The sequence below is a fragment of the Paenibacillus sp. FSL L8-0641 genome (assembly GCF_038006265.1).
Taxonomy (GTDB): domain Bacteria; phylum Bacillota; class Bacilli; order Paenibacillales; family Paenibacillaceae; genus Paenibacillus; species Paenibacillus polymyxa_D.
The window spans coordinates 1,416,374-1,474,044 of the sequence record NZ_JBBOUW010000001.1 but is presented as its reverse complement, the minus strand read 5'-3'; the positions used below and the strand labels follow the sequence as shown (position 1 = coordinate 1,474,044).

Genomic DNA, 57,671 nt, shown 5'->3' with positions numbered 1-57,671 from the left:
GAAACTAGACTATGACCGTAACATCCGATGTTTTTTTTACTTTTTGTTCGGAAATATTCTTACTAATGGCTATGAGCTACTTCTTTCTGAATACCCAATTAGTAGCTGACCCCCATACCAAGCTTACCAAAAAGAAGCAAACAACGATTTCAAAATAACAGGCAGTATCGATTGATTTGAATTATTCACGATGTTTACTAAAATATCTTACAAAAATAAATATAAAAATGACAATGCAATTTTGCTTTTCTGAAGTTCTTTATATAAATCACGTTTTCAAAATTTGAGATTTAAAAAATATATTAGTACCCTAATGCATGCAAATGTCAAAAGCCCCCTGACCACTATAAGTGGCTTAGGAGGCTTTTTTCAATAAAAAGGAATGAAGTTCATGGAAGGATGAAGCTAAATAATTTTAATTGTTGAGCATCGAACAAAACACTTTATCAGAAACGAGGCCGAGTATTTTGAATACATCACATGTTGTGGTTAAAGCCACTCTGCTTATGTGAACGCAAAAAAGGAGACTCTAATTTCAATACATCACATGTTGTGGTTAAAGCGTAAGCGTCCAGAGTATTGAATTGGCGGGAACATTATTTCAATACATCACATGTTGTGGTTAAAGGGTGTAGGTCCTGCACCCACTAAGGGAGGATATATATTTCAATACATCACATGTTGTGGTTAAAGGTATCTTGATCAGTATGGCATTCTGCATCTGCACGAATTTCAATACATCACATGTTGTGGTTAAAGTGCAAGCAAAATTAGCGCATGACATTCTGGAAATAATTTCAATACATCACATGTTGTGGTTAAAGTGCAAGCAAAATTAGCGCATGACATTCTGGAAATAATTTCAATACATCACATGTTGTGGTTAAAGTATGCCCGACGTGCTCAGAAATGCTGTTAAGATTTTATTTCAATACATCACATGTTGTGGTTAAAGGACCGTCACACCGTCTAAGGTATCCCCCCAAGCCGCATTTCAATACATCACATGTTGTGGTTAAAGTGATGTTAAAGTTAGTGGCAGAAGTAGGAGTAGCATATTTCAATACATCACATGTTGTGGTTAAAAAAAAAGAACCTAAATATGCTACGGCTCAAGAAGCGAATTTCAATACATCACATGTTGTGGTTAAAGAGCAGAAACGTTTTTAGAAGAACTAGAAAAAGCACAATTTCAATACATCACATGTTGTGGTTAAAGTGCTGACAGTATATCATATGGGAGCGTGCATGAGAAATTTCAATACATCACATGTTGTGGTTAAAGCATAACATGGAGTAGACGCGCAATTGCATAACCGGGATTTCAATACATCACATGTTGTGGTTAAAGTGATCGGGTGAGGTTTGCGGTGCGCTGCCAGGGCTATTTCAATACATCACATGTTGTGGTTAAAGCTATTAAGCGTTTTAGAGAGCTGGATGAAAGTCGTTTATTTCAATACATCACATGTTGTGGTTAAAGAAATTTAACCCTGGTAAAACCAAGCGCGTTGATTCATTTCAATACATCACATGTTGTGGTTAAAGCGGTCTAATTCAAAATGGAATATCTTGTTGTCTTTTATTTCAATACATCACATGTTGTGGTTAAAGGCTAGTAGAATCAAGCTTTTCAGTTTTAATAATGTGCTTATTTTACTACAGCCACTAGGGTTTCGCAATTTTTTCCCAACCGTAGACCCCTCCCCTCAAATTGTAGAGAAAAACGTCTAAAACCCTTGCACCTCTAAGAAATTCCACGTCTCACCCTTTTAAGAGGTTGGGAAAAAATCACCTACAACGCTTAATGAAATACCTTAATTTATTAGAAACATCATTGGATGTACACCGTGGAATTCATTCTTGAAATAAAGCCAATGCATCGGGAAAAACACCCTTTTAACTTTCTATGAATATTCCCCACTCAACTTCAATGGATATTTATTATGGAAATCCCCTCCACTGCTCTATATAATTCAGGTACAGTTCGTCACGCGAGCTTAATCTAAAAATTAGGGGTGTTCCACACCTATGCCACAGCATATTTTACTTATTGAAGACGATCTATCCATTGCCGAAATGCTATTCAAAGCACTCACTAAGGAAGGATACAGCCTAACCACTGCCTATGACGGGGAAGAGGGGCTTCTTGCCTTTGAACGTCATACCTATGATCTGGTACTGGTGGATTTGATGATGCCGAAGGTGGACGGTATGGAGGTGATTCGACGAATTCGCACCCATAGCGCTGTCCCGATTCTTATTATGTCAGCCAAGGACAGTGACGTGGATAAAGCGCTTGGACTGGGCTTTGGGGCAGACGATTATGTTGCCAAACCTTTTTCAATGCTGGAAATGACCGCTCGTATCCAGTCCGCGATCCGAAGATCTACTACATATGCCCGTCAGCAACAGCAGGAGGAACAGCCGCAAGCACAAGTTTTGACCTACGGCAGCCTGCGCATTGATTTTGATCATTTCACAGTCATTCGCAATGAAAACGAAATTCAGCTAACAGCCAAAGAGTCCGATATTCTGAAGCTGTTTGTAGCCAATCCAAACCGGGTATTTACAAAAGCACAATTATACGGATTTATTTGGAAAGACGATTATATGGGCGACGAGAACGTGATTAACGTTCATATTCGCCGCCTGCGTGAGAAAATCGAAGAAGATCCCTCTCATCCTGTCCATATTAAAACGCTATGGGGCATTGGCTACAAATGGGAGAATGGCTGATATGAACATCGAAAACATTTCTGAATGGATTGTCGGCCTCATCATGTCAGTCGTTATTATATGGCTTTGGCGGGAGCGTATGGCCAATAAGCGCAAAATAAGGGATATCCGAACCCTACTAGAGCGAATTGTGACGGTGAATCATGCGGAAAAGCTGCTATATGTCACAGGTGACGTTGAACTGCAGCGACTCATGACGGAAATCAACCGACTATTAGACTTAAATTTGAGGGTATCAGCCGATTACAACCGTAGCCAAATTGCTATGCGCAAAATGATTTCAAACATTTCCCACGATCTCAAGACCCCGCTTACGGTTGTGCTTGGATATGCCGAAATGCTGGATGGCGATCCGACTATTTTGCCGGAAGAACGTATAAAGCTACTATCCAAAATTCATCAAAAGACAAGCGAAGCGATTGGGCTAATCGGGAGCTTTTTTAGCTTGGCAAAGCTGGAAGCTAATGATACGGATATTCCGTTGACTCGGCTGGAAGTGGGAGAACTGTGCAGACGCAGCATTTTAGAGTTTTATGACCTGCTGACCGCACAGGGGTTTACTGTACATATTGAGATCCCGGAGCACCCCATTCATGCCTTGGGGAACGAAGGAGCGATTGGACGGGTGCTGAACAATCTGATCTCGAATGCCATTCGCTACGGGGCAGACGGACGGACGCTGGGTCTGACTTTATCGGAACAGCAGGATACAGTGCGCATAGAGGTATGGGATCGTGGAAAAGGCATACAGGAATCTGAGCAGGATAAAGTTTTTGAACGCATGTACACACTGGAGGACTCCCGCAATAAGGCGGTACAGGGCAGCGGACTGGGCCTTACAATTGCCAAACGTCTGGTTGAAACGATGAACGGAGAAATTCAATTGACCAGTAGACCTTATGAGCGGACAGTCTTCTCTTTTACATTGAAGAAAATCAACTATTAATCGAACTCAACATACTCAACTTAATAAATTTGTAAGAATCACGAAAGAAAAATGAACATTTCGCCCTTTATCCTTGAATTATCAGCAGTATACGAAGGGAGAACACCCATGACTTACGTAATACGTACACATCAGTTGACCAAAGCCCTGAAGGGCAACGAAATTGTAGCAGGAGTCAGCATGAATGTGCGCAAGGGAGAAACCTATGGCTTTCTCGGCCCCAACGGAGCAGGCAAGACAACGATAATGAAAATGATTACGAATTTACTCAAGCCGACATCGGGTGAAATTGAATTATTCGGTGAAAAACTAACGCCAAAATCGTATCATCTGCTCGGACGGATGGGTTCGATTATTGAATACCCGATTTTTTATGACAGGCTGACGGCGCAGCAAAATCTCGAACTTCATTGTGAATACATGGGCTACTATAATAAGCAGGCTGTCCGGGATGCCCTAGAATTAGTGAACTTGCAGAATGCTGGTGACAAGTCGGTAAAAGACTTTTCACTGGGAATGAAACAGCGCCTCGGGATTGCCCGCGCTATTGCGACTAAGCCAGAGCTACTCATTTTGGATGAACCGATTAATGGTCTGGACCCAGTGGGGATCAAGGAAATCCGCCAATTATTCCACATGCTATGCAAGGAATATGGGATGACTCTGCTCGTGTCCAGTCATATTTTAGCGGAAATAGAGCAGATTGCGGATACGGTAGGCGTGATTAATCACGGAAGGCTGATTGAGGAAGTGTCGATGGAGCAGGTGCGGGAAACCAATACGGAATACATTGAATTTACGACCAACGATTGTAAAAAGGCGGCCTACGTCCTCTCCCATCATCTGAATCTGAATAATATAAGGGTGCTCAATGAACAGAGTATACGTATTTACGATTCAAATGTACCGCAGAAACAAATTACAAAGACGCTCATTTTAAATGATATAGAAGTGGATTCCATTCATCAGAAAAGCAGTACGCTGGAAGACTACTTTTTGCGGCTGTTAAACGGAGGTGATCTTCATGCTTAAATTGATGCAATTGGAGCTGAAAAAATTTCATCTGGCGGGTTATATCCGTTCAGCACTGATCGCCAATGCATGCATTCTTGGGCTGCTCTGTATCATCGCGCTGGACGGCCAAAGTACAGGAATACCCGAATTTACACAGTACACTCAGCTTCTCGATCTCATGGACATGCTGGTCAGAGCCACATTTATTGTGTTTGCCTCCGTTCTCCTGTGCCGCTTTATCGTAGGGGAATTTAAGTCCAAATCGATTACGATCCTGTTCATGTATCCGATTCACCGTCAAAAGCTGATGATCGCCAAGCTCTTGGTTGTGCTGCTGTTTACCTTCTTATCTATTATTATTTCGGAAATAATCATTACGGCTGCTATTCATCTGCTCAACCAGTTTGTCTTGATTGTGCCCGATAACCTTACTCTTTCGATACTGGGTCAACAATCAGCACGGACGCTGATCAATGCCGTTGCTGCCAGCTTTATGGGACTGGTTCCGCTGTATATGGGGATGCGAAGATACTCTGTACCCACCACCATTGTGACCTCAATCCTGATTGTAGCATTGCTTTTCTCCAATAATAACGGCGCTACACTTAGCTCCATAGCCCCCGTGCAAATAGGCTTCTCTATACTGGGAATGCTGGTGGCTTATGCGGCGATTCGACGCATTGAGTATAAGGATATTACTTCATAGTATGTAACTTAGTAAAACGCTTTCGAAAAATAGATGAAAATCATTGTTAGATATACACACATTTTTCACTGGACTTCATTCTAAAACAGGTATATCCTATAGGAGAAATTAAAAAACGGAATAAGGATCTTCGGGGTAGGGTGAGATTCCCAACCGGCGGTATGGCTCATGGAGCTAAGCCCGCGACTCTGTATCTGGCAACAGGATACGGACTGATTTGGTGAGATGCCAAAGCCGACGGTAAAGTCCGGATGGAAGAAGATCGAAATATCAACATGCCGCGAAGTGGATGAATGCTGCGTTATGGGTTTTGCAGTTGCAGTAACTTCATTTAACTTGCATAAAGCGGCAAGTTTATTTGATCAACCCCCGTCTTGCATGGCCTTTCGCCATGGACGGGGGTTTTTGTGCCACCGGTCCTGTATTCGCAAGGAGCTAATTGAGTATGAGTCAATCTTCTACTGTACTAACATCTAAAGGTTTTGATCATAGCTCCCACATGAAAAGCGGTTTTTGGTTAGTCGCAATTGGAGCCGCCTTGTGGGGCGCTGATCCGCTGTTTCGTATTATTTTGCTAAAATCATTTACTTCAACACAAATTGTACTAATGGAGCATGTGCTGCTCTTCCTCGCTCTGACACCGATGCTGTGGAAGCATCGTGAGGAACTCAAAGCGGTACGGCTTCGTCAAGTTTTCGCTATTTTGTTCGTCTCGTGGGGCGGCTCGGCTCTGGCCAGCGTGATTTTTACCATGGCGCTCAGCAACGGTGATCTGAATGCTGTACTCTTACTCCAGAAGCTTCAACCATTGGTCGCTATTATTCTGGCCCGCGTTATATTGAAGGAAATGCTGCCGCGTCATTTTGGATTATTAATTGTCGTCGCTCTGTTCGGGACGTATCTTCTGACCTTCGGTTGGTCGCTCCCCTTCGGGCATGTTCGTGATTTTGTCCAGGTCGGTAGTCTACTTGCACTGGGTGCAGCGGTTCTGTGGGGCGGTTCGACAGTCATGGGAAGCTACTTGCTTCGTTCAATGAAATATGAAACGGTAACCTCCCTCCGCTTCATGGTGGCGCTTCCTCTGCTAATTGTCCTCACCTCTGTAGAGCATGCGCCATGGAATATGCCTGCCGGTACATGGGCAGGCGCAGCTGTGATTATCAACTTGCTATTGCAGGCATTGCTTCCGGGTCTTCTTAGCTTATTGCTGTATTACAAAGGCTTAAGTACGACCAAAGCGTCTTATGCTACGATGGCAGAATTGAGCTTTCCCATGGTGGGTGTCGTGATTAATTGGATCGCATTTCAGCAAATCGTTACTGTAGCGCAATTGACTGGTTTTATGCTCATCTGGATTACGCTCTTTATGATTTCACGTCAGCAAAAAAATTAACAGTTCAATGTCCCCTTCATGACTCACCCAAGCCAAATTGTGAAGATGCTTTTGCATCTCCGATTTGGCTTTTTATGTGTTCGCATTAATATTAATCATAGTTCTTTAGACCTGTTTTTCAAAAAAAGTGTCTAAAATATGCTACTATTTCTCGTTTCCCAATGATTACATCTATAAAATTCGTCGGTTTATGTCGAATAAAACAATGTAGTGATCATCAGACACAGAGGAGCAAGAACTATGACTAAAACAAAACAAACAGTTCCGTGGTGGAACAGGTTTCTCAAGCAGTTTTATTTAATGAGGACAAGATTAATAATATCTTTTTTAGCTGTGTTATTGATTCCGAGCGTACTTATCGGGTACTTTTCTTATCAGGGGGCTACGACACAACTCAGTCAGCAAATGGGCGGTTCCGTATACACGAATCTGTATCTGATCCGGAGCAATGTCAATCAGTATGTAGCGCCTATTATGAAAGACCTGGACGTGCTTACCACTGAAATCAATTCTGATTCCATTGGTACCAACCAAGAGACCCTTCAGAAAAAGTTAGATGTTATCGTCAAGGCTCACCCCGAGCTAGATGCAGCGCTTCTCGGCAATGAGAAGGGGCAATACATACGTTCGCCGAAAAAACAGGAGTCCGATTATGATCCCAGGGAGAGAAAATGGTACAAAAACGCGATGCTGGAAAAGGGTAAAGTATTCGTCGGTGTTCCAGTTGCCAGCGTCACGACAGGGAATTTAGTCGTTAATATATCGGGAACGCTGGAGGACGGTGAAGGAGCTGTTGCCCTGGCTTTGAACCTGGACAAAATGAGTGAAAGTCTGCAGTCTGTTAAGATTGGTGAGCGCGGAGGACTCATTATTGTTGATTCTGAACATAAAGTTGTATCTGGGACTGGAACAGCTTTCAACAAGACAGGCAAAAAAGCGGCTGACGCCATAGAAGGACTTCCCGAAGTGGCGACAACCGTCGAAAATGATACTCCTTCCATGTCGCAAATTCAATTTATGAATCGAGATATGCTGGCCTTTACACTTAAGGACCCTCTCACCGGTTGGAGCATTGTCGCACTGTCGGATCTGGAGGATTATAGTGATGCAGCCCAACCAATTCTGAAACAAAGCCTGATTGTGATTGTTATTTCCATACTTGCCGCGGCGATCATCATTGTGCTTATGGTCCGCTCATTCTTAATTCCGCTGCGCAAGCTGCAAGCAGGAACACGCATCGTCCGTGACGGAAATCTGACCGAACGTGTTAATCTATCCAGCAAGGATGAGTTCGGCGAACTGGCACAGAATTTTGACCAGATGACGCATTCCTTGCATACGATGGTCTCAGAGGTCAACCAAACCTCCTCCCGACTTGCTTCCTCTTCCCTGATAATCAAGGAAAGCACAGAGCAAACGACGGAGTCCGTACAACATGTAGCGGAAACGGTTATGGAATCCGCGGAAAATGCAGCCACCAGCGCCGAGGCATCCGAGCAGACCGCTAATGCCGTTGAAGAAATGGCGAAGGGTGTCAGCACCATTGCCGAATCGGCAAGCTCCATCGTGGATTCAGCAGGACAAACCGAGCATGATGTGGCTCAAGGCAGTCAAATGATCAGTAGTGTACGGACCCAAATGGACCGTATTCTGGAGGCTGTCAGCCAAACGGCTAGCCTAATGGATGAGCTATCCCAGCTCTCGGACGATGCGAAGCAGATGAATACGGCTATTGCCGCCATTGCCAAGCAAACCAATTTGTTGTCTCTGAACGCGTCTATTGAAGCTTCCAGAGCTGGCGAAGCCGGGCGTGGATTTGCCGTAGTCGCTATAGAGGTACGCAAGCTGTCTGAGCAATCCAAGGAAAGCGCGGATTCCATCAGTCAGATTATTACTCAGATGCTCGATTTGATTCAACGCTCTACCGCTACCATGAACGGTAATGTTCGTAACCAGGTAGGTGAAGGTATGCGTATTAGCCAAGATGCAGAAGGTGCATTTACGAATATTGAGCGCTCTACTTCTCATATCGTGGAACAAATTCAAAGTGTGTCCGCTGCTGCTGAACAAATCTCAGCCAGTACAGAGGAAGTCTCCGCCACTGTTACCCATTTGGCAAGCCTGTCTCGCAATTCGGCGGACAGCTCGCAGACAACATCTGCTGCTGCTCAGGAACAAATGGCAGCTATGGAGGAAATTGCCTCTTCGTCACAGGAGTTGTCCAACATGGCGCAGGATTTGCAACAGCTGGTTAAGCGATTTAAGATTTAACTTACTACTAACAAAAGCCTTCGTCCGTATACAAATTACGGGCGAAGGCTTTTTACATTTGAGTTCTTGATATGCTCTCTCTCTTGTTACTTATAGGGTCATCTGACCGGTTAAATGACGGCGTCTATCTCCTTCAGGGTCGTGCTCCATCTTAATATCCTGATGGAAAATAGCTGTAGTTCGCTCTTCTCTGTCGTACATCGGCCAAGCCCCCTCGGACAGCACTGGCTTCCCATCACGTGCAAAAGCAACCCATGCCTGCTGCATATCTTGAGCCAGCTTCTGCATCGAAGGTTGAATCTCTAATCCAAGCTTATCTAGCAGCTCCAGATTATCGAAAACAAACGCAATCTCTGCACCGTGAACCGCTTGTTCAAAGGTAGGATGCCCGGGCAATGTCCAATCAAAACGATACATCCATACAGGCGCATGCGCCGACTGTGCAACAGCAAGAGCCAACGCAGGACGCCAAAAAAATAGATCGGTCAACATTTGCGCCTGTCCCTCAATCGTAACCGGAAATGGTTCTATCAGGTCGCCGATGTCTGACATGCCCGTCATCATTTCCAATGCCTGTCTCGCTGTTGACTTGTTCATTAGATGGGATTCTTTTCGGATGAAATAGGCCCCCTCATGCAAGTTCGTTCCAATCAAAACGGAAACCTGCTTTGCTGAACCTTGCGCGATTGCAGACAGGGGTACATCTGGCAAGGTCACACCGTCCACAACGGGTTGATAGATCATCGCCATCCCTGGTCCGATGACTTCATGCGTCTTCGCCATCGCTAGCATCAGCGCATCTGTCGGTAGGCTAAACAACCTCTCTGGATGCTGAGTGTCCACACCCAGCTGCTGTAGATACACAGCCGTCACTTGCTCGGCCTGTGAAGTTGGCAATACCTGCGACGCACCGCTCTGCAAAATCGCACGCTGGAACAGTCCTTCAGCTGCTGGCATCGCCAATAAAGCGGCAATACTCATCGCGCCTGCTGATTCACCGAACACCGTCACTTCGTCCGGATTGCCGCCAAAGGCAGAGATGTGATCCCTAACCCATTTCAGCGCAGCGATCTGATCCAGTAGTCCCGCATTAGAGGTCAGGCCATCTCCCTTTGGAGTCAGATGCAAAAACCCTAACGGCCCCAATCGATAATTGATCGTAACAACCACAACATCGCCATTCTTCGCCATGCGTTCCCCGTCATATAAAGGTATAATCCCGGACCCCGTGACAAAGGCACCGCCATGAATCCACACCATCACTGGACGTCCCTTCTCAGGAGCCTTCGAAGCAGGTGTCCAAACGTTCAGGTATAAGCAATCCTCTGACTGCTTAGGCGGTTCCACCAGATTTCCAGTCATACTTTCAGCGGATGGCATAGGTTGCGGACAGATTGGCCCAAAACTCGTCGCAGCGCGCACACCCTCCCAAGACTCCAAAGGCTGGGGCGCGTGAAAACGTAGTTTTCCAATAGGAGGCTGTGCATATGGGATACCTTTCCATACATGATATCCATTTCCTGATTCCCCACGCAATTGACCTAGACGAGTATGTACTATAATACTCTCCATCATGAAGCCCCCTTTATTTCGTATGTTCAACACAACGGTATAATATCAATCTTTACATATCTCTATTATACCCTTTGCACACGGCCAAACCAAAAAATACCGGAAGCACTTTTGCGCTCCGGCATTTTTATAAACAAGATAGGGAAATAGCGATTAATCCCGAACTTCTTCTTTTGGAATCAGCTTGTAAATTTCTTCGCTTTCCATAGAGTCAATTAGTCGGTCTAGCCACTTGTAATAAGCGACGGCCTGCTTCATTTTCAAACGATCTTGCTGAAGAATCGCCTTAAATTCCTCGTACTCTTCACCCTGATTCATCAATTTGTCCAGCTCATCAATGGCTTTGCGCAGTACCAGTAAATTTGTTTCTACCGCTTTTCTCCATTTAATAGCGAAGAAGTCAGTGAAGGTTTGATGCCAGTCATATTCGACTTCATACAAGTCTTTGCGTGAGCCCTTGCTCCATACCTTATTTACCATTTTCAGATCCAATAATGTTCGAACTCCTGTACTCATGCTCGTTTTGCTCATTTCCATTTCACGGCCCATCTCGTCCAGCGTCATCGGTTTATCCGCAAAAAAAAGCAAACCGTATAAATGCCCCGCAGACAAAGTAATCCCATACAGGTCCATGTTTTTACCTATAGCTTCTATGACACGTTTGCGAATTTTTTGCAGCGAAGCCTGCTGCTCATCACCTAACTGGTACAAGCTCATGCTTGCAACCTCCTAATTTTAGAGCATTTTGCACAACCTAGTATGAACGATTTACCCGTAAAAGATTAGCTTTGACGCAATATATGAAATCTTTCAACAATAAATGAAATGTTTCAAAAGCAAAGCTTCTGTCTATATTACAACAGCATGGGTCGTTCAAAATCATAATTCGCAAAATTGCTAATGATAGTAAACTTTTTAAATTATGGATATACATAAATCTTTTTCTTATGGTTATATTTCATTGTCTATTTTAAAAAAAGCACTATCGGTTGTAAAGTTCCGAATGTTTGAGCATTCTATAGAACGAAGGAGCATATCGAAGGAAACTTTGTACAGTTTTTTCTGTACGTACTTTATGAACAGTTTTTTTGTTTGAAATGTAAGCAATGCTTCTGTTACAATTAATTTTGTCATTAACCGTTCAGGATGTTCAGAATTATGATTTTTATACTCAATCCTTAATGCAACATGGGGTTAATACCAAGCAAAGTATAGAAAGAAGAGGTGTATGTATGACGATTTTGGAAGTCAAAAATGTCAGCAAACTCTTTGGTCCTCACGCAGAGCAAGGTGTTCCGCTCCTGGAGCAAGGCTGGGGCAAGGAAAAGTTGGCCAAAGAAAAACAGATTACTGTTGGTGTCAATAAGGCCAACATGGAAATTAAGCAAGGTGAAATTTTCGTAATTATGGGGCTATCGGGCAGTGGCAAGTCCACTTTGGTGCGAATGCTAAATCGCTTGATTGAGCCTACCTCCGGTGAAATTCTGGTCCACGGCAAAGATCTCCGTAAGATGAACAAAGAACAACTTCGCGAAGTTCGTCGTAAAACCATCAGCATGGTTTTTCAAAAATTCGCTCTGTTCCCACATCGGACTGTACTAGAAAATGTAGAATATGGTCTTGAAATTCAAAAGGTAGAAAAAGCACAGCGTCAGGAAAAGGCGCAACAAGCGCTGGAACTGGTTGGTCTTAAAAACTGGGGCGATAAAATGCCCGATGAATTGAGTGGCGGCATGCAGCAGCGTGTCGGTCTGGCACGGGCGCTGGCTAATGATCCTGAAGTGCTCCTGATGGATGAAGCGTTCAGTGCATTGGACCCGCTCATTCGCCGTGACATGCAGGATGAGCTGTTGGAGCTTCAGGATAAAATGAAGAAAACCATTGTGTTTATCACCCATGATCTGGATGAAGCGTTGCGGATTGGTGACCGGATTGCATTGATGCGAGACGGTGCGGTCGTACAAATCGGTACACCGGAAGAAATTATGATCCAACCGGCTAACTCTTACGTAGCCCGCTTCGTCGAGGATGTGGATCTGTCCAAGGTATTGACGGCTGCTCATGTCATGCTTCGTCCAGAAACCATCACCATGGATCGTGGTCCGCGTGTGGCTCTGGAATTGATGCGAGAGCGTGGGATTTCCAATTTGTTCGTCATTGACCGCACCAAAAAGCTACTGGGTGTTATTAACGCCGAGGATGCTGTTCATGCACTGCGCAATAATTTGAAGATTGAAGATATTTTGATCACGGACGGACCGCAGGTTGCTGCCGAGACTGTCATTAATGATTTATTTGAAATTACAAGCTCATCCAAAGTGCCGCTGGCTGTGGTCGATGATAAGCAGAAACTGCTAGGCGTTATCGTCCGCGGAGCATTGCTCGGCGCACTTGGTGGAGATGTTACTACTACGAAGGAGGTGAATGCCCATGATACCGAAACTGCCAATCGCTGAGTGGATTCAAGCCATTGTCGACTGGATGGGTATTCATCTGGCTGGATTGTTTAATGTTATTTCTTCCATTATAGAAGCTGTAGTAGGCTTTTTCTCAGGCCTGTTCATGCTTCCGCACCCTCTGGTGTTCATCGTGATCATCGGGATCATCGCCTTTATGATCGGGCGGGTTCAGCTTACGCTATTTACTGTCATCGGCTTCCTGCTGATTGATAATCTTGGTTATTGGAGTGAAACAATGAATACGCTCGGACTGGTCATCACGTCTGCGCTCGTATCCATTGTTATCGGGATTCCCATCGGGATCTGGTGTGCATACAGTAAATCGGCATCACGCATTATCACGCCTTTACTTGATTTTATGCAGACGATGCCTGCGTTCGTGTACTTACTCCCAGCGGTTACCTTTTTCAGCCTGGGTGTTGTGCCGGGTGTTATCGCATCTGTTATCTTTGCTATCCCCCCAACCATTCGCATGACCAACTTGGGAATTATGCAAGTATCAGGTGAGCTGATCGAAGCATCAGACGCTTTTGGTTCAACATCTGCGCAAAAGCTGTTCAAAGTTCAGCTTCCACTTGCATTGCCTACCTTAATGGCTGGTATTAACCAGACGATTATGCTGTCACTGTCTATGGTTGTCATTGCTTCCATGATCGGTGCGGAAGGCATCGGTGCTGTTGTGTACCGTGCTGTGACACAGCTGCAAATCGGTAAAGGTTTTGAAGCCGGCTTAGCTGTTGTCGTTCTGGCTATTGTGCTTGACCGTTTTACGCAAAACCTGTTTAAACCTACGCAAAAAGGCAAAAGCCGCGTATCCAGCAAGCAAAAAGTATGGATTACTTCTGCAGTTACAGCTGTCATTTTGATCGCTGGTGCATCCCAATATTTTGTGGGTACAGATCATTCCGCATCTGGCAAAGGTAACGCTGCTGCCAACCCGGTTGGCGAAGAAGTCGGTTACAAAATTATCGGTATTGATGCCGGGGCAGGCATTATGAAATCGACTGCCAAAGCAATTCAAGACTACAATTTGTCTGATTGGAAGCTGGTTGAAGGTTCCGGTGCAGCTATGACGGCCACACTGGACAAAGCCATTAAAGCGAAAAAACCGATCATTATTACAGGTTGGACTCCTCACTGGATGTTCAACAAGTATGATCTCAAATATTTGGAAGACCCTAAGAAGTCTTATGGTGAAGCCGAGGGGATTCATACGATTGCCCGTAAAGGCTTGCAGCAGGATGCTCCTATCGCTTATGAGTTTCTAAAACGTTTCAAATGGACACCAGAAGATATGGGTGAAATGATGGTCGCCATTCAAGCCGGAACCAGTCCTGAGCAAGCTGCCAAGGATTGGGCGGAGAAACATGCCGACAAGGTTCAGGAATGGACTCAAGGACTGCAACCTGTCAATGGTGACACCTTCAAGCTAAGTTATGTGGCTTGGGATTCTGAAATTGCCAGCACGAATTTGCTAAGTTATATTTTGGAGAACAAACTGGGTTACAAAGTAACCGCACTGCAAGTGGAAGCAGGTCCTATGTGGACGGGTGTCGCTAGTGGTGATGTAGATGCTTCACCGGCTGCATGGCTGCCGCTAACACATGCGGATTACTGGGCTAAATACAAGGATAAGCTCGACGATCTTGGGGCTAATATGAGCGGTGTTAAAACCGGATTGGTCGTTCCAGCTTACATGGATGTTAAATCGATTACTGATTTGCAGGATAACGGAGCCGAAGCGGCTCCGGCTTCCGCCACAACTGGGGACTTTGGCAAAGAGGTCGGCTACCGCATTGTCGGTACCGACCCTGGCGCCGGACTAATGAAGCTGACCGCTAAAGCTATGAATGACTATGGCTTATCCGACTGGAAGCTGCTTGAAAGCTCTGGAGCTGCTATGACTGCTACACTGGATAAAGCTATCAAAGCCAAGCAGTCTATCGTCGTAACAGGTTGGACTCCTCACTGGATGTTTAATAAATATGATTTGAAATACTTGAAAGATCCTAAAAAAGCGTACGGTGATAAGGAAGAAATTCATACAATCGCCCGCAAAGGTTTGAAGCAGGATGCTCCTGTGGCTTATGAATTTCTAAGCCGATTTAAGTGGACTGCAGAAGATATGGGTGAAGTGATGATCGCGATTCAGGACGGTACTGCCCCACAGCAGGCTGCCAAGAATTGGGCTGATAAACATCCTGACAAGGTTCAGGAATGGATCAAGGGTCTGCAGCCCGTCAACGGCGATCCTTTGAAGCTAAGCTACGCTGCTTGGGATTCTGAAATTGCCAGTACGAACGTATTGAAATATGTATTGGAACAAAAATTAGGCTATAAAGTAACAGCTCTGCAAGTGGAAATCGGCCCGATGTGGACTGGCGTAGCTGGCGGAAGTGTAGATGCTACCGCAGCCGCTTGGCTTCCATTGACGCATGCTGATTATTGGGCTCAATACAAGGATAAGGTGGATGACATCGGAACCAGCATGACTGGCGTTATGTCCGGGCTTGTCGTTCCATCCTATGTGCCGATTGATTCTATCGAGGATCTTCAGCCGCCGCAATAATATTTTTTCTGCTTTTAAACCATACGAACAAGCAAAAGGCAGATCAGGGTTTACTCCTGATCTGCCTTTTTGTGATATCCAATATTTAGAGTTGCTCTCAGCCTTTTAGCGTGAATCCTTCTTGAGCGGACACATCGGCATGCTGCTCTGTCGTCTGGTGCTGTCTAAAGAATAACGGATAGATCGCGAAAGACACCAGCAGACTCACACAACCAATGACGCCTAGAGCAATCATATCTTTGAAAATGTATGTGATATCCAGTCCTTTGAGCGTGATGTTCCGTACAGCATCCAGGTAATACGTCAGTGGCAATATCTCAGCAAGCCCCCGCAAGAAGCCGGGCATTGCCTCTAATGGCCACGTATAGCCTGACAGCATAAAGGAAGGAACAGCAATCAGCATCAGAGTTTGGGTCGCATCTACTCTGGTTTTGGAAAAGAGACTGAAGAGGAAGCCTAATCCGCACAAGGCAAAGTTAAAAACCAGCGACACTAAAATCAACGGCAGTACCTGTCCCCTGAACGGAATATCGAAGCATAAAGCGCTGATACTGAATACAGTCAGCACATTGAAAGCTCCCGCTGCATAATACGGTGCCAGTTTGGCAATAGCCAAACGCCAAGGGGTATTTCTCCATGCGCCAAATCTCCCCCAAGTCCCTGCTTCCTTATCACGCGTGCAGGACAACGCAATACCAAGCAACAGACACTGCTGGAGAGCCGCAGAAATAACCCCTAGTGGCATGAAAAGCTTATAATCATATACCGGGTTAAATAGCACTCTGGATCGGAACGGGATGGTAGTCAGCGTCGAGGCGGCCTGATCGGCGTTCATTCCCTTTTGTTTCATGGAATTGACTGATACTCCGGCACTCACGCTACTAATAACCTGATTCGCAATCCGACTGGCACTATTGGAATACATCATATTACTGCCGTCAATCAGCGTGAGCACGGGTGGATTCTCCCCATGCTTAAGCCGAGTAGTAAAGTTGTCGGGAATGACGATTCCGACCTTAGCTTCTCCAGTCTCTACTTGACGGACTACATCATCCTGATTGTTTGCTTGCCGTGTAACGGCAAATGAATCGGTCGAATCAAACGCCTGAATGATCTGGCGACTGAGCTGTGAATTATCTCCATCGTACACGGTGACAGGCATCTCGGTAATCCGCTGATGTGAATATAGGAAGCCGAATAGTATCGTATACACAATCGGCGTAATCAGCAGAATAGCCATAAAGCGGCGGTCCCGGAAGATGCTCAGCCATTCCTCGCGAAACACATCGCGGATACGAAGTCTTTCCTGTGAATCCTGCATATTACTGCGCCCCTTTGCCTGTAAACAGAACCGTGGAGCCTGTTGGAACCGATGCAGCAAGGTCTGGCAATGCTACTTTAACACCGAAGGAACGGACATCCTTGTCACCGGAGCTTTGGCTCGGTTTTTGAATGGCAAAGTCAGCAGCCGATTCTAACAGAATGACTTTACCCTTCAGCTCCTTACCGCCAGACAGCAATTTAATTTGGACTGTATCCCCTGCTTGAAGACCGTTCAGAGACGTTTCAGGTACATAGAATTTAGCCCAACGTTGTGTCGAAGTTTCAATGGTATAAACCGGGAACCCTGCACTAGCCATTTCACCTAAGCTAAGCGACTTGGATTTTACGATTCCATCCTCAGACGCACGCAGCGTAGTGTAGCTCAAATAGGTCTGAGCCTCCTGAAGCGCGGCTTCCGCTTGGGCTACCTGTGCATTGGCACCTGCAACCGCAGATTGAGCCTGCTCAACTGTGGATTGCGCCGCCTTCACCGCAGATTGCGCTTGTTCTACCGAAGCCTGAGCGGCTTTGACATCTTCCTGTTGCAGAGCAACTTTGCCCGCTCCTGCCTGTGCTTCCTTCACCGCAGCCAAGGCTTGACGGTATTGAGCTTCAGCCGCCGTAATTTCCTCCTTGCGGCTTCCCTCCCGTGCCATATCCAATTTTTGTGACTCTGCATTATACTTGGCCACTGCCTGTTGATGTTCCAATGTCGCTTGATCCAAAGATGCCTGGGTTGCTGCACCGGCTTCTTGAAGCTTTTTGGCACGCTCCAGATTTTTAACGGTCAGGTCCAGCGTTTCCTTGGCTACCTTCACAGATACTTGCAATTGCTCAAGCTCCTGTGGTCTTGCCCCGCTCTTGAGGGCATCCAGTTTTGCCTTGGCGGCGTTCGCAGCCGCTTTGGCCTGTTCAATCTGGCTGGAGGAAGCCTCTGCGGTCACACTGACCGATGTCGTGCCTTGGCTTTTCTTGGCCTGAGCAGCACTCACAGTAGCCTGTGCCTGGCCTACGCCTGCTTGAGCCTGCAACACTCCAGCTTTTGCTTTGGATACATTACTCTTGGCTGCCAGCAATGCCGCCTGTGCCTGCTTCACCTTATCTTCCAACTCGCGACTTTCCAGATGGGCTAACACCTGCCCTTTTTTAACCTGATCGCCTTCTTTGACGAGCATCTGGTCAATCCGTCCTGCCATTTTAAAGCTGGCATTGAGGGTATCCGACTCCACATAAGCCGTAGGAATGGAAGAAGACTGATCCGCAGACAAGCTGCTTCCACCCCGTGGAAGAGCAGTTAAGGCATATATCCCAACCGCGATTAAAATAATAAGTACGACATAAATCGTATATTTTTTAGCTTTCATGTTTTCATCACTCCATCTGTATATTAATGTTGCATGCCCAATGCATTACACACAAAAACTTCAATGCTTTCACGAGCCTCTTGCAGATTCATCGTTTCGCCCCAAACCATTGACCTCATTGGTGCAAAAATGTAAATCCCAAATAAGCAATTGGCTGTTGTTTTGGCATCCAGCTTACTTGAAATTTTCCCATGAAACTTGCCGGAATCGATCTCTGCCTCCATAAAATCAAAATAGTAAGCCAGCACCTGCCTAATATTAAAATGCTGCTCTTGCGAAACCCAGCCCTTACTGACCAATAGACGGCAAAAGTCCGGTTCTCTCACAATAAACTCAATATGTACTTGGATTAGCTTGCGAATCCTAAGCTCCACCTGATCTTTAGGCGTATGAGCCATTGCTTCATGGATATCCCGGACAAAACGCTCCATCCCCATCTTCAAAATGTAAATGTACAATTCTTGCTTGTTTTTAAAATTGTAATACAGGGTTCCTTTGGCTATGCCACAAACTTTGGCAATTTCCTCCATATTTGTTTCATTAAATCCTCGTTCAGAAAAAGCTTTGAGTGCGCCGTTAAAAATAATTTCCTTTGTCTGTTGTTTCATGCTTCCTCCTTTTTTGAACTGACCGTCCAGTACAAAAATTATGTATTTATTATAAGCCCATCTTTAGTTACCCAGCAATAGGAAAAATGAAAATAATTCATTTTAGACATTTCGTCTAAACGCTTATTCTAAAAAAATAAAAATGCAAAAACGGATCGAATAAGTGAGGGGGTCACTCATTCGATCCGCTATGTCATAAAATCGGATGATAAGGGGGCCATTCTACAGATTATCAACCGATTTTAAGGGAAGGCCGACTATTTTTTCACCGTTTGATTGTATTGCGCAATTTTGCCTGTTATTTCTTGTGCAGCTTGATCCAATGCCTGTTTTGGCTGTTGCTGGCCACTCAGAACGGCCTCGATTGCACCTTCGACGATTTGGCGCGCTTCTGGGAATACGCCCATCACTGCGCCCTGTGTAGCGGTGGATTGTGCCGATGCGTGCAATTGGTCAACCGCCGTCTGGAATTGCGGATATTTTACCATATTGTCTTTGAGTACCTTCTCGTCATAGGCTGCTTTCGTGATCGGGAAGTACCCGGTATTTACACTCCATTGTGCCTGTACAGCTGGGGAAGCGACGAATTTAATGAACTCCCACGCTGCCTTCTGTTGGGCTTCAGGCTTGTTGTTCATAATGTACAAACTCGCGCCGCCTACAACCACGCCGCCTTCTTTAGCTTCATTGGCTCTTGGCAGGAATCCTGTGCCTACTTCAAATTTATCGCCAACCTGCTCCACAATATTACGCAGCGAAGCGGTGGAATCCAGCGTCATCGCAATTTGTCCTGCGGAAAAGGCCTTTGCCGTATCGTCCGAGTTACGTCCCAGATTGGATACAACCTTTTCATCGATCATTTTCTTCCACCACGTCAGCGTTTTTACACCGGCATCCGAATTCAGCATGGATTCCGTTGCCGCTTGGTCACGACCATTGCCATTATTCACATAATCCGCGTTCTGATTGGCAAACAGTTGCTCCATAAACCAGCCGTAGATGGCAATGGAAGCACCGGATTTACCATCCTTGCTCAAGGCTTTTGCAGCCTTTTCGAACTCAGCATACGTTTTCGGAGGATTAGCTGGGTCAAGTCCTGCGGCTTTGAATGCATCCTTGTTATAGTATAGTATCGGGTTTGACGTATTGAACGGCATAGCGTTTAATTTACCATCAATCGTGTAGTAACGTGTAATATTCGGCTCTAACTGCGACAGATCGAACTTGTCTGCATCAATAAATTGTTGTACAGGTGTGATCATTTTGGAGTCGATCATGAATTTACTACCGATTTCGTATACTTGAATAATGTCCGGTCCGCTGTTGGAACCAAGCGACGCCTTCAGCTTGTTCAAGCTATCATCATATTTGCCTTGATATACTGGCTCTACCTGAATGTCCTTATGACTGGCGTTAAAGTCAGCTGCGATCTGCTTGATTGCTTTTTCACCGTTACCGGACATCGAATGCCACCAAGTCAGCTTCACTGGAGAAGTCGCTGCTGCCCCATCACTACCATTACTCGGCTTCTCTGCAGCAGTATTATTGCTACAACCTGCTGCAACCACCATGGCAGTCAGAATAAGCAGGGTCAATGTACTTTTCAGACGAAAAAATCTCATAATCTCTCTTCTCTCCCTTTGATTAAATGATCTTGAATTGGCATTCTCTTGCGATATTCTTGTGTGTTGAAGCTCTGTATATGGGCTGCTTGCGCAGGTGTTGCTTTTCATTTGAAATATGTGATCAGCCTTTAAGCGCGCCCGCTGCCATTCCACGAACCAACTGTTTTAGTCCAAAGATCAGCAGGAGCAGAGACGGTAAAATGACAAGGGCCGTACCCGCAAATACCAAATTCCATGAAGTCGATTCCTGAAATTCGAGCATGGATATTCCGATCTGTACCGTACGCATATTTTCACTATTGGTGATCAGTAAAGGCCAGAGGTACGAATTGTACATATTCAGGAACGAATACACAGCCAGTGTTCCAAGCGCAGGGCGCGATAATGGAAGCACATGGAACACAAAGTAACGGATATGTCCGCACCCATCCATACGAGCCGCCTCAAACAGTTCCTTGGGAAGCTGGAGAAAAAATTGCCTTAACAGGAATGTTCCGAATGCCGTCGCCAGAAAAGGAACCGTCAACCCTTGATACGTATCAAGCCAGTTCCAGCTTCGTACCGTCAGGTAGTTTGGAATAATGGTCACTTCCCAAGGGATCATCATCGTCGCTACAAACATGCTGAAGATGAAGTTTTTTCCCTTGAATTCCATTTTGGCAAAGGCGTAGGCCGCCAAGCTCGCTGTAATCAACTGCCCAATCATCGTCAGACCCGAAATGAGAAATGTATTTCCAATAAAGGCTGCAATCGGAACAATTTCAAACACTTCAGTGAAATTCGCCATATGAAAAGAATGTGGAAGGAAGCTTGGTGGATAAGCGCTTGCTTCCTCCGGCGACATGACTGCCATAAAAAACGTATATATAACCGGATACAAAATGAGAGCAGCTGCAATCGTAAGCAGTACATACAGCAATGTTGAATTCAGGTGTCGTTTCATTGGTAATGCACCTTTCTTTCCACCCATTTGAACTGAATCATCGTGAGCAGCAGAATGACGGCAAACAAGACAATGGCCTGCGCGCTCCCCGTTCCAAACCGGAAATTAACGAAAGCTTCCTGATAGATGGAATACACGAATACATTCGTACTGTTCACCGGACCGCCTTTGGTCAAAATGTTAATTTGAGCAAAAGACTGGAAGGCTCCAATGATGGAGACTACTGTTACAAAAAAGATCGTCGGTGATAACAGTGGCAGGGAGATACGCCAGAACGTGACGAGCGGGCCAGCTCCGTCCATTTTGGCACTTTCATACATGTCATCTGGAATCCCTTGAAGTCCGCTCGATAAGATAATGTAATTGAAGCCAAGATTCATCCAGATGGTCATCATGGCTACTGAGAACAGCGCCCAATCCGGGCTGGTCAGCCACGGAACCGGATTAATATGTAACAGGGAAAGCACATAGTTGAACATCCCCAGTGTCGGATGAAAAAGAAATTTCCAAATGACCGCAGATGAACCGACCGACAACACCATCGGCAGCGAAAAGGCAAACTGGAAGATACGCATTCCCCGCAATTTACTGTGTGTAAGTGCAGCCAGTACCAGCGCCAATAAAATACCTACTGGTACTGTCAACAGTGCAAATAGGAGTGTGACCTTAATTCCTTGTAGAAACAGTCCCGAGCTGAAAAGTGTAGTAAAATTATCTAACCCCACATAAGCTGCAACGTTTCCTGCGGGATCTGTAGAATGCAAGCTGAGATATACGGACTTGATCATCGGGTAAAACATAAATACAGCAAACAAAATAAGCGATGGAGCCAAAAAGGTATACGCCAGCGCGTTTTCACGCAATCTTTGAATTTTTAGCGAACCCGTGCGTATGCGGGCTTTAGACGAAGTCTGTTGCTGACTCCTCGTCCCCAGTCCCATAGATTTGTTAAGCTCACCCAAAACGGAGCGCCCCTTTCTTTTCAAACCAACCTCAGTAAGTGTATCGTTTTGATGTAAAGGGAACGTCAAGTGGACTGGAGTAAAATGTTAATGTTTTTTCTTTTTGTAAAAGCAACTCTCTATAGGTATAAGCACAAGGATGGTTATAACCCTGTTGAGCTAGCGCTCGATCCATATATCTCTCTAATTAAAAGAAAAAAACCTCCAAATTCTGTAAGGGGCCTTCTTGGCACATTACGAAGTTGGAGGTTTTAGTTATCTCTATACAATCTCCACTCGGCAGGTGGGTGAACACCTCGTTCACACCCTGATTGGTCAGCCTGATGTTCCCCCTAGAATCCGACAAACCCTTATCCAGCTTAGCCAGTGAAATATGGTGATAATTGATGAACTTGACCCAAGGAGTACCCATAGTGCAGGAATAAAAGATGATTCGTTGGGATGTCACTGCCAGCATTCCATGATGCGATATCTTCTGGGAGCTCTGTTGCAAATCATACGTACACCCCATACATGATCGGATGTGTTCGCCCGCTTCTAACGTCAGACTAATAGCTCGCAACTCTTTTTCATTTGTTTGCATCCCGTCTCATCTCCTGTTCGAAGTTCAGGAACGAGTCGCAGCTCCTTGACCTCAGATCAGCTTTTGCGGCTTGTCCCGTCGACCTCTTCATTTTTCGTCAGATTAAGACTCTCACGAACTGGACAATGACCTACCTCAACTGCACATTGAAAACCAAGGATGGATATGTACAACTTAACATGGGTACAGGATGTTATCAACAAGCAAGCTACCACTCTTTTTCAGCATAACTCCGCAATCTGCACATTGCTGAAGAAGCAATTAGATCTAATTTTAAGTGATTGGAATGGATGAATTTCAGAAACGAGGAATGGTATACGCTTCTTCTTGGCAAGCTAATGTGAGAATACGTTAGAACGGAGAAGAAGCCTTATGAAATATAACCGTTTGCTGTGCGCTGGAATTGCTGTTTCTTTACTGTGTATCAGCTCTTGTCCCACTCCATCTACCAATGCACAAGCCTCATCATACGCCTCCCCCACTCCTACAAAGGGAAGGGCCTATTACGAAGAACGGGGCGACATTGTGTGGGAAGTTCCTACCCATCGTAAGCTTATCGCTCTCACATTCGATGACGGACCGGACGAAAGCAATACGCCTGCCATTTTGGATTTGCTTAAAGAGTACAATGCTAAAGCAACCTTTTTTGTCGTCGGCAGCCGTGTAGAAAAGCTTCCTGATATTGTGAAACGAGAACGAGCAGAAGGGCATGAAGTGGGCAATCATACCTTTTATCATTCATCTTTTCAGTATATTTCCCGTAACAAAGCTCTGTCAGAATTGGATCAAGGCCAAGCGAGCATCGTTCAAGCAACTGGTGCAGGAACCCATCTTTTTAGACCCCCCGGCGGCTCCTACACCGATTCGCTCGTCAAGCTTTCCAAGGAAAAGGGGTTGAAAATTATTTTATGGTCCTGGCATCAGGACACCCTGGATTGGCGAAAACCAGGTGTACACCGTATTGCTAATAGGGTGCTTCGCAACGCCCGTAATGGCGACATTGTCCTGATGCACGATTATGTACATCAAAGTACACAAACCGTCGAAGCCCTGAAAATCATTTTACCGGAGCTCAAGAAGAAAGGGTTTACCTTCGTCACGATATCCGAGTTGCTCTCTAATCGGGAAAAACCGGATGGGCTCATTGAAGTGAATAAGTAAAAGAGAGCAATAAAACTCCGTCAATTATTTGTTGACGGAGTTTTATACATGTGGATTTTGCGAAAACCCAATAAGGAACTGATAATTCTGCGAGCGATAATGTGTTGTTAACGAATGACTCAGAGAATGTACGGTAAGGCTGGCTTGAACTTTAAAGAAGCCTATTACATCATATTGCTATTTTCATTTGCTAGCTATACCTTTCAGTCCAACGTTTTGGAGGCTAGCCATTGCATCATCGTTATTTTCTTTCCGTTAATCACCTTCGATACTTCGTTGTTATAAACGTAAATCCAAGACCAGTGGCCATTGTATTCATACGGTGTTTGGTCGCTCTTTTTGTACAAACCAGAGGTATCTACTACGTTATCAAATAACGACATATGAACATCCTTTGCTCCAGCATTCACTAAACGGTTGTAGGTCGGAACCGTATAATCGTTCGGCGGTACTACGATGTCGGTTTTGGCAGCCACAAACCAGATCGGCAGGTCCTTCATTTCGTTAATCTGTTCATCGGTTATAAGGCTGTCCTTCAAGGCTTCACAGGCCACCACAGCGGCTGCAAAATAGTCTTTATAATCACGGATCATCAGCATAGTCATGTAACCGCCGTTGGAGTCTCCGCCAATGTAGATTCGATCTGTATCAATGTCTTTGTTCTTGGCCACGTACTCCTTAATTAAGGACATCAATGCTTGCTCGTATTTGGAGGTGCCGTCTCCGAAGCCTGTAAAACCATCCATCCAGTAGGTTGGAGTCTGAGGTGCCAGCACATAAGCCCCTTCAAAATAGGATTGAATATCTTTAGATGCAAAATTCGCTGCATTATTTCCGGAAATCGGAATCGTCGGATCTGTACCTCCCTCACCCATACCATGCAGCCAGATCACCAAGGGATTTTTCACCTTGTCTTTTGACGGTGCATAGTCCGCATAGGTTAAAGTAATCCCGTCAAAAGTAGCTTTGCCGGTTGCAAATTGATCAACTAGCTTCCGTATCTGACCTGCGGAAGTATCAATTTTCAAGCCGGAAATCGTTCCTGATGTGGTTTTAATATCTTTTTGCTGCGTGATTGTGTATTTGTTATCATTCCATGCGTTAAACCCGGAACCTGCCGCATCATAATGAATAGCTGAGCTTAGTGTTAAGGCCGGGCCGACTTCCATTTCTAATACAACGTAGCTTCCGGTTTTATTTACAGGGTTGCCACTTTTGTCCGATACATAGGCCTTGGTGACTTTCCGGTTGCCACTCTCAATAAAGGGATTTACCAGCCTATTGTCGCTTCTTCCCACATGCACCTTAAATGTATCCTTTGTTATCGCATCTTTAGGTACTGGCTTACCCAGGTTAACAATGATCTTCGTAATGGCTGCTCCCCAATCCTTAACCTCCGCAACCGTCCGGTACGAGGTGGGCTGTATCTTTACATCCTTGGCCCATGCAGCGGAATTGAAAGCAAGGGTCGTACCGATAGCTAAAGTGAATAACATAGTTGTTTTAGCAGCCTTTTGAAACCGTTTAAACATGATGTCTTACCTCCCGGTCCATTAATAAAACGCTTACATTATTTATTTTAATGATTTTTTTATTTGTATCCGGTCTTTTATTAGCCTAATTCAGGTCAATTACTGACTCCTTGCTCCAGAATACCTCTTGTTCTCTTTTCGATATTGATGCGGTGTTGCCTGATAAACCTTTTTAAATACCCTGGCAAAAGACTTCTCATTCGGAAATCCATGCTCCAGCGCAATTTGTATGATGGAATGATCCGTATTCATGAGAACTCGAAAAGATCTCTCCAGACGGAAGGCATTGATATATTGAAATAGGGTCATCCCTACATGCTTCACAAAAAAACGGGACAAATATTCGGGAGACAACCCAAAAACCTGAGCTATCGAATCCAAGGATAAACTTTGATCGTAATTCTTTTTGATATAATCGGTTATCAACGTCAGCCGCTCCAAATATTTATCGGAGTTAAAGCCACGGATAGATTCATGATCCATTTTAAAATGCATTAATAACAGATACACCAGTTTATAAGATAGTGACGTTAAATGGATATGCGCTAAAGGGTCATTATGCCGGTTGAGATAAGCCACAAATAAGGTGTTTAACAAATCACGCAGCTCCGCAAAATGCAGTAATCTCTGCTCGTTAGTTTCAAAAATGGATATGCAGTCAAATGAAATCGGGTCACTGCCGTTAACATTTTCTCGAATAAATCCAGAAGGAATCAGAACGGTTATAGCCTCTCTCCCTTTTCCCTTAGCCACAGAGAAGGAATGAATAGCATTCGAATTAATGAGCACAATATCTCCTTCTTTGGAGCTATAACTCGCGCCATCAATATAGATATTATCGATTTTTCCTGAAAGCACATAGGATATTTCGATGCTGTCGTGCCAATGCCTAGGTATGTACGCTGGTTCATTGGAGGAATGAATTATAATTTTTAACGGAAAATGATTGTCTGCCTGGACCAGCTCATATTTGTATTCCAAGTTTGTCGCTCCTCTCAGATGTGAACTCATAAATAGAAGAAAATGGCTTCAGCAAAGTGCCGAAACCACTTGTATTTAACCTTCCTTTCTCTATAAACAAAAAAACCTAAGTATAACAAAATACATAAGATCCTTAGATCTTAACATTTTGTTCCTTAGGTTTTGCCTGCGTAACAGTAACAATCCTAGTGCTATTCATTTAATTAAGCTAAGTATATAGCGGGTTGAAAATCATGTCAACGCTTTCATTCAAGGCGTAATAAATGTAAAAAACTTTATAGATCATGTGTAAGTCTATATATAACACTGCATTTTGGATCATTATAAAAGGCTGATTATGAGAGTGTCCATAATCAGCCTTTTGCTTAATGCTATGTGGTAAAACAGGGCTTCTAATCATAGAAGCCCTTGATGCATAAGGTTTTTTGCCCCCACATAATTCATTCTAATCAACAACTTCCTTACAATTGTATAATGGGGTATACAAAGTAAATGATATTTCTGAGAATTTAATTTTCTAAAATATCTCACCTTCTCTTGGCCGCATAGGTATGCTCTATCCCGCTCCCAACTCTCCAGAATGACGATATCTCGTAGTGTAGACTTATCCGGTCCCATAATATAGTTATTTTGCTCTAAAGCAAGCAACTAACTTTTATGCTTTCTGTACACCTCCGCATCTTTATCTCCAGATCTAACATATTACGGTAGCCTGCTGAAAAGTTGTAGACTGAACGGCGATGTTAAGCTAACGTGGCAGGTTAACCTAACAAGCAGACTGCCAATTACGTTTGAAAATACCCAAACGTGCTGCCGGGTTGACATTCAGAACTGGCCTTGTGAATCTGGTGGAGTTAAAGGGAGTGCTAGTTGTGTCTCATCTATTATTTTGAACAAGCATTGTATTGAAGAGCCAGCGAAAATTCCATCTGAAATACTGAGCTAGATGCCAATCTTCATAGCCATTTAATACACCTTCATTTAACCAGTAAGACTCTGGTTTTCCGCTCGTCGCAGCTTCAGACACATAAGCGATCGTTTTTTCTAAAAAGCGAATGACATCTAAGATTTTATCTGGAGTGGACACATCTCCATGCCCGGGAATGACAGTATCTACCTTTAGATCTCTTTGAATGCGTCTAAGGATGCGTATCCAAGCGTAGGGATTACCGTATGGCATGACCGGAATCGTCTTGTTGGTTATTAAATCACCAGCAATCAAGGTTCGTTCTTCAGGCACGTAAATAACGGCATCGCTTAAAGAATGGCCGCCTCCGTAAGATAAAACTTCGACAGTGCGTTTTGCTCCTTTTATAACTAGTTTATCGTCAAAAGTTATCGTGGGTATCACCCTACGAAGGGAAGGGACAGCATCATACAGGGCTCTCTGCACGGAAAGATCATAGCCGATTTCGGTTAACATGTGCGGATTTTTTTCTTGTGAACGTACTTGATGTAGGCTATTTATTAACTTCTGAATGTTTTGTTGCATTAGATCAATATTCACTTTACCCATTTCAGATAGCAAATCTCTTGTCCAAACGGTAGATATAAAATCACTTTCCATGAATTCCTGATTGCCGTTGACATGATCTCCATGGAAATGAGTATTGATCACATATTTAATTGGTTTATTCGTTAATTGTTCTGCGGTTTGACGTAACAAAGCACCAGAATGCGGTAGGTTGGTCGTGTCCACAACAACGGTCAAATCCCCAATGTCAATAATTGCCGCATTCCCCAGCGAACCACTACCAGGTACCGAAATAGCACCCCAGATACCTTCTGCTGCTTGTTGAATCGTGAAATATTTGTTGTTCATTGTTTATGCCTCCATCAAAATAAGTTTGACACCATTTCCTTTTATCTTTAGTTTTTTATGTTTCATGTATATCAATTAGCAACTTTAGCTTACAAGTTAGAGTCAACTAGAAATCAAGCACAAATTTTGAAATGAAGTTAGAGGTGCAATATCGACTTCGAGTTGACTTAAAGATGTATAATAGTTTTAAATTTTGGTTTAGAAAAAAGGAGTGACAAAAAAAACAATGCTTACTATAAGTCAAGTATCAGAAAGAACGGGGCTAACTCCTTATACGATTCGCTATTATGAAAAAATTGGAGTGCTACAGGAACCAAATCGAAGAAATGGAAGGACACGCATTTATACCGAAAGTGAGGTTTCATATATACAATGTTTAATTAGATTAAAAAAATTGGGATTGTCGCTTGAGGAGATTACGGAATTTACTCGTGACGGATGTGTACTGGATAAAATTCAAAAAGGGGAAGAAGTTGCTAATTTTACTCCTGCCTTACACATACGGATAGAAATTCTTGAAAAACATCTGGTGGAACTGGAATCCAAGCGGCAGGAACTTGAGTGCATGATTTCCCTTGCTAACGAGAAGATAGCCCTGTACCAAAAACTTACGAAAGACGATATAGTAATGTAGAAGACCTGGTTCACCACCAGCATATACGATGGCAACAGAATTGATTGAACTAACGGGAAACGTTAGTTCAATGAAATAGCGATAGTCTAGGGCTTTATTTTCCCGTCCTAGGCTACCATTGTTTCTTTTGTTGTAGTTATCAACGAACATTTAAAAAGTAGACTCATACCAGTTACCCAGTTGAGCCTTTTACATCTACTCTAAATTCAAACTGATTCCTCATGAAAAAGGTTCCGTTAATCTTAACCGACTCCGGTGTAATATTCTCCACTGCTCCACTGTAATCCACAATATCTATCAAACCCTCGCTCAACGGCTGAACCATATATACTCTTGCCTGGCTTAATGCAGCAGCAAATAGTTCTAAATCCGATTTTAACACTTTATATGTATGCTTCATGCTGATCACCTCGGTCATTCATTCGATGAATGATCTGAGAAATCCTTCAATAAAATATTCCCCTGCCGACAAAACCAAACAAGCGCATAGGCTATTGCCCAATACGCTTGTTGGGCTCTACTTTTTACCATCCTTAAAAAATGAGTCAAGTCAAGTGAAGTAGTATTATCCAACAACAATTCTTTTCACATAATTAAATCCAACACGCTTTAGTAATTATGACTAACAGGATAAAGAGCACCAAAATTGCACCCGTCGATGTGAAAGGACAAAATTGTTTGGCCTTATGCTCATGTCCACATTCACTCACATGAACTCCTCCTTTTTTAAGTTACGGTATATAGTATGTGTCCTTAAAGAAATTGACAGGGCTAAACAGCAAATCAAAAAACATCCAACCAGCTTAGCCAGCAGGGTGTCACCGATGCTTTCGTATGTGTTGTTATAAGCGTAATTCATTTGGTCTATTTTGTGAATATATAGAAAAATATTCCTAGGACTGATAGACTATCTTACATGAAAATAGAAACGGAATATTATCAGATCGCATACAGTGGAAATGTTGCTTTTTTTGATAACAATCAGTACCTTCATTTCCATAAGGGAATTCTTGAATATGTAGGTGTTTACCAAAAGGGAAAAGGTATCAAACGCAAGGTCGTGGTGGGTGATACAGTAAAAAAAGTTGTGGAAAAGCTAGGCAATCCATTGACTCAAATGAATGCATCCGAATCAATTTATTATTCTTATGGTACTGATTATACCGATCCTGAGTTAACGGTAGAGATCAAAAACGGAAAAGTTTTCTCCGTCCAGCTAGAAAAATTCACAGAAGGGATCCCAGACGAAAACAGGGCAGTTCAATATTATCTGAATAAAAACAAAGATAAAATTAGTTTCACAAAATGAATGAACCCCGGAGCAATCCAGGGTTTTAATATTCCGTATAGTACCTATTAGCGCTTCCTGGGGGCTTTGGCGGCGTAGTAACCTTTGGATCTCTATCCCAGTCCTCCAGGATTACAATGTGTCGCGTGTCCGTTTTGTTTTCCCACAAGATATAGTTATCCTGCTCCAAGGCTAGCAAACCCGCCTTTATGTCCTCTGCACGCCTCCCTGTCTTAATCTCCAGATCTAACATATTACGGCGGCCTGCTGAAAAGTTGTAGACTGAACGGCGACGTTAAGCTAACGGGCAGGATAGTTCCAACATTCTTGTATTTACAAACTCAATAGGTATTTGGTAAAATTACACAAATGCAATGACGAGAAGAGTAAATAAGGCTTACTTTAGCAGAGAACTCTGGTAGCTGAAAAGGAGTAAAGGAGATCTTATTGAATCAAGTCTCTGAGCATCACATCGAAACTTGAACTAGTTCGGGGGATGGTGTGACAGGAGCTCCTGTTACAGAGCTAGAGTATAAGCATGTGTTGGCATGCCGTACTCGATGAGGCTAATCTGAAGACAGATTAGCGAACTGGGGTGGTACCACGACGAGATCTCGTCCCCAAGACTTCGTTCTTGGAGGTGGGATTTTTTATCTTTTTGGAGAAGTAGAAAGCCAATTAGCATTAATAATCATGGGGAGGCCTTTCAAGCAAAATGAAGGTTATTATGGAAAGGAGATATGAATCCAATGATGAAAGCTTATTTGAAATATTTCTTATACATCCTTAATCACAAATTGAATGTTCTCATTGAATGTTGGAAGGAAGGCTTGTATATTCAGGGGATTATTCATGATTGGTCGAAATTTTCACCGGCTGAGTTCTTTCCCTACGCAAAAAAATTTCACTCTGGAAAACCTTTGAATTTAGAAGATGAGTTGAATTGGAAATACGCATGGCTTCGTCACCAACGTAAAAACAAGCATCATTGGGAATATTGGGTTGTTAATCCCGACACCAAAGAGGTATTACCCATGCCGAGGAAGTATGTCGTCGAGATGGTATGTGATTGGCGCTCCTTTTCAAGGAGATGGGGGAGAAAGGTAAAAGAATCTACCCTAAACCTTACAGATAGCATAGTTGTTCATCCTGCAACGAAAAGAGAACTTGAGCTTCTAACATCCCTCAAGGGAAAGATAAACCATTGAGCTAACGGGACACGTTAGTTCAATGAAACAGCGACAGTCTAGGACTTTATTTTCCCCGTCCTCGCCTACCGTTGTTTCTTTTATTGTAGTTGGCAAAACTTTTATTTTCAATGAACATTTAAAAAGTGGCCTTATACCAGTTCCACCTAGAAATATCCGTCTGTAAGCAGTTCTTCAACTAAAAATCCCCGCCGACCAATTAAGGTTAGCGGGGATTGCTGTACTGACGTTTAGGAACCTCCAACTTGCACAAGGATTTGGATACCAGGTACAGTCATGAAAACTAAAAAGCTAACTCGCAACAATTAACAGTCCTACACCTTTTCAATTAGATTGGAGAACTCTGTTTTGATTTCAGGAGTCGCATAGACTTGGAAACGCATAAACAGGCCAATACAATTTATAAAGTAAGTCTCATTATTTATTATATGTGACTTTACCATTGTAAATAACAATTGTTTAAAACCAACACTGTACCTTTCTCTGTTTAAATAATAGTAGGCCATTTCGTAACCAAACCATGCAATGTAGTCGGGTACTACTTGTTGGCTGTACATATCAGTAGATGTCGGGAGTTGAGTAACGGCATCAATGTCTTTTTTTAACCTTGAAAGTACATCATCAACATCCAATTATATTGATTAGCAGCTATCATAACGTTTAACAGCTTTGAAAGTTTCTCACCTTCCATGGTATCTGCTGTTTCGGCTATGTATTCAACATATGAAAAAGGATGCTAATGAGAAAATAAGAATTCACTTTGCAGATATATTGAACTTCAATTTCACGAAAGATCATCTCCCTTTGCAAGAAATGTGATTTTTTCGTGATTTAACGAAGAAAGGCTCCCTTTCGGGAGCCTTTTAAATAGCGGTATTACAGGGTTTTGATACCCTTTGTTACATCATGCCGCCCATACCACCCATGCCGCCCATGTCAGGCATTGCAGCCTTTTCTGGTTCTGGCTTGTCAGCGATAACCGCTTCGGTAGTCAGGAACATTGCTGCTACGGAAGCAGCGTTTTGCAATGCATAACGAGTTACTTTCGCAGGGTCCACGATACCAGCTTCGATCATGTTTACCCAGTCGCCAGTAGCTGCGTTAAAGCCTACGCCAACTTCTTCGCGTTTCAGACGCTCAACGATTACAGAGCCTTCTTCACCTGCGTTAGCAGCAATGGTGCGGATTGGAGCTTCCAGAGCGCGCAGCACGATGTTCACGCCTGTTTGCTCGTCGCCTTGCAGTTCAACAGCTGCAACTGCTTTGTATACGTTCAGGAGCGCTACACCACCACCGGATACGATACCTTCTTCAACCGCAGCACGGGTTGCGTTCAGGGCATCTTCGATGCGCAGTTTCCGTTCTTTCAATTCTGTTTCAGTTGCCGCACCGACTTTGATGACTGCTACGCCGCCGGACAATTTAGCCAGACGCTCTTGCAGTTTCTCTTTGTCGAACTCGGAAGTGGTTTCTTCCAGTTGCGTACGGATTTGGCTAACACGAGCGTCGATGTCGGCTTTGTTTCCAGCACCGTCAACCACAATCGTATTTTCTTTAGTGATACGCACTTGACGTGCTGTACCCAGTTGGTCTACGGAAGCTGTTTTCAGGTCCAGACCCAGTTCTTCTGTAATCACTTGACCGCCTGTCAGGGCAGCGATATCTTGCAGCATTGCTTTACGACGGTCACCAAAGCCTGGAGCTTTAACAGCTACAGCGTTGAATGTACCACGCAGTTTGTTAACAACGAGCATAGCCAGTGCTTCGCCTTCGATGTCTTCAGCGATCAGAACGAGTGGCTTGCCTTGTTGTACGATTTTTTCAAGCAATGGCAGGATTTCTTGTGTGTTTGTGATTTTTTTGTCTGTGATCAGGATATACGGATTGTCCAGTACAGCTTCCATTTTGTCCGTATCTGTAATCATGTACGGGGAAATGTAGCCACGGTCAAATTGCATACCTTCAACCACTTCCAGCTCTGTTGCAAAACCGCGGGATTCTTCAACAGTGATTACACCGTCTTTGCCCACTTTTTCCATAGCTTCAGCGATCAGTTCGCCTACTTCGTCATCAGCAGCGGAAATACCGGCTACTTGAGCAATGGATTGTTTGCTTTCGATTGGTTTGGAGATGGCTTGCAGTTCAGCGACAGCCGCTTTAACCGCTTTGTCGATCCCTTTACGGATACCGATTGGGCTTGCGCCAGCAGTTACGTTTTTCAGGCCTTCTGTGATGAGGGCTTGAGCCAAAACAGTAGCAGTAGTCGTACCATCACCAGCTACATCGTTCGTTTTGGTTGCTACTTCTTTAACCAGTTGAGCACCCATGTTTTCGAACGCGTCTTCCAGCTCGATTTCTTTTGCAATCGTTACACCGTCATTGGTGATGAGCGGGCTACCGAATTTCTTCTCCAGTACAACGTTACGGCCTTTCGGTCCGAGTGTTACTTTAACAGCATTAGCCAATGCGTCAACCCCGCGCAACATAGAGCGACGAGCGTCTTCACTGAATTTAATATCTTTAGCCATTTGTGATAAACCTCCCTATGGATTATGAATGAATTTGTTTCAATTCCTATATTCAGGTCTTGTCCGGGTTCCGGTTAACCGATGATCGCGTGGATATCGCTTTCTTTCATAATCAAATATTCTTTACCTTCATATTTGATTTCCGTTCCAGCGTATTTAGAGAAAATGACACGGTCGCCTTCTTTTACTTCCAGAGGAATACGGGCACCGTCTTTCAATGCGCCTGCGCCAACCGCGATAATTTTGCCTTCTTGCGGCTTTTCCTTGGCAGAGTCAGGAAGTACGATCCCGAAGGAAGTCGTTGTCTCTTGCTCAATTGCTTCCACCAATACGCGTTCACCCAAAGGTTTGATCATGAAAAAATAGCCTCCTTATTAAGTGTTTTATCCTGTAATTTGGTTGTTATGTTGTATGTATTAGCACTCGACAGTCGTCAGTGCTAACAACCAACTTTATGATACTCAACTTGGGATTGAATTTCAAGTCCCTAATGTATTTTTTATGGGAATTTTTATGGACAGCCCTTCCCGATTATATCCATCTATCTGAAAAATAACCGTTAACTCAAGGCTAATGGTTAGATTTAAGGCAGCTAAGCTGCTGCTGTTATGCTCTATAAATAGTCATGATATACAAATGCCATTCATCATCTGCAAGTGACCTGTAGCGCGGACCCGAATAAATTGTTTACTGAGCCATTCAGGTCCTGCCTTATTATTCTGAAGCTACACGCAATTGGGCCTCACGTTCCTCCTGTGCACGCAGCTGCCTGCGGTACACGACCGAAGACAAATACACGCTCACTTCATATAGCACCAGCAACGGAATCGCCACCAAAAAATCGGAAATAAAGTCCGGCGGGGTAATGACAACCGCAACGAACACAAGCAGAAAATAAGAAATCTTCCGCCACTTGCGAAGCCGCATTGGTGTTAAAACATGAATCCCCGTCAGAAACATGATAAGCAGGGGGAGCTCAAACAGCAGCGCTACAGGTAGTACAATATTAAACATAAAGGTGAAATATTGTGCGATCCCGTACGTTTCCTGTAATCCCATACTTTTGGTGACCGACGATGTAAACTGAATTGCCATCGGGAAAATAATGAAATAAGCAAAAGCTGTCCCAATGATGAACAAAAGCAGCACATAAGGCACATAGCGCAAAGTCGCACTCCGTTCTTGCGGTCTTAAGCCCGGGCTGACAAACTTCCACAGTTGGTAGCAGGCAAACGGTAGCGCCACTGCAATCCCGATGATCATGGCAATCTTCATGTAGATACCAATCCCGTCCCAAAAGGAAAACGCGTTTAACTGAAAAGCTTGCGCCGAACCGGAGCGAATAAGCCAGTCATAGACAGGACCCGCCGCGAACAGACCACCAGCCAGTGCCAATACAAATACAATTAGCACATAGATCATTCTGCGGCGGAGCTCTCCCAGATGTTCCATTAACGGCATTTCATGCTCTGATGGGGTCAAATCCACTTCTCCTTTCTGAACGGAACGCAGCAGCGCCTCCTAAAAAATAAAGCCCTTCACTGAAGAAGAGGCTTTTGTTTAGTACAAGATCAAGAATCGATCACTAAATCTATGACAAGCGTTTATCCTCAGACTGAGGCTGAGGTTGAACTTCTGAAGACGTCGTTTGTGATGCTTTGACCACACTATCTTTGCTGTCTTTACGCTCAGTCCGTTCATCTTCTGATAAAATATCGCGTGCCCCGTTTTTAAACTCACGGAATGTACGCCCTACAGCTCGACCCAGCTCAGGCAGCTTGTTCGGACCAAATAGCAGCAGCGCCAGAATAATTAACAAAATATAACCCGGTGCTCCAATATTGGGCATGTGTAGTAATCCTCCTTATGTTGACGAACAAAATAAGAATCTTTGTCCGTATACGGCCTTATAAATTCTTATAGGTATCATACCACACACGATGTGCTGCCTTCTACCGGAACTGACCTGTCACCATAAGCAACGCTTCTGGAAGCTGATCCATTATCGCTGCCAAATTTTCATGCACGCCTTTGGGCGTTCCTGGCAAATTGACGATCAGTGTACGTCCGCGTATTCCCACGATTCCACGGAATAGCATAGCCGCTGGATTTTTCTGCATCACGATCATTCTCATGGCCTCTGCCATACCCGGCACTTCCCGTTCCACGACCCGCCGAGTCGCCTCGGGTGTCACATCACGAATGGCCAGCTCAGTCCCGCCCGTAGTTAGTACCAGGTCTGCATGAAAATAATCAGTCATTTCGATTAAAGCTGCAATAATTTCATCCGGTTCATCGGGAACGATCCGGTATTCCACAATCTCTCCGCCCAGTTCTTCTTCGATGAGTTCCCGGATGACCTGTGCGCTTGTATCCTCACGCTCTCCCCTTGCCCCTTTATCACTGGCTGTTAGGATCGCCGTTTTCCACACCATAAGATCACCCTTCTCCTATCATGAAAGAATACTTTCTCTTCTGAAAATCAGAAACAGCCACGCTGCATCCTGCATCACATCACAGTACCCTCTCGGCGACAATGTTTATCTATGTCAAGGTTCCCGGTGGTCCTCCCGTTGAAAATCCCCATGCTTGCCACCTGTTTTGGATTGCAGCATGGTAGGGCCGATGATCATATCTTTTTGCAGCGCCTTGCACATATCATACACGGTTAACGCTGCGGCTGAAGCCGCTGTCAAAGCTTCCATTTCTACACCTGTCTTACCTTCGGTCTTCACTTCAACTTCAATATGAAGCACATCATGTCCATTATCGGAAAAAGTAATGTTCACGCCTGTCAGAGCCAGTGGATGACACATCGGTATCCAGTCTGACGTTTTTTTCGCGCCTTGAATCCCTGCGACCTGGGCCACAGCAAGAACATCACCCTTGCCGATTCTTCCTTCTTTTACAGCCGTCAATGTAGCCGGATTCATTGTAATCTGAGTCACGGCAACTGCTGTACGAACCGTAGACGTTTTACCCGAAATATCTACCATACGAGCACGTCCCTGTTCGTTAAAATGAGTAAAGGAATCCACGACTCCCTCACAGCTCCTTTCACATACCCAACTTTACTTCAATCATCATTTGTCAATTTTGCATAATCACAATCTAAGCGTCCATCCAGAGTAAACAGCACGTCCACTCGCAAATCCCTTGGCTCCATGGGCACCTGTGTCAGCAATTGTCCCGGCAGTAGCAGCGAGACATACAGCGGACCTACATGGCTGTTGTTACGCTTCTCTGCCTCTACCTGTACGGTAAAGCGGTCATAATAGCCTCCGCCGTAGCCAATCCTGCCCCCACGACGATCAAAGGCCAAGCCAGGCACAACAACCCAATCAATTCCCGTCCACATTTCAGGCGACCATTCCTTGCATGTCAAAGCAGGCTCAGGGATGTTCCAGATGCCGGGTACAATATCTCCGTTCTGATCCATCTCCCTCAGCTCCATCGTCCGAGTTACCGAATCCACTCTTGGGGCCAGGACACGATCTCCCTGTGACCAGCAATGCTCAATGAGGGGAGTCGTCGAAATCTCGCTGCCAAAAGAGAGATAACTAAATAAGGTTAGCTTATCTCCGTTTCTGTCTATTCTAAGCTGCTCCCATGCCTCGATTGCATGCCGACAGGCCACAGCCGATGCCTTCTGCCTTGTCAGCGGGTCCATGGAGTCACGCGCCTCTCGTTGCTGTAAACGCAGCGCGTTCTTCACATTACAGACATCCATCACATCCGCCCTCCCGCACAATCGTCGATAATCTTTAAAACGTTGCTATTGTCCCATTTGTCAGTAAGTGCTGTACGTTGCAAGTTTTTTTCATTCTTTTTCACTTCTCGCTTAAGTTTATCATTGTTTATACAAATTGACTACACGCGGCTCAAGGGTTTACAGGGTGAAAGCAGTGCAATAGTGGGTAATTTCATGTAAACTGGAAGGAAGGTACCTGCGAAAAAAGCAGGTAGAACTGTGCAAAATGTAATGGAGGAACGATACGCTATGCTATTGCAAGTAACCGGAATTACTAAATCTTATGGAATTGAGCCCGTTCTGGACGGGATTAACCTTCAAATATTGGAACGTGAACGTATTGGACTCGTAGGTGTGAACGGTGCAGGCAAATCGACCCTGCTCAAAATCATTGCTGGTGAAATATCCTATGACAGTGGACAAATTTTCAAGGCAAAGGAGACCAGCATCGGTTATCTGGCGCAAAACAGCGGCTTGAATTCTGACCGTTCTATCTGGGGGGAAATGATGCTGGTGTTCACTCCCCTGATTGAAGCGGAACGGGAACTGCGGCAAATGGAACAGGACATCGCTGACCTAGCCAATGCTCAAAACGAAAAACGCTACGCAGATCTGCTGGAACGCTATGCACGTCGTTCAGACTGGTTCAAGGATCACGGTGGTTATGAAATGGAGACCCGTATTCGCAGCGTGCTGCACGGTATGGGCTTTGGCTCATTTGCACCTGAGACGCCTGTAGCTACTCTGAGCGGAGGACAGAAAACTCGGCTTGCGCTTGCGCGCATCCTACTGCTCGCCCCAGATGTCCTTATGCTCGATGAGCCTACCAACTATCTGGATATTCAAACACTGACCTGGTTGGAGGACTATTTGCGCGGATACTCCGGTTCTCTGCTGGTTGTATCACATGACCGTTATTTTCTGGACCGACTGGTAACGACGATTATTGAAATTGAACGCCATCGTTCTACTCGATATACAGGCAACTACAGCCGCTACATGGAGCTGAAGGCCGCCGAGTACGAAACGAATCTTAAACATTACGAAAAGCAGCAAGGAGAAATTGCCCGTTTAGAGGCATTCGTACAACGTAATATCGTGCGGGCTTCCACGACCAAACGCGCTCAAAGTCGGCGCAAGCAGTTAGATAAAATGGAGCGTATGGATCGGCCCATGGGAGACTTGAAAAAGGCTCATTTTTCCTTTGAAACAGCCCATATGTCAGGTAAGGAAGTGCTGGAGGTACGTGACCTCTCTGTGGGATATGAAGGGAAAAAGCCTTTATTCCAGCACGCATCGTTCGACTTAAAACGTGGAGATACCGTGGCACTGATCGGTCCGAACGGGATCGGAAAATCGACGTTGCTCAAATGTCTGACCGGATCACTTAAACCTGCTGCGGGCTCCATCCACTGGGGCACCAAAATCAAAATCGGTCTGTATGACCAGGAGCAGACGAACCTGAACCCTGCCAATACCGTACTGGAGGAGTTGTGGAGCGAGTATCCTCATATGGAAGAAGCACGTATTCGTACAGTGCTGGGGAATTTCCTGTTTAGCGGTGACGATGTACTGAAGAAGGTAGCTTCATTAAGCGGAGGGGAAAAAGCCCGCGTATCTCTGGCCAAGCTCATGCTGCGCGAAGCCAACGTATTAATTCTCGATGAGCCTACCAACCATCTGGATCTGTTTAGCAAGGAAGTGCTGGAAGCGGCTTTGATGGACTATGACGGTACACTGTTGTTCATTTCCCATGACCGTTATTTCCTGAACAAAATGGCGGAACGTGTCATCGAGCTTCATCCTGGAGGGATAGAACATTTCCTGGGGAATTATGATGACTATGTAGCTAAAAAGCAGGAATTGGAGGAAATTGCGCAGGAAGCTTTGGAGGCAAATCAGGCCGCACGCGGCAAAACATCGGCTACCTCTGCATCCGTGACAGACGAGACCACATCCAAATCACGCGCCGCCACCTATGCTGCAGACAAACAAGCCAAAAGCGAGGAACGTAGCCGTCAACGCAAGCTGGAGGCATTGGAAAACCAGATCAAAACGCTGGAAGAACAAATTTTAGGGCTGGAGGAACAAATGACCCTACCTGAGATTTATCAGGATTACACAGCGCTTCAGAATATTCAGGCACAGCTCGACACCCATAAACAGGAATTGACTGAAACCTATACCTCTTGGGAAGAGCTGTTAGAAGAATAAACACTACTGCATAAAATCTTAGCCTTAAAAATTTCACATTTTCCTCTTCTATTTTTTTGTACACAAGATTATCCACAACTTATGTGTATGAGTGAGATTGTAAAATGGCCTTTTGGGCCATTTTTTTATTGATAAAAAGCCACTTTCAAATGAAAACCAAATTTATCCACCCTTTTATCCACATTATCCACAGATTCCACAAGAACTAAAGGTGTTACATATCCCCCAACTTGCTATCTCCAAAAAGTCTTAGCCTGCTTGCTTCGGACTCGGTTATCCACATTTGAAGCGGTATATGTGGATAACTTTGTTCACAACTTGACAAATCACATCATTATTCGGGCAATATCAAAATCCCAGATTTTTTTGATGGATTTTGAAAAATCGTGAACCATTGTGACGAATCATGCGAGGGATTGAGATGCTGCCATTCATTTGCTCAAACTCCTGTATTTTTTCCTCTTGAATTTATATTTTTATGATCGTTATGGTGCGGAACAAAAAAGACACGGCTCAACTGTGCCATGTCTTGCTCATTCTTCTTCAATTAAGTTTGGACAGACCATTCTTCCAGAGACAGCCCTGGATCAGCCTTCATATCCAATGAGGTAAATTCCCCGCGCTTCCATTTGGCGTAGGCCGCAGCGCCGATCATCGCTGCATTATCTGTGCAATATTTCATCGATGGTACAAGCAGCTCGATTCCTTCGCGCTCACAGCGCTCCCGCAATGCTGTACGCAGTCCGCGATTAGCAGCCACACCGCCACAAAGCAGGAGCTGCTTCGCACCGTATTCACGCATGGCACGAATCGCCTTTTCCACCAGCACCTCGACGACCGACTCTTGAAAGCCTCTTGCGATCGCTCCGACATGAACGGTTTCTCCGCGCATTTTCGTCTGGTTAATTACATTCAGCACCGCCGATTTCAAACCACTAAAGCTAAAGTCATAAGAATCTGGCTCCAGCCATGCACGCGGCAAAGTAACCACTTCCTCCGATTCATGAGCCACACGATCCACATGCGGACCGCCGGGATACGGAAATCCAATGGCTCTCGCTACTTTGTCGTAGGCTTCCCCAACCGCATCATCCCTTGTACGACCAATGAGTTGAAAATGACCTTCGGACTCCATCAGCACCAGCTCTGTATGTCCTCCTGACACAACGAGAGCAATGCACGGATATACGATATCATGCTCCAACTGATTGGCATAAATATGTCCCGCGATATGATGCGTCCCGATTAACGGCTTGCCGAATGCCAAAGCAGCACTCTTGGCGGCGACAATGCCAACCAGCAATGCGCCAACCAGTCCTGGTCCTTGTGTCACGGCAACCGCCGAAATCTCACGAGGGGTAATTCCCGATGTTTGCATGGCCTCGTCCAGCATATAGGTGATGCTCTCTACATGTTTGCGTGAAGCCACCTCTGGCACAACACCACCAAAGGCTTTGTGTGTTTCAATCTGACTGGAAATCAGATTCGAGAGCACCTCTGTGCCATTTTTCACGACAGAAACAGCCGTTTCATCACAACTCGTTTCCACTGCCAGTATATAGCAAGGCTCGCCGGAGGCGGAGCCTGTACCTGCTTTTTCCTCTTGCGTCATTGCTTCTGCACGCTTCCTTCCTGTTCACCGGATGCCCCATGCGCGGGAAGATCCGCCCACATGATCACGGCATCCTCGTTATTATCCGAATAATAGCCTTTGCGCACACCTGCGGGCTTAAAGCCTTTTTTCTCATACAAGCCCTGAGCGATCCGGTTCGTTACCCGCACCTCCAGCGTCATACGTTCCATCCCTAAATAAGATGCGGTCTGCATCAGCTCATTCAACAGCTTGTCTCCAAGCTTGCGTCCGCGATAAGCCTCACGAATCGCAATATTCGTAATATGGGCCTCATCCATAATCGTCCACATGCCTGCGTAACCAATGGCTTGTCCGTCTAGTTCCATAATCATATATTTAGCGAAATGATTCATCGTCAGCTCATTGCGGAATGCTTCCTCCGTCCACGGTAGCGTGAACGCTTCATGCTCAATCTCCAGCACATCGGGAATATCATCCAGTTGCATCAAGCGAAACTCAAGTTTCTCTTCCCGCTGTATGTTCTTTGCCATGTTGTTCACCGCTCTCTTCAGCGCTGACGAAGCAGATTGGCTTCCGCCTCCGCCAGCTGGGTATAATTAGGAACCAGCGTATGTAGCTCGTCATGTTCCTGACGAAGCAGCTTATCCGCCCCAAGGCGGCCAACCCATCTTCCTTCCAGCTCATAAGGTACAATACGAAGCTCGCTCCAAGCACGCAGACGCTCAGCTGTTTCGGCGTGAACCGTCGTTTCACCGACTAGCCAAATGACTGGAGGACGCTCTTCAGAGGGCAAAGCCTCCAGCCGTTGCAGCAGGTCATCGGTCCAAGCAGTCATCAAGCGAATTGCATCTGGCTCCAGCCGTTGCGGACTCTCGACGTCGTCAACTGTATTCACGGCGAACAGCCCCGTGTAAACCTGACCACGGCGCGCATCCAGCACAGGCACAATCCAGTCTGCTGCCTGCGCTCCGGACGAACCGTTATGCACAGACTCATTTTTATCTTCTTGTCCCTTCATCTCGCTGCCGCGATTCCAACCACCCCACGCCAAAGCGTGCAAAGTCGATATGGACGTCACCGGGATACCCCAGGCCCAAGCGAGTGTTTTGGCTGCAGTCACCGCAATCCGGATACCGGTATAAGACCCCGGTCCAACACCAACTGCAATACCATCTACATCATCTCGTGTCAGCCCTTCTTCATTCAGCAGTCGTTCCAGCTCGGTAATCACATGCACGGAGTGATTACGTTCGCCATAGACGTTGCTTTCTCCCAGCAATTCTCTTCCGTTCATCAGAGCGGCCGCCATCACGGTCGTCGCTGTATCTAACGTCAAAAACCGCTCACGCGGCTTTACATTCACATCTGTATGCTCTCTTTGCATGGTTCAAACTCCATTCTCCCGCAAACTGCGGCACCATTGTTCATAAGGCTCGCCGTACCCGGTCAGGTGGATCAGACGCTCCCCCACATCCGTTGTTTCTATATACATGTGAAGCCGCTGCTCCGGCAATATATCCGGTATAATACTACCCCATTCCACCAGACATACTCCTGTCCCGTAAAAATATTCGTCCAGCCCGAGATCCTCGGCCTCATCCTGGGAAATCCGGTACACATCCATATGATACAAAGGCAATCGGCCCTCGTACTCCTTAATGAGGGTAAAGGTTGGACTATTTACGATACCCGGCACACCTAAATGGCTGGCAAAAGCCTTGGAAAAAGCAGTTTTGCCCGCCCCCAGATCTCCATCCAGCACAATCACTGTTCCGGGAACCGCTTTGGCTGCCAAAAAACATGCCAATGCCCCGGTCTGTGCCTCTGAGGCAGAACGGAACGTAAACTGTTCCTGCGAAATTGTCATATATTTTAATCACCTTTCGTCCGAATCGGACCGTTCCAACTTGTTCTTTATTATATAGTTCACCTTATGTCGCCGCAAGGCATGAAGACATGCTATTGTAAGTTAGATGATACACACAGGGAGGGATCGAAACGATGGGACAAACCGTTTTACTCTTGATTGATGTTCAGCAGGCGATGTTCATGTATGATGAGAAGCTGTATCGCGAGCAGGAAGTTGTATCGCATTTACAGCAGCTTTTGGACAAAGCCAGAGCTACAGGTACACCCGTGATTTTTGTACAGCATACCGATGAAGCGGATGAGGATTTCCGGGAAAACAGTGTAGGCTGGGCTATCGCCGATGTGGTGCGCCCTCTTCCTCATGAACGAATTGTCCGCAAATCGTCCTGGGACAGCTTCTACCAAACCGAATTGGGCCATGTGCTGAAGGTACTGGGGGCCGATCAGCTCGTAATCGCGGGGATGCAGACCGAGTTTTGCCTCGACACGACTTGCCGAAGCGCCTATAGTCTGGGATACCAGAACAACGTGCTCGTATTGGATGCGCATAGTACATTTGATAGCAAGGTGCTGAGCAGTGAACAAATTGTAGCTCATCATAATGAGATGCTTGGCAATCGTTTTGTGCGTTTACTCGCGACAGCAGATGTACATTTTTCGTGAGTTATTGATCCAATTCACAAGTTTTCACTATCTCGCAAAGACGTCATCATTTTTATTGGAATTCCAAATGTATTCAATTGGATTGGCAACCTGCCTAGCTTTTTCAAGACCAGATTGGTCAGAAACAAAGCCGCCTTCAGAAAATTCTGGAGGCCTTTTTTATTTTCCAGCTGAGTTAGGCGATATTTGTGAGGAAAATTTTTTTACGTATGGATTGTAACTTTCATTTTTAACATAAAATTCAATTTATGATCATGATTTTCAGAAAAAACAAGAAAATAACAGAAAACGTTAGAATGGCCTAATTATTGTGGCCTATATGACCCTATAAACATCTGTACATAGATATATGTAAATATTTGAACATTGAGCAAAAAATGCATTAGAACTATGATAAAACTGGTTTTAATTTCCAACGAGAGAAGGCGATCGAACCGTCACATTCACTGTCTTAGACACCATGAATATGCCCGCATGCAAATATATCTTGCAGTCGCTACGTCTCTTAGGTTAAGAGCGGAAATTACGAATTGAAGTGCAATCATGGATGTATTGTGTTTTGAACACAGCGAAAGGAATGTGAGTTTTTAATGAAAAAAGTAGCTTTAGTAAGCCCGTTGAGAACAGCGGTCGGCTCTTTTAACAAAACCCTTGCGCCTCTAAGCGCTTCCGAACTGGGAGCAACCGTGATGACAGCATGCCTTCAGCAAAGTAAATTAGAGCCTTCTTTGATTGATCAGATTTATTTGGGAAATGTTCTTCAGGCGGGCAATGGACAAAATCCTGCCAGACAGGCGGCATTAAAAGCCGGTATCCCTATTGATGTACCCGAAACAACGATAAACACGGTTTGCGGTTCAGGACTTCATGCCGTTGCTTTAGCTTACAATTCAATATTGGCTGAACAAGGCAACATCGTCTTGGCCGGAGGCATGGAGAGCATGTCGAATGCCCCTTACCTGCTAAGAAATGCAAGAAACGGCTACAAACTTGGTAACGGTGAGTTGGTAGACTCCCTGGTGGCCGACGGCCTTACATGCCCGATCAACCATTACCATATGGGAATTACCGCAGAAAATGTTGCCGATAAATATGGAATTTCAAGAATGGAGCAGGACGAATTTGCCTATCAAAGCCAGATAAAGGCCGTAGAAGCAAAAAACAAGAAGCTTTTTGAAGAGCAGATTGTTCCAGTCATGATCAAAAACAAAAAAGAAACTATTTCTTTCACAGAGGATGAACACATAAGAGGAAATACAACGAAAGAAAAACTTTCTCAATTAAAACCTGCGTTTAAGGAGAACGGAACGGTTACCGCCGGGAATGCTTCGGGAATCAATGATGGCGCGGCGGCCGTACTTGTGGTATCGGAAGACAAATGCAAAGAACATGCATTAAAGCCATTGGCATATATCAAGGGTTATTCCCTTGTTGGCGTTGACCCTGCATATATGGGAATGGGGCCAGTGAAAGCCATTTCGACACTTCTGAAGCAGCAAGGTATATCCATCGATGCCATTGATCTTTTTGAAATTAATGAAGCGTTTGCCTCACAAGCATTAGCGGTAGTGAAGGAGCTAGGAGTCAGTCTGGACAAAGTGAATGTCAATGGGGGCGCGATCGCGATCGGGCATCCTGTCGGGGCCAGTGGTGCTAGAATATTGGCTACGTTGGTTCATGAAATGGTGCGAAGATCTTCACGTTACGGCATCGCCTCGTTATGCATCGGAACAGGAATGGGCATAGCGATGCTGGTTGAAAATGCGCTCATTTAAAGTGCGTATTCAAGATGAATTTTAGAATATCTGTTAAAGGGAAGGGAGACCGTTATGAATCAAAAAGATGTACTTTCACTCCAATCCATGCCTGCGGCTAGCGGCAGCTACGGGCGCCCGCCATACCGCTTCATCAACCGGGAATTTTTTATCATTACCTATGAGACCGATCCCGCTGCGATTAGACAGGCGGTCCCGGAACCTCTTCAGCCGGATGGAAGCAATACGGTTTCCTATGAATGGATCAAGATGCCCGATTCATCCGGGTTAGGAAGTTATGAGGAAAGCGGTATTGTCATTCCGTGTACTTTTCAAGGAGAACCCTGCAATTTTGTCGCCCAAATGTATTTGGATAACGCGCCTGCTATTCTGGGGGGACGCGAAGTCTGGGGTTTTCCGAAAAAATGGGCAAAGCCTCGCTTGATCGTTGAGGAGACGGAGACGCTGACGGGTACATTGCATTATAACAACGTCCTGGTGGCCACGGGAACTATGCCTTTCAAATATAACATTCTTGATGAAAAGGAAACGGCAAAAGCCATCGCAAAAACACAAGTTAATTTAAAGTTAATTCCTGATGTTGACGGTACCCCCAAAATCGCTCAGTTAGTAGCGTATAATCTTGAGAACATTACTGTAAAAGGAGCCTGGTCAGGGCCTGCCAGATTAAGCCTTATCCCCCATGTCAACGCTCCTGTGGCAGATTTGCCGGTTAAATCTTATATTGGCGGGAAACATTTTATTGCTGATTTAACGCTTCCATATGGAAGAGTCCTCTACGATTATCTTCAATAAAGTTTGCTTTCCTAAAAATATATATATAAGGAGAAGGAACCATGAATAACAAAGTAATCTCCGCTGAAGAAGCAGTTAAGAAGGTCAAAGACGGAGACACGGTGATGGTCGGAGGTTTTCTGGCAGGAGGCTTTCCGGAGGAGCTGGTTCGTGCGCTTGTCGACACCAATCCCGCCAGCAATCTTGCGATTGTTTCCAACGACACAGGCACACCAGAATTATCTATCTATAAGCTTGTAAAAAGCGGCAGAGTAAAGCGAATTTTTGCATCCTATATCGGCTCCAATCCGGAAACGGGAAGGCTCCTGATGACGAAAGAAGCTGAGGTCCAACTCTTCCCGCAAGGCACGCTCGCTGAAAAAATACGCGCGGGAGGAGCCGGTTTGGGCGGGGTTTTAACACCTGTAGGTGTAGGCACCGTTGTAGAGGAAGGAAAAAAGAAAATCAAAATTGATGAAAGGGAATATTTGCTCGAACTCCCGCTCAAAGCGGATGTAGCGTTAATCAGAGCCCATAAGGCTGATGAAGCGGGGAATCTTGTCATCAACGGCTCTTCACGTAACTTCAATATGGTTATGGCTACAGCGGCAGAGTATGTAGTTGCTCAGGTAGACGAATACGTAAAGACGGGTGAAATTGACCCCAATCATGTCAACGTTCCCGGAATATTTGTCGACGCAATTGTAAAGGTGGGTGAAAACGCATGAATAACAGAGAATTCATTGCTCGAAGAATAGCCCAGGAATTCAAAAGTGGTGAAGTTGTCAACCTTGGTGTCGGATTGCCTACAATGGTAGTGGACTATATCCCCGAGGACATTCATATTATGCTGCAGGCTGAGAACGGAATCCTCGGTGTAGGCCCCAAAGCGGCTCAGGGAAAAGAAAGGCTCGATTGTATCGATTCAGGCGGAAACTACGTTACAACCATGGAAGGAGCATGCTTTTTTGACAGTGCACTTTCATTTTCCATCATCCGCGGAGGGCATGTGGATATCACCGTGCTGGGCGCCCTGGAGGTCGACGAGAAAGGCAACCTTGCAAGCTGGATGATCCCTGGGAAAAAGGTGCCGGGTATGGGGGGAGCCATGGATTTGGTAGTTGGAGCCAAGAGAGTGATTGTAGCCATGGAGCATGTGAACAAAAATGGCGCGCCGAAAATACTGGAACAATGCAAGCTGCCCTTGACTGCTGTAAATGTTGTAAAGACCATAGTAACCGAAAAGGCTGTCATTGATGTTATTCCGGGTAAAGGGCTGATGCTAAAAGAAATTGCTCCGGGTTTGACGGTGGAAGACGTTCAATTAGCAACAGAGGCTAAACTGATAGTTTCACCACATTTGAGGGCCATTGCAGTGTGAAGGTCATAGAAAGGAACCAGCTGCATCTTCAAATTAACTTGTCTGGCATTTAATTCGTCCCTACGACTGCACTTGTTATTACAAAAAAAGGTTCGCTAATTGCTCATTGAGCAATTGCGAGCCTTTTTGAGCGTAAAATCCAATCCGCTACATGCTCAGCCACCTTCGTATGGTTAAGATAAGCAAAGAAGTTGTGGGGATTGGCACGCCCAGTGTGACTATCTTTCCAGAATGCCTGAATAAGCGGCTGATCATCAATACTTTCTATTAAATTTCGATTCAGCATCAGATGGAAATCATCTTCAACCGTTAAATGTCAGTAAAATCTGCTCCTGCTCCAGTTTTTGTGCCGCTTCCTCGTTCACTCGACGCAATCCTGCGATCAGTGCTTTTTTAATAAGACGAAGCATTTCGTCGCATCTGGGCTTTTTGTCACGGCCATGGATAATGACCAGATGTTTGGTTCCCATCTCCTACCGCTCTTCCAGACGATCCACACGGACGGTTTGAGTATTGCCGGGGTTGCTGCCCACCTGTACGGTAGCCATACCGTTTGCTTCATCCACATGCTCAATCCAAATCGGTTTGCCATCCAATTGTACGGCAATATTTTCAGATGAATCATAAATGGCTTTTGCTCGTTCCACGTTCATGCTGTTCTCCTCCTGCTGATTGTTGGTGCATTAATTTAGAAATGTAGGTCACCTAATCTTCATCTATAAGTCGTTCAACGTCCAATGAAGGAAAGCTATGGGAAGGCGAGGTTGAAACTACAGCCTCCAAATCCACATGAGCCACAGCAACGGGAAAAGGCGGCTGAGTTCCATGTGAAAGGGCAAACTCGGGCGGCAATGCATCTTGTTCGCCTGCGGCGGGACCCCGAAAGGCGATATGGCTTTGACCCACACGATGACTGATCTGCCGAGGATAGGATTTTCCGGACATAAATTGCGTACCCCCTTTGAATCGGATATGCCTTACTATGTACCAAAATTGCTGTAACCATGCGCAAGCGGCAGCAATTCGCAGTCTTCATCTACACCTCATACAATCACTTATACGAAGCATACTAAGTGAAAATCATATGCTCATATCCCGGGGTGCCCGGAATCGAAGGATGCAAAATGCGGATTAAAGAGAAGGAGGACTGGCGGTATGCATACGGTCTGGAAAGGCGCGATCAGCTTCGGGCTGGTTCATGTGCCCGTTAAAATGTTTTCAGCTACGGAGGATAAGGACATTTCCATGCGTTACATTCACAAGGAGTGTGGAAGCCCACTTAGCTATGTACGAAAGTGTCCCGTTTGTGACAAGGAGGTCGAATGGGAGGAAATTGGAAAAGGCTACGAATATGAAAAAGGAAAATTTGTCATGTTCGACAAGGAGGAACTGGAGCAAGTTAGCGGACAAGCGGATAAAAATATCGTGATTTTGGATTTTGTTGATTTGCAGGAAATTGATCCGATTTACTTTCAGAAAACGTATTATTTATCCCCGGATCAGGCCGGCTCCAATGCGTATAAGCTGCTCATGAATGCAATGAAGGATACCGGGAAAATCGGGATTGCCCAAATCTCCATCCGCTCTAAAAGCAGCTTGGCGGCGATTCGGGTGTTGGATGAATGTTTGGCGGTGGAGACGATGTTTTACCCCGATGAAATTCGTCCCATTGCTCAAGTTCCTAACTTACCGGGGCAGGAAGAGGTTAAAGAGAAGGAGCTGACCATGGCCAAAATGCTGATTGAGCAGCTATCTACACCTTTTGATGCAGCCAAGTATACGGATCAGTACCGCGAGCGTCTGCTGGACCTCATTCAGCATAAAGTGGCTGGTGAAGAGGTGCGAATCGCCCCAACCCAGCCTCAGACCAATGTAGTAGATTTAATGGCCGCCCTTCAGGCCAGCATCGAGGCAGTGCAACCTGTCGTTACCGATCCCGGCCCTGCTGCGAAAAAACGCCCTGCGCGTAAACCAGCAGCCCCAACAGCACAGCAGGCGGTGGCAGGCGACAACCTCTCTCCGACTCCAGTCAAAAAGAAAAGAAGCACTGCCAAACGTAAAGAAACTTAAGCTGAGTTACAGAAAAGTCTGGTTAAGGGGTGGCGGTGACACTGCTTTGATACGATAGTAGCTGACTGAACGCCCCCCGCTCCTCTTGTTCCAGTTGGCGGTAGTTCCCCTGCTGTATGACCTCGCCTTGATCCAGTACGACAATTTGATCCGCATGTCTGATGGTTGACAGGCGGTGAGCGATGACGATCAGCGTCATTTGACCTTTCATCCGTTCCAGTGCTGCCTGAATTGCGGCTTCATGTTCACCATCCAGCGCACTTGTCGCTTCATCTAGTATAAGTATCGGAGGATGATGCAAGATAGCCCGTGCTAATACTAGCCGTTGACGTTCTCCTCCAGACAGACGAATCCCGCGATCTCCAATGATCGTGTCCAGCCCTTCGGGCAGTCTGGATACAAAGTTGTCTGCTGCTGCAAAATGTAACGCCTCCCATAGCTGCTTCTCACTAGCATCCTTATCCGCCAGCATCAAATTTTCGCGGACAGTCGCATGAAATAAAAATGGGTCTTGTGACACGTAGCCAAACGACTGCCGCCACTGGGGCAATAATTCGTCGCCCAGAACAAGCCCGTCTATTGTAATCTGCCCCCCTGTTGGACGTAAAAAACCCATCAGGACATCGACCATTGTACTTTTGCCTGCTCCTGATTTCCCTACAATGGCTGTCATTTCCCGGGCGGGTATGAACAAATTAATATGACGCAGTGCAGGCTCTGCTGCACCCTCGTAGCGATAATCCAGATGGCTGCATTCAATCCCATGACGAAGGGACAGGGGTTGCCGTTCAGATGCAGATGATAGATTGACCACCGATGGATCGCGAGTCTCAGAGGATGCAAGTGCAATCAATGACGGATCTGTGAAAGCTTCGCACTCCTGTTGCACCTTGGTGACACTTTCAAAAGCGGAGATCATAGACATGATGTATTCCAGACTCGCTTGAATAAGAGCAAATCGAGGCCATAAGCGGGAAAATATAAGAATCAGCACAATCAGTTTTTCAGGTGTAACATGCAGCCACTGCAGCGATATAAATATGACACAAGCGACAAAAACAGCTGCCATTGCACGATGAAAAAACTGTGTGGTCGCATTTTGCCGGACAAATTGAGTCGTATTATCCTCCATGCGTTGCGTCAGGGAGCGAAACCAATGGATATTCGCCGCTTCCAACAGATTGCTTTTTATATCTTTCATACCGTTCATGTGATCCGTAATTCCAGCAAAATAAACCTGTGACAGTTCAGTCGTACGATCACCTAATTGTTTGGCATTTCGAATGGAGCGGCGGAACACAACAAACAGCCCCAATCCACTCAGAAATACCAGTCCGGTTAAAGAGGGGGATAACCAAAAAGCAAGAGCAATCTGAATCAGCGTAAACATGACGGCTGTAGCCAGTTGAAGAAGCAAATTCGTTCCCTGACTGACACGCGCCAGCTCGGTCGTCATCACATGGCTAAAATCAGATTTACGCTGACGCAAATAAAAAGCCCACTGCGCTTTCATAAAGGAAGTGTACACGTCTATTCGAAGAGAACGCATAAAACGCTGCTGAATCCGCGAATTCAGGATGGATTGGTAACGCTGAAGCAAAGCCTGCCCTGTAAGCAGCACTACAAAAACCATCAACATCCCCGGCAATAGCCAGCTTTTAGGAACGAACGGCAAAAAATGATCCAATCCATCAGACAGAAATGGCATCCCTGAATGACCGACAAATACGCCGATGGCCGCCAGCATAGGAACAAGCATATAAATGCCAAAACCCTCCAGTAGACTGACAATGATCATACACCCAATATTGAGAAATAACGCACCGCCGTTCACGCTATACAGCTTTGTCATATATAATCGCAGGTGAACCATAATGCACACTCCTTATTCAGGACTTTGCAAAATCCGATCCCAATCGCTCCAAAGTGCATTATATAGACGAACTAGACCATTTCGATCTATATATTGTTCATTGAAAGCCGCTTATTGGATTTTCACAAAATCCTCTATCGAGTCAGTGCTTTGAAAATCGCCGCTTCAGCCAGAGAAATGGACGTAAAGGGATATACAAAAAATGCAGCTGACGAGGCAATGGAAAAACGCTCGAATCGCCCGTAGAAGGAAACAAACGGCTGATGAGATACCATAGTCTGTGTCTTGGCTCTTTTAAGGAAAGCAAGTAAGTGCGGCTGACCGGCTGATAGACAGCCCTGTTTTTGGTCATGACTTGGCTGGAGGCAGCAGCTGGAGTCATCGGGGCACAACTGGCAGCGGTGCTCATCGGATTATGATTGTCGTTACTGGCATCTTCCCTGATGCTAGTAACGCCACGGGTGGCAAGCATGGCTGCTTCGCCAGAGGTACTGCATACTGAAGGACCGCCACCTGGAAGGGCGGCCTCCGCTTGCTCCGCCAAGGCTCTGCTGTGCAGCAGCTCTGATGGAGCAAGCCTACCTGTACCCGACCCGTGGGTGATCGGGTACAGTGCGGGTACGCTGGCCTGCATGAAGGCCAGCGCGCTCAGCGCGAGCCTGTGCGCCTGCCGGGTAGCCGATACCGGACGCATCGGCTCCGGTATCGGCGTACCCAACAGCGCAGCGGCGAGTGCCCAAGCCTGCCCGCCAGCAGGCAGGCCCCCGTAGCGGCGCATCATCGGCAGTAGCGCCTCCCAATCGACAGCACATATCGCAAGCCTGTCGATGTCAACCAGCCAGCGCAGCCTGAACCAACCGTGACGCGCACCATGCGCACTCAAGTACAGAAATTGATGCTCGCTGCCAAGCGTATACATACAGGACGTCATCACAGTCCTGTTGTCGGCAGATCCCAACGGTACCTGCCGAATGGCTCCTGCAGCTTTGCCCTTTTTCCGGCAGTTCCACAGCTCGTTAAAAGAGGGTTCCCCACCCCCATCCGGGTGAAGCCGCCAATGCAACTCTATCTCTACCCGTTTTTGCGGATGTAAATAGGATGCATGATGGTCCTTCCATTTCCAACTGCCAAGGACACGCACTTCTCCGCTCTTGGACGAATATCCAGCTTCCTGCATCCAATGCTCAGCCTCATCCATATCGTCAGGGGCAATGAGTAAGTCTATGTCCTTGGAAGTACGCAGAGAAACATCCCCGTATAATTGCTGCGCCAGAGCAGGCCCCTTCAACATAAGCACACGAATTCCATGAGCTATGAGCAGCCTGGTCAGACGCTCGGCTTCTGCTTGAAGATGGAGCATGCGAAGCGTGTTTCGATGATATTGCGCCTGAAGGTTTCGCAACAATTCTGCGGGAATGAATGGATGATTCAATGTTTTTAGCTGGAGATACACCGTAGGTACCACTCGATGGTGCTCGGTCAGACGTAAAAAGCGGACCCAATCCATCTCACGCAGCTGGGTAGCAGCAGTCGTATCCTGCCAATGAATAACGTCCTTCCCCAATAGAGAGAGTAACAACGTTAATTCTTGATCCTCATTCCAATTCGCAAGTTCCAAAACAGACTTGGTGGGCATGCATTCTTCTCCTTCGTGTCTCATCGCATTAAAGTAAAGAACTACTTTTATCTTCCATATTCTTATTTGTATCCATCACAGCACGTCTTCCGAATATCCCCACCACCGTAAATGCTTCCATCTCCCGTTTCCCCGTAACATAAATCGGTCCGCTACGTACCCATGCATGTGCAGCCAAGCGTCCAGCGGCATTTTTGGCTGTACCCAGATACAGCGTGCAGTCCAGTTTCCTGCGCCCCAGCAACGTCATCGCCGCAGCGGCTTGTACAAGACAACTACTACGCCAAGGAGTATAACTGCTTGCCAGCTCTACAGCGTGTGAAATCTGCTGAATGGACTTCTCTTGCCCAACGTCACACTGCCATGGGGTTTCTTCCATACGTATGCCCCAAGCCCTTGAGTAATCCCAAAAAGAACGACGCTGGCGCAGCCTCGCCCATCCCAGCTCCAGCCAGGCTTCCGGCAACAATCTTCTGACTTCTGGAGACAGGAGAAGAAGCCGTTGTATCCGCATGTTATACCGGCTCCCGTAGAAGCTTTAACAGTCCTTCCCGCTCCAACTCAGCCACAAAGGTATGTACCTGCTGTCTGCACTGTTCCTCGTCCACCTCATATTCGTTCGTCAGGACAGTTACGATATCGCCAAGTGAAGGACCGGATTCTGCCAGTTCCCAGATTCGTCCTCCTGTGTAGCCTAAATTGTAATATTTACCAGTGTTAATGCTCATCATCACTTTTTCTCCGTCCATATCACTGACGTAGACCTCTTCATTGTAAATGACGCGATAATGATCCTTAGCTGGATTAGTGGCTGCCATAACTCTTTTCCTCCTTACGAATGAGTTCAAGTACCCGTTGTACAACCTCGGACGCAGTAAAGACGGAACTATCCCTCAGCAAGCGCCAGCCCTCCACTTTCCGAGCCATCCTAGCCGCTGTATCAAACGACCATTCACTCAAACCCATTCGCGGAATAATCACCCTGCGATATGTATGTTGTAGTAATGTATGCAAGCACTCCAGAACGTTCAAGGGCTGTTCCGTAACCGACACTAGCTCCCCTTCGCGCATCAACGCACGGGTTGGAGAATCTGCCACCAGCTCGAATACGCCCCCTAAGGGCAGCGGATCGTTATAAAAATCATCTACAGCGGGTACGGCATATTTATTCAGCTCACCTGCAAGCGTACGCAGATCTGTGTATTGTGGCATTACAGAATTGTCGTCAGTTAGGGACTGTATGTGCTTTCTTTTGCGTACATGCTTGTTCTCCCGTAAAGCCTCCAGTTGGAGCAAGCTTTCAAGCCCCAGCTTTTGCTGCGGATAAGCTGGATACACAATGGCAGAGGAACCCGTAGCTTTTACAGCAATCACGTCATCACTAACCATCTGATAACCTGCCTGCCTAAAAACAGCAGCCAATGTCGATTTCCCCGTACCCGATTCACCCACAAATGCGTAGGCCCTCCCCCCGATGACGACCGCACTTCCGTGAATAGGTAATATTCGTCTTTGCATCAGCAGAACACCCATGCATGTACCCAGCACAAACAGCCGCACGGTGTCAGGATCAGCCCCAGAGAATATACTTACCTCGATCTCCTTGCCTTCCCTGACGGCATAAATGGCCGTGCCCGGTATTCGGAACATAAATCGCTCATCCAGCATCACAAAATTGGCCTGCTCCAGCTGACCACTCCATGCAGTCAAATCAGCCTGTCGAATGACTACATCCTCTACCACTCCTGGTGCTGCCAGCATCAGCTCAGGCAGATTCAGCTCACTCGCAATCCTGAGTCCAAAGGCCGTATATTTCGTCCAACTGACATTTGCACTCCTGTCATGCACGTAGGACTCACTCCTCTGTCTTTAAAAATCCCGTCTTTATTTCTTGGGCAACACCTCTAACCCGAAAGAAATAAAGACGGCTGTATATTGAATACGAGTCCAATGGATCATGCTATTTTCGTTCATTCAATCGTTATCGGCCCAGTTGTCTGGCTTCCAGTCCAACATTGGCTGCATGTATAACATGTATAACCATCTATTAGCTTGGATTATAGATATCGGCATCGTGGTCGGACACCCAATCAATCTGTCTCCAGCCTTTACCCGCCATAGTCTGGCTAATATCCAGCACCTCTATCGTCGGTTCCTGCCATTCTTTTTTACTCATTTCATCACCTCCCCTCCAACGAATGGCGAACTGTCTGACCGAACAGATTCGATCAGTTGAATCTACAGAGAAAACGGTACACAATCAGGCTATGCATGAGTAGTCTTATATTCGGATCAGACGCCTGCTCAGGGCCGGGGTGGTGAAGTTTTGCCATAGCCGTCTTAATAAACTCAATATTGAGATATTCGGCGGCTCGTAAATCATGACACATCAGTTGAAGCTCCCCCATAAACGTATCCCAACAAGGAAGCATACGATGTAGCCAATCTGCAGGCTGCACGCCGCGTACCCGCTGGTTCAACCGAACATCATCAGGTAGATGATCACGCATGGCCGTACGAATGAGGGCACGGTCCCGACCGTTTTGTACATACTGCTCAAAAGGCACCGATAAGCAAAAGCGAATTACCCGGCTGTCCCCGGTCGGATCACGTTCCCATAGGCCGTAACGTAGTGAAAGTTTGGTCGCGACCACACCATTTTTGTTGGCAATCGCCAAATTTGAGAACTTCTCTTTTCTCGTCTGATCGGCATTTTTCATCCAACCTGTTCCGCTCAATACAGGAATATCTTCTACATTCATCCGTTGGGCAAACTCTGGGTGAATCAGTGAAGGAACGGGACTGCTATGGCCACGCCGCAGCCATAAACGAGGTTCAAGTGAAGTCGCTTTCTTCAACATCACGGGGAGTAGATGAGACATACGCCTGCCCGTAAGCTTGCTGTACCGCCTCAATCCCTGAAAGGATTGCAACCAGTGCAAATGACGAAACTGACGGGCATAATAGTCCAGTGCAGGGCCCCACGATACGGAAAAATTGCCTCGTGCCCCGGTCAACAGTACACCGACATTGTGTTCCTGCGCTTTTTCATAAAAACCTCTGATCCAGAAGGAGTTTTCAAAATATTTGTAGGGAGCCTCCATCAAATCCAGCCAAATATCAATTTCTGAAAACGGACTTTTTCCCTCAAAATCCATATAGTTCTCGTGAATGTTGCCCACATAGCGAGCCGTAGAATGAATGTAGCTTCGTTCGTTCGCCAGCAATGTAGGCGGTGTCCAGTCTGTAAAATCTTGAACAGGCACATAGCTGTAGGCATGTAGCGGCTTTTGTTGCAAGTGCAGCGCTGGCGCGGCAAAGCTGGCAACCGCTCCGGAATCCAGCCCTCCGCTCAAGGCAGCCCCTACAGCGCGATGCGTCCGTAATCGGGCAGTGACCGCCTGTGTGAACACCTCGTGGAAAGCTTCTATGTACTCACCTCCTGTTTTGAGCCGCAGTGGCTCTACCTCATCCAGGCATGCATATTTATGAAGGGTTCGCTTCCCCTCCTCCATAGTGAACCAATGTGCAGGAGGAAGCTGGTTGATATGCTTGTAGGCGGTCGTCCCGATATCGACGGATTCCTGCATGGTGCGGATGGACAAAAATTCGGCCAGCCACGGTTCATGCAGTTCTTTTCGCAGAGAGGACAGGGCCAAAAGCGGAGCGACTACCGTGCTAAACGCGAATCCTCGGTCATGTTGGTAGATGTACAGCGTACGATGGCCTGTCATATCTCGAGCACCATATAATCGATATTCCTTGGCATCCCAAATGACAAAGGCAAAATCACCTATCAGATAACTGGCTGCCTCCACTCCCCATTTGTCATATGCCAGC

The 57,671-nt window shown here is 45.7% G+C and carries 54 protein-coding genes, 1 pseudogene, 1 CRISPR repeat array, 1 riboswitch and 1 other annotated feature (1 of these 58 cut by a window edge); of the genes and pseudogenes, 19 read left to right on the top strand and 36 right to left on the bottom strand.

The genetic code is table 11. The features are described from left to right. Positions 1 to 464: 464 nt before the first annotated feature. Positions 465 to 1,614: a CRISPR direct-repeat array (repeat unit 30 nt; unit sequence ATTTCAATACATCACATGTTGTGGTTAAAG). 417 nt (positions 1,615 to 2,031) lie between these two features. The 6 genes from MKY16_RS06625 to MKY16_RS06600 all read left to right on the top strand — a co-directional run bounded on the left by MKY16_RS06625 (position 2,032) and on the right by MKY16_RS06600 (position 9,069). Beyond that, a complete protein-coding gene (locus MKY16_RS06625; RefSeq protein ID WP_340954702.1) occupies positions 2,032 to 2,739 on the top strand; it encodes a response regulator transcription factor in 708 nt (235 codons plus the stop codon). Position 2,740: 1 nt separating this feature from the next. After that, complete coding sequence (locus tag MKY16_RS06620) at positions 2,741 to 3,685, top strand: sensor histidine kinase (RefSeq protein WP_340954700.1); 945 nt, start codon at positions 2,741 to 2,743, stop codon at positions 3,683 to 3,685. A gap of 108 nt (positions 3,686 to 3,793) precedes the next feature. Further along, positions 3,794 to 4,717: an ABC transporter ATP-binding protein gene (locus tag MKY16_RS06615; protein WP_165144895.1), complete on the top strand. Its 924-nt coding sequence runs from the start codon at positions 3,794 to 3,796 to the stop codon at positions 4,715 to 4,717. Continuing rightward, on the top strand, positions 4,710 to 5,405 hold the full coding sequence (locus tag MKY16_RS06610; protein WP_340954698.1) for an ABC transporter permease: 696 nt from the start codon (positions 4,710 to 4,712) through the stop codon (positions 5,403 to 5,405). The genes MKY16_RS06615 and MKY16_RS06610 overlap by 8 nt, the downstream gene beginning before the upstream one ends. 122 nt (positions 5,406 to 5,527) lie before the next feature. Next, a riboswitch (FMN riboswitch) is annotated at positions 5,528 to 5,672 on the top strand. A 178-nt stretch (positions 5,673 to 5,850) separates the two neighbouring features. Continuing rightward, positions 5,851 to 6,798: a DMT family transporter gene (locus MKY16_RS06605; RefSeq protein ID WP_340954696.1), complete on the top strand. Its 948-nt coding sequence runs from the start codon at positions 5,851 to 5,853 to the stop codon at positions 6,796 to 6,798. 240 nt (positions 6,799 to 7,038) lie between these two features. Beyond that, positions 7,039 to 9,069 (top strand): methyl-accepting chemotaxis protein, encoded by a 2,031-nt coding sequence (locus tag MKY16_RS06600; protein WP_165144886.1) that lies wholly within the window; start codon positions 7,039 to 7,041, stop codon positions 9,067 to 9,069. A gap of 90 nt (positions 9,070 to 9,159) precedes the next feature. Here the strand turns inward: MKY16_RS06600 and MKY16_RS06595 are convergent, their stop codons facing one another. Both MKY16_RS06595 and MKY16_RS06590 read right to left on the bottom strand, forming a co-directional pair. Next, positions 9,160 to 10,641 (bottom strand): carboxylesterase/lipase family protein, encoded by a 1,482-nt coding sequence (locus MKY16_RS06595; RefSeq protein WP_340954693.1) that lies wholly within the window; start codon positions 10,639 to 10,641, stop codon positions 9,160 to 9,162. A 153-nt stretch (positions 10,642 to 10,794) separates the two neighbouring features. Next, positions 10,795 to 11,358 carry a GbsR/MarR family transcriptional regulator gene (locus tag MKY16_RS06590; protein ID WP_029516323.1) on the bottom strand — a complete coding sequence of 188 codons (564 nt, stop codon included), beginning with the start codon at positions 11,356 to 11,358 and terminating at the stop codon, positions 10,795 to 10,797. Positions 11,359 to 11,873: 515 nt separating this feature from the next. On the opposite strand from MKY16_RS06590, the gene MKY16_RS06585 reads away from it, so the two are divergent. Together MKY16_RS06585 and MKY16_RS06580 are read left to right on the top strand one after the other, a co-directional pair. Beyond that, positions 11,874 to 13,097 (top strand): quaternary amine ABC transporter ATP-binding protein, encoded by a 1,224-nt coding sequence (locus MKY16_RS06585; protein ID WP_029516322.1) that lies wholly within the window; start codon positions 11,874 to 11,876, stop codon positions 13,095 to 13,097. After that, the gene (locus MKY16_RS06580; protein WP_340954690.1) at positions 13,072 to 15,669 is read left to right on the top strand and encodes a glycine betaine ABC transporter substrate-binding protein; all 2,598 of its coding nucleotides are present in this window, start codon (positions 13,072 to 13,074) and stop codon (positions 15,667 to 15,669) included. Before MKY16_RS06585 ends, MKY16_RS06580 begins: the two co-directional genes overlap by 26 nt. Before the next feature lie 97 nt (positions 15,670 to 15,766). On the opposite strand, the gene MKY16_RS06575 is transcribed toward MKY16_RS06580, so the two are convergent. The 7 genes from MKY16_RS06575 to MKY16_RS06545 form a co-directional block, all read right to left on the bottom strand. Beyond that, on the bottom strand, positions 15,767 to 16,990 hold the full coding sequence (locus MKY16_RS06575; RefSeq protein WP_029516319.1) for an ABC transporter permease: 1,224 nt from the start codon (positions 16,988 to 16,990) through the stop codon (positions 15,767 to 15,769). 1 nt (position 16,991) lies between these two features. Next, positions 16,992 to 18,356 (bottom strand): HlyD family secretion protein, encoded by a 1,365-nt coding sequence (locus tag MKY16_RS06570; protein WP_165144881.1) that lies wholly within the window; start codon positions 18,354 to 18,356, stop codon positions 16,992 to 16,994. Between the two features lie 23 nt (positions 18,357 to 18,379). Next, the gene (locus tag MKY16_RS06565; RefSeq protein ID WP_340954687.1) at positions 18,380 to 18,964 is read right to left on the bottom strand and encodes a TetR/AcrR family transcriptional regulator; all 585 of its coding nucleotides are present in this window, start codon (positions 18,962 to 18,964) and stop codon (positions 18,380 to 18,382) included. A 257-nt stretch (positions 18,965 to 19,221) separates the two neighbouring features. Beyond that, positions 19,222 to 20,586: an ABC transporter substrate-binding protein gene (locus MKY16_RS06560; protein ID WP_250259016.1), complete on the bottom strand. Its 1,365-nt coding sequence runs from the start codon at positions 20,584 to 20,586 to the stop codon at positions 19,222 to 19,224. 124 nt (positions 20,587 to 20,710) lie between these two features. Then, positions 20,711 to 21,532: a carbohydrate ABC transporter permease gene (locus MKY16_RS06555; protein ID WP_209949644.1), complete on the bottom strand. Its 822-nt coding sequence runs from the start codon at positions 21,530 to 21,532 to the stop codon at positions 20,711 to 20,713. Continuing rightward, the gene (locus tag MKY16_RS06550; RefSeq protein ID WP_043882098.1) at positions 21,529 to 22,494 is read right to left on the bottom strand and encodes a carbohydrate ABC transporter permease; all 966 of its coding nucleotides are present in this window, start codon (positions 22,492 to 22,494) and stop codon (positions 21,529 to 21,531) included. The genes MKY16_RS06555 and MKY16_RS06550 overlap by 4 nt, the downstream gene beginning before the upstream one ends. Before the next feature lie 187 nt (positions 22,495 to 22,681). Further along, positions 22,682 to 23,077 (bottom strand): PH domain-containing protein, encoded by a 396-nt coding sequence (locus tag MKY16_RS06545; RefSeq protein ID WP_340954677.1) that lies wholly within the window; start codon positions 23,075 to 23,077, stop codon positions 22,682 to 22,684. A 372-nt stretch (positions 23,078 to 23,449) separates the two neighbouring features. On the opposite strand from MKY16_RS06545, the gene MKY16_RS06540 reads away from it, so the two are divergent. Continuing rightward, positions 23,450 to 24,238, top strand: coding sequence for a polysaccharide deacetylase family protein (locus tag MKY16_RS06540; RefSeq protein WP_340954675.1), 789 nt, complete (start codon positions 23,450 to 23,452; stop codon positions 24,236 to 24,238). Positions 24,239 to 24,441: 203 nt separating this feature from the next. On the opposite strand, the gene MKY16_RS06535 is transcribed toward MKY16_RS06540, so the two are convergent. The 3 genes from MKY16_RS06535 to MKY16_RS06525 all read right to left on the bottom strand — a co-directional run bounded on the left by MKY16_RS06535 (position 24,442) and on the right by MKY16_RS06525 (position 28,573). After that, positions 24,442 to 25,770 carry a prolyl oligopeptidase family serine peptidase gene (locus MKY16_RS06535; RefSeq protein ID WP_340954673.1) on the bottom strand — a complete coding sequence of 443 codons (1,329 nt, stop codon included), beginning with the start codon at positions 25,768 to 25,770 and terminating at the stop codon, positions 24,442 to 24,444. Between the two features lie 99 nt (positions 25,771 to 25,869). Then, entirely contained in the window at positions 25,870 to 26,751 is an 882-nt protein-coding gene (locus tag MKY16_RS06530; RefSeq protein WP_340954670.1) for an AraC family transcriptional regulator, read from the bottom strand. 877 nt (positions 26,752 to 27,628) lie between these two features. After that, complete coding sequence (locus MKY16_RS06525; protein ID WP_340954668.1) at positions 27,629 to 28,573, bottom strand: MBL fold metallo-hydrolase; 945 nt, start codon at positions 28,571 to 28,573, stop codon at positions 27,629 to 27,631. A gap of 226 nt (positions 28,574 to 28,799) precedes the next feature. Between MKY16_RS06525 and MKY16_RS06520 the strand changes: the two genes are divergently transcribed. Then, on the top strand, positions 28,800 to 29,207 hold the full coding sequence (locus tag MKY16_RS06520; protein ID WP_023987566.1) for a MerR family transcriptional regulator: 408 nt from the start codon (positions 28,800 to 28,802) through the stop codon (positions 29,205 to 29,207). Positions 29,208 to 29,379: 172 nt separating this feature from the next. Here MKY16_RS06520 and MKY16_RS06515 read toward each other — a convergent pair whose 3' ends face one another. Next, complete coding sequence (locus MKY16_RS06515) at positions 29,380 to 29,607, bottom strand: hypothetical protein (RefSeq protein ID WP_340954664.1); 228 nt, start codon at positions 29,605 to 29,607, stop codon at positions 29,380 to 29,382. 516 nt (positions 29,608 to 30,123) lie between these two features. On the opposite strand from MKY16_RS06515, the gene MKY16_RS06505 reads away from it, so the two are divergent. Together MKY16_RS06505 and MKY16_RS06500 are read left to right on the top strand one after the other, a co-directional pair. Further along, positions 30,124 to 30,516, top strand: a complete 393-nt coding sequence (locus tag MKY16_RS06505) for a hypothetical protein (RefSeq protein ID WP_340954661.1) — start codon at positions 30,124 to 30,126, stop codon at positions 30,514 to 30,516. A 344-nt stretch (positions 30,517 to 30,860) separates the two neighbouring features. Further along, positions 30,861 to 31,120: a binding site (T-box leader), on the top strand. A 124-nt stretch (positions 31,121 to 31,244) separates the two neighbouring features. Beyond that, on the top strand, positions 31,245 to 31,703 hold the full coding sequence (locus MKY16_RS06500; protein WP_250267713.1) for a DUF5662 family protein: 459 nt from the start codon (positions 31,245 to 31,247) through the stop codon (positions 31,701 to 31,703). 314 nt (positions 31,704 to 32,017) lie between these two features. Here MKY16_RS06500 and MKY16_RS06495 read toward each other — a convergent pair. The 8 genes and pseudogenes from MKY16_RS06495 to MKY16_RS06460 all read right to left on the bottom strand — a co-directional run. Continuing rightward, positions 32,018 to 32,427 (bottom strand): annotated as a pseudogene (locus tag MKY16_RS06495) (transcriptional regulator); the annotation flags it as partial. 175 nt (positions 32,428 to 32,602) lie between these two features. Beyond that, complete coding sequence (gene groL, locus MKY16_RS06490; RefSeq protein ID WP_013369880.1) at positions 32,603 to 34,231, bottom strand: chaperonin GroEL; 1,629 nt, start codon at positions 34,229 to 34,231, stop codon at positions 32,603 to 32,605. Between the two features lie 74 nt (positions 34,232 to 34,305). Further along, on the bottom strand, positions 34,306 to 34,587 hold the full coding sequence (gene groES / locus MKY16_RS06485; RefSeq protein WP_007429271.1) for a co-chaperone GroES: 282 nt from the start codon (positions 34,585 to 34,587) through the stop codon (positions 34,306 to 34,308). A gap of 358 nt (positions 34,588 to 34,945) precedes the next feature. Continuing rightward, positions 34,946 to 35,713, bottom strand: coding sequence for a twin-arginine translocase subunit TatC (gene tatC / locus MKY16_RS06480; RefSeq protein WP_340954656.1), 768 nt, complete (start codon positions 35,711 to 35,713; stop codon positions 34,946 to 34,948). A 109-nt stretch (positions 35,714 to 35,822) separates the two neighbouring features. Beyond that, positions 35,823 to 36,080: a twin-arginine translocase TatA/TatE family subunit gene (locus MKY16_RS06475; RefSeq protein ID WP_039269589.1), complete on the bottom strand. Its 258-nt coding sequence runs from the start codon at positions 36,078 to 36,080 to the stop codon at positions 35,823 to 35,825. Between the two features lie 103 nt (positions 36,081 to 36,183). Then, positions 36,184 to 36,666, bottom strand: coding sequence for a MogA/MoaB family molybdenum cofactor biosynthesis protein (locus MKY16_RS06470; RefSeq protein ID WP_013309212.1), 483 nt, complete (start codon positions 36,664 to 36,666; stop codon positions 36,184 to 36,186). Positions 36,667 to 36,780: 114 nt separating this feature from the next. Then, complete coding sequence (gene moaC, locus MKY16_RS06465; RefSeq protein WP_029516247.1) at positions 36,781 to 37,269, bottom strand: cyclic pyranopterin monophosphate synthase MoaC; 489 nt, start codon at positions 37,267 to 37,269, stop codon at positions 36,781 to 36,783. A gap of 38 nt (positions 37,270 to 37,307) precedes the next feature. Then, positions 37,308 to 37,961, bottom strand: a complete 654-nt coding sequence (locus tag MKY16_RS06460; RefSeq protein WP_322251311.1) for a 5-formyltetrahydrofolate cyclo-ligase — start codon at positions 37,959 to 37,961, stop codon at positions 37,308 to 37,310. A gap of 270 nt (positions 37,962 to 38,231) precedes the next feature. Here MKY16_RS06460 and MKY16_RS06455 point away from each other — a divergent pair, with 270 nt between their 5' ends. Then, the gene (locus MKY16_RS06455) at positions 38,232 to 40,196 is read left to right on the top strand and encodes an ABC-F family ATP-binding cassette domain-containing protein (RefSeq protein ID WP_340957555.1); all 1,965 of its coding nucleotides are present in this window, start codon (positions 38,232 to 38,234) and stop codon (positions 40,194 to 40,196) included. Positions 40,197 to 40,743: 547 nt separating this feature from the next. Here MKY16_RS06455 and tsaD read toward each other — a convergent pair. The 4 genes from tsaD to tsaE are packed head-to-tail and all read right to left on the bottom strand — an operon-like array spanning position 40,744 to position 43,657. Next, a complete protein-coding gene (gene tsaD, locus MKY16_RS06450; RefSeq protein ID WP_023987471.1) occupies positions 40,744 to 41,808 on the bottom strand; it encodes a tRNA (adenosine(37)-N6)-threonylcarbamoyltransferase complex transferase subunit TsaD in 1,065 nt (354 codons plus the stop codon). Then, on the bottom strand, positions 41,805 to 42,320 hold the full coding sequence (gene rimI / locus MKY16_RS06445) for a ribosomal protein S18-alanine N-acetyltransferase (RefSeq protein WP_029516243.1): 516 nt from the start codon (positions 42,318 to 42,320) through the stop codon (positions 41,805 to 41,807). Before rimI ends, tsaD begins: the two co-directional genes overlap by 4 nt. Positions 42,321 to 42,337: 17 nt before the next feature. Continuing rightward, entirely contained in the window at positions 42,338 to 43,174 is an 837-nt protein-coding gene (gene tsaB / locus MKY16_RS06440) for a tRNA (adenosine(37)-N6)-threonylcarbamoyltransferase complex dimerization subunit type 1 TsaB (protein WP_340954652.1), read from the bottom strand. 3 nt (positions 43,175 to 43,177) lie between these two features. Then, positions 43,178 to 43,657, bottom strand: a complete 480-nt coding sequence (tsaE, locus tag MKY16_RS06435) for a tRNA (adenosine(37)-N6)-threonylcarbamoyltransferase complex ATPase subunit type 1 TsaE (protein WP_340954651.1) — start codon at positions 43,655 to 43,657, stop codon at positions 43,178 to 43,180. 134 nt (positions 43,658 to 43,791) lie between these two features. Between tsaE and MKY16_RS06430 the strand changes: the two genes are divergently transcribed. The 5 genes from MKY16_RS06430 (at position 43,792) to MKY16_RS06410 (ending at position 48,252) form a co-directional block, all read left to right on the top strand. After that, positions 43,792 to 44,322: a cysteine hydrolase family protein gene (locus tag MKY16_RS06430; protein WP_340954648.1), complete on the top strand. Its 531-nt coding sequence runs from the start codon at positions 43,792 to 43,794 to the stop codon at positions 44,320 to 44,322. A gap of 590 nt (positions 44,323 to 44,912) precedes the next feature. After that, positions 44,913 to 46,097, top strand: a complete 1,185-nt coding sequence (locus MKY16_RS06425; RefSeq protein ID WP_209949652.1) for an acetyl-CoA C-acetyltransferase — start codon at positions 44,913 to 44,915, stop codon at positions 46,095 to 46,097. Positions 46,098 to 46,151: 54 nt separating this feature from the next. Next, complete coding sequence (locus tag MKY16_RS06420) at positions 46,152 to 46,892, top strand: acetoacetate decarboxylase (protein ID WP_039269579.1); 741 nt, start codon at positions 46,152 to 46,154, stop codon at positions 46,890 to 46,892. Between the two features lie 41 nt (positions 46,893 to 46,933). Then, positions 46,934 to 47,599 (top strand): CoA transferase subunit A, encoded by a 666-nt coding sequence (locus tag MKY16_RS06415; RefSeq protein ID WP_029516237.1) that lies wholly within the window; start codon positions 46,934 to 46,936, stop codon positions 47,597 to 47,599. Then, positions 47,596 to 48,252, top strand: a complete 657-nt coding sequence (locus tag MKY16_RS06410; RefSeq protein WP_029516236.1) for a 3-oxoacid CoA-transferase subunit B — start codon at positions 47,596 to 47,598, stop codon at positions 48,250 to 48,252. Before MKY16_RS06415 ends, MKY16_RS06410 begins: the two co-directional genes overlap by 4 nt. A 103-nt stretch (positions 48,253 to 48,355) precedes the next feature. Here MKY16_RS06410 and MKY16_RS06405 read toward each other — a convergent pair whose 3' ends face one another. The 4 genes from MKY16_RS06405 to MKY16_RS06390 are packed head-to-tail and all read right to left on the bottom strand — an operon-like array spanning position 48,356 to position 49,197. Continuing rightward, positions 48,356 to 48,538, bottom strand: a complete 183-nt coding sequence (locus MKY16_RS06405) for a hypothetical protein (RefSeq protein ID WP_340954645.1) — start codon at positions 48,536 to 48,538, stop codon at positions 48,356 to 48,358. A gap of 16 nt (positions 48,539 to 48,554) precedes the next feature. Further along, positions 48,555 to 48,722 carry a hypothetical protein gene (locus MKY16_RS06400; RefSeq protein ID WP_161626982.1) on the bottom strand — a complete coding sequence of 56 codons (168 nt, stop codon included), beginning with the start codon at positions 48,720 to 48,722 and terminating at the stop codon, positions 48,555 to 48,557. A gap of 3 nt (positions 48,723 to 48,725) precedes the next feature. Next, positions 48,726 to 48,905, bottom strand: a complete 180-nt coding sequence (locus MKY16_RS06395) for an H-type small acid-soluble spore protein (protein WP_029516235.1) — start codon at positions 48,903 to 48,905, stop codon at positions 48,726 to 48,728. A gap of 52 nt (positions 48,906 to 48,957) precedes the next feature. Beyond that, on the bottom strand, positions 48,958 to 49,197 hold the full coding sequence (locus tag MKY16_RS06390) for a hypothetical protein (protein ID WP_029516234.1): 240 nt from the start codon (positions 49,195 to 49,197) through the stop codon (positions 48,958 to 48,960). Between the two features lie 210 nt (positions 49,198 to 49,407). Between MKY16_RS06390 and ku the strand changes: the two genes are divergently transcribed. Continuing rightward, positions 49,408 to 50,322, top strand: coding sequence for a non-homologous end joining protein Ku (ku, locus tag MKY16_RS06385; protein WP_029516233.1), 915 nt, complete (start codon positions 49,408 to 49,410; stop codon positions 50,320 to 50,322). Between the two features lie 22 nt (positions 50,323 to 50,344). Here ku and MKY16_RS06380 read toward each other — a convergent pair whose 3' ends face one another. The 7 genes from MKY16_RS06380 to MKY16_RS06350 all read right to left on the bottom strand — a co-directional run. Further along, on the bottom strand, positions 50,345 to 52,195 hold the full coding sequence (locus tag MKY16_RS06380; protein WP_340954640.1) for an ABC transporter ATP-binding protein: 1,851 nt from the start codon (positions 52,193 to 52,195) through the stop codon (positions 50,345 to 50,347). Between the two features lie 142 nt (positions 52,196 to 52,337). Further along, on the bottom strand, positions 52,338 to 53,831 hold the full coding sequence (locus MKY16_RS06375) for a nucleotidyltransferase domain-containing protein (RefSeq protein ID WP_340954639.1): 1,494 nt from the start codon (positions 53,829 to 53,831) through the stop codon (positions 52,338 to 52,340). Between the two features lie 28 nt (positions 53,832 to 53,859). After that, the gene (locus MKY16_RS06370) at positions 53,860 to 54,345 is read right to left on the bottom strand and encodes a lasso peptide biosynthesis B2 protein (protein WP_029516230.1); all 486 of its coding nucleotides are present in this window, start codon (positions 54,343 to 54,345) and stop codon (positions 53,860 to 53,862) included. A gap of 1 nt (position 54,346) precedes the next feature. After that, positions 54,347 to 54,649: a lasso peptide biosynthesis PqqD family chaperone gene (locus MKY16_RS06365; protein ID WP_029516229.1), complete on the bottom strand. Its 303-nt coding sequence runs from the start codon at positions 54,647 to 54,649 to the stop codon at positions 54,347 to 54,349. Next, a complete protein-coding gene (locus tag MKY16_RS06360) occupies positions 54,636 to 55,679 on the bottom strand; it encodes a serine kinase (RefSeq protein ID WP_069011101.1) in 1,044 nt (347 codons plus the stop codon). Before MKY16_RS06360 ends, MKY16_RS06365 begins: the two co-directional genes overlap by 14 nt. Before the next feature lie 199 nt (positions 55,680 to 55,878). Further along, the gene (locus MKY16_RS06355; RefSeq protein WP_134902123.1) at positions 55,879 to 56,007 is read right to left on the bottom strand and encodes a paeninodin family lasso peptide; all 129 of its coding nucleotides are present in this window, start codon (positions 56,005 to 56,007) and stop codon (positions 55,879 to 55,881) included. A gap of 52 nt (positions 56,008 to 56,059) precedes the next feature. Then, positions 56,060 to 57,671 carry the 3' portion of an asparagine synthase-related protein gene (locus MKY16_RS06350; protein WP_340884678.1) on the bottom strand. Its footprint extends 314 nt past the window's final position, so the window shows 1,612 of its 1,926 coding nt (coding positions 315–1,926); its start codon lies off the right edge, out of view; its stop codon occupies positions 56,060 to 56,062.

Excerpts from the sequence above, each read along its gene's own strand:
- MKY16_RS06625 (WP_340954702.1), top strand. The coding sequence starts at position 2,032 with ATGCCACAGCATATTTTACTTATTGAAGACGATCTATCCATTGCCGAA.
- MKY16_RS06620 (WP_340954700.1), top strand. The coding sequence starts at position 2,741 with ATGAACATCGAAAACATTTCTGAATGGATTGTCGGCCTCATCATGTCA.
- MKY16_RS06615 (WP_165144895.1), top strand. The coding sequence starts at position 3,794 with ATGACTTACGTAATACGTACACATCAGTTGACCAAAGCCCTGAAGGGC.
- MKY16_RS06610 (WP_340954698.1), top strand. The coding sequence starts at position 4,710 with ATGCTTAAATTGATGCAATTGGAGCTGAAAAAATTTCATCTGGCGGGT.
- MKY16_RS06605 (WP_340954696.1), top strand. The coding sequence starts at position 5,851 with ATGAGTCAATCTTCTACTGTACTAACATCTAAAGGTTTTGATCATAGC.
- MKY16_RS06600 (WP_165144886.1), top strand. The coding sequence starts at position 7,039 with ATGACTAAAACAAAACAAACAGTTCCGTGGTGGAACAGGTTTCTCAAG.
- MKY16_RS06595 (WP_340954693.1), bottom strand. The coding sequence starts at position 10,641 with ATGGAGAGTATTATAGTACATACTCGTCTAGGTCAATTGCGTGGGGAA.
- MKY16_RS06590 (WP_029516323.1), bottom strand. The coding sequence starts at position 11,358 with ATGAGCTTGTACCAGTTAGGTGATGAGCAGCAGGCTTCGCTGCAAAAA.
- MKY16_RS06585 (WP_029516322.1), top strand. The coding sequence starts at position 11,874 with ATGACGATTTTGGAAGTCAAAAATGTCAGCAAACTCTTTGGTCCTCAC.
- MKY16_RS06580 (WP_340954690.1), top strand. The coding sequence starts at position 13,072 with ATGATACCGAAACTGCCAATCGCTGAGTGGATTCAAGCCATTGTCGAC.
- MKY16_RS06575 (WP_029516319.1), bottom strand. The coding sequence starts at position 16,990 with ATGCAGGATTCACAGGAAAGACTTCGTATCCGCGATGTGTTTCGCGAG.
- MKY16_RS06570 (WP_165144881.1), bottom strand. The coding sequence starts at position 18,356 with ATGAAAGCTAAAAAATATACGATTTATGTCGTACTTATTATTTTAATC.
- MKY16_RS06565 (WP_340954687.1), bottom strand. The coding sequence starts at position 18,964 with ATGAAACAACAGACAAAGGAAATTATTTTTAACGGCGCACTCAAAGCT.
- MKY16_RS06560 (WP_250259016.1), bottom strand. The coding sequence starts at position 20,586 with ATGAGATTTTTTCGTCTGAAAAGTACATTGACCCTGCTTATTCTGACT.
- MKY16_RS06555 (WP_209949644.1), bottom strand. The coding sequence starts at position 21,532 with ATGAAACGACACCTGAATTCAACATTGCTGTATGTACTGCTTACGATT.
- MKY16_RS06545 (WP_340954677.1), bottom strand. The coding sequence starts at position 23,077 with ATGCAAACAAATGAAAAAGAGTTGCGAGCTATTAGTCTGACGTTAGAA.
- MKY16_RS06540 (WP_340954675.1), top strand. The coding sequence starts at position 23,450 with ATGAAATATAACCGTTTGCTGTGCGCTGGAATTGCTGTTTCTTTACTG.
- MKY16_RS06535 (WP_340954673.1), bottom strand. The coding sequence starts at position 25,770 with ATGTTTAAACGGTTTCAAAAGGCTGCTAAAACAACTATGTTATTCACT.
- MKY16_RS06525 (WP_340954668.1), bottom strand. The coding sequence starts at position 28,573 with ATGAACAACAAATATTTCACGATTCAACAAGCAGCAGAAGGTATCTGG.
- MKY16_RS06520 (WP_023987566.1), top strand. The coding sequence starts at position 28,800 with ATGCTTACTATAAGTCAAGTATCAGAAAGAACGGGGCTAACTCCTTAT.
- MKY16_RS06515 (WP_340954664.1), bottom strand. The coding sequence starts at position 29,607 with ATGAAGCATACATATAAAGTGTTAAAATCGGATTTAGAACTATTTGCT.
- MKY16_RS06505 (WP_340954661.1), top strand. The coding sequence starts at position 30,124 with ATGAAAATAGAAACGGAATATTATCAGATCGCATACAGTGGAAATGTT.
- MKY16_RS06500 (WP_250267713.1), top strand. The coding sequence starts at position 31,245 with ATGATGAAAGCTTATTTGAAATATTTCTTATACATCCTTAATCACAAA.
- groL (WP_013369880.1), bottom strand. The coding sequence starts at position 34,231 with ATGGCTAAAGATATTAAATTCAGTGAAGACGCTCGTCGCTCTATGTTG.
- groES (WP_007429271.1), bottom strand. The coding sequence starts at position 34,587 with ATGATCAAACCTTTGGGTGAACGCGTATTGGTGGAAGCAATTGAGCAA.
- MKY16_RS06475 (WP_039269589.1), bottom strand. The coding sequence starts at position 36,080 with ATGCCCAATATTGGAGCACCGGGTTATATTTTGTTAATTATTCTGGCG.
- MKY16_RS06470 (WP_013309212.1), bottom strand. The coding sequence starts at position 36,666 with ATGGTGTGGAAAACGGCGATCCTAACAGCCAGTGATAAAGGGGCAAGG.
- MKY16_RS06460 (WP_322251311.1), bottom strand. The coding sequence starts at position 37,961 with ATGGATGTCTGTAATGTGAAGAACGCGCTGCGTTTACAGCAACGAGAG.
- MKY16_RS06455 (WP_340957555.1), top strand. The coding sequence starts at position 38,232 with ATGCTATTGCAAGTAACCGGAATTACTAAATCTTATGGAATTGAGCCC.
- tsaD (WP_023987471.1), bottom strand. The coding sequence starts at position 41,808 with ATGACGCAAGAGGAAAAAGCAGGTACAGGCTCCGCCTCCGGCGAGCCT.
- rimI (WP_029516243.1), bottom strand. The coding sequence starts at position 42,320 with ATGGCAAAGAACATACAGCGGGAAGAGAAACTTGAGTTTCGCTTGATG.
- tsaB (WP_340954652.1), bottom strand. The coding sequence starts at position 43,174 with ATGCAAAGAGAGCATACAGATGTGAATGTAAAGCCGCGTGAGCGGTTT.
- tsaE (WP_340954651.1), bottom strand. The coding sequence starts at position 43,657 with ATGACAATTTCGCAGGAACAGTTTACGTTCCGTTCTGCCTCAGAGGCA.
- MKY16_RS06430 (WP_340954648.1), top strand. The coding sequence starts at position 43,792 with ATGGGACAAACCGTTTTACTCTTGATTGATGTTCAGCAGGCGATGTTC.
- MKY16_RS06425 (WP_209949652.1), top strand. The coding sequence starts at position 44,913 with ATGAAAAAAGTAGCTTTAGTAAGCCCGTTGAGAACAGCGGTCGGCTCT.
- MKY16_RS06420 (WP_039269579.1), top strand. The coding sequence starts at position 46,152 with ATGAATCAAAAAGATGTACTTTCACTCCAATCCATGCCTGCGGCTAGC.
- MKY16_RS06415 (WP_029516237.1), top strand. The coding sequence starts at position 46,934 with ATGAATAACAAAGTAATCTCCGCTGAAGAAGCAGTTAAGAAGGTCAAA.
- MKY16_RS06410 (WP_029516236.1), top strand. The coding sequence starts at position 47,596 with ATGAATAACAGAGAATTCATTGCTCGAAGAATAGCCCAGGAATTCAAA.
- MKY16_RS06405 (WP_340954645.1), bottom strand. The coding sequence starts at position 48,538 with ATGCTGAATCGAAATTTAATAGAAAGTATTGATGATCAGCCGCTTATT.
- MKY16_RS06400 (WP_161626982.1), bottom strand. The coding sequence starts at position 48,722 with ATGGGAACCAAACATCTGGTCATTATCCATGGCCGTGACAAAAAGCCC.
- MKY16_RS06395 (WP_029516235.1), bottom strand. The coding sequence starts at position 48,905 with ATGAACGTGGAACGAGCAAAAGCCATTTATGATTCATCTGAAAATATT.
- MKY16_RS06390 (WP_029516234.1), bottom strand. The coding sequence starts at position 49,197 with ATGTCCGGAAAATCCTATCCTCGGCAGATCAGTCATCGTGTGGGTCAA.
- ku (WP_029516233.1), top strand. The coding sequence starts at position 49,408 with ATGCATACGGTCTGGAAAGGCGCGATCAGCTTCGGGCTGGTTCATGTG.
- MKY16_RS06380 (WP_340954640.1), bottom strand. The coding sequence starts at position 52,195 with ATGGTTCACCTGCGATTATATATGACAAAGCTGTATAGCGTGAACGGC.
- MKY16_RS06375 (WP_340954639.1), bottom strand. The coding sequence starts at position 53,831 with ATGCCCACCAAGTCTGTTTTGGAACTTGCGAATTGGAATGAGGATCAA.
- MKY16_RS06370 (WP_029516230.1), bottom strand. The coding sequence starts at position 54,345 with ATGCGGATACAACGGCTTCTTCTCCTGTCTCCAGAAGTCAGAAGATTG.
- MKY16_RS06365 (WP_029516229.1), bottom strand. The coding sequence starts at position 54,649 with ATGGCAGCCACTAATCCAGCTAAGGATCATTATCGCGTCATTTACAAT.
- MKY16_RS06355 (WP_134902123.1), bottom strand. The coding sequence starts at position 56,007 with ATGAGTAAAAAAGAATGGCAGGAACCGACGATAGAGGTGCTGGATATT.